Raw genomic sequence first — 57671 nt, 5'->3', positions numbered from 1 at the left:
CATCATTTGCATATTGCGCATATTTACTAAAACGACCATCTTTATTGCGGTTTTGGTGGCAGAAATGATACCAAGCTTCTACCCCCGCCTGAACTACATCTTGTTGCTCTTTTGGCATACTGAAAAATTTAATATTGCTATAATTTTTAAACATTATTTTTATATCCTCCTTTAAGTCCTAATTAGGCTTGTTTTACTACTTGAAGTTTTGTTGCTGCAAGACGAGTGCGACCAATAGAGATAGTTGTCTTCTCAAGTACTTGACATGCCACAACGGTAGTACCAATGGTCGCACTTGCAATACCTTTGTATAGAGTGTTCTGAGGAATTACAAATTGATCAACAACAGTAGTTCCGGTGATACCAGTATCGGTAAGCGTAAAAGTATCGCCAATATGCAGATGATACGTGCGCGCTGGCTTATTTGCGGCGTTCGTAAACAAAGTTGGATCAGAGATATCAATTCTGTATCCATTGATTTCAACCAGTTCTGGAGATGCCACCAATAATACTTCTTGAGTTGCTACGTCGGTTGGAGTAGATGCGACACGAACTTCTGGATTACCAGCAACCACACCCCCCAAAACTACAAAACTACCATTTTCTACTGCTTCTGCAAGTTGCACAGACTGAAGGTAACTATCTACTTTGTTACCTGCCATGATATTGAGATTAATTACAGCACTCATTTTATAAAAACTCCTTTGTTTATTATTATTTTTACTTAATTATTTCCTAGACGTTCCCACAGTGATTGCGTTTTTTTATCATCTGGTGCTTCATTGTCTATAGGTAACCCCATCGAAATAAAATTCATTTTGTGTTCTTTTGCTTTTTTGACAATGCGATCATAGAGAAATAGTTTCACTTCTTTTTCAAAATCATTAAAGGTTGAAAAAGTCGCTCTTTTTTCAGTCAATTCACGTTTTTCGTCTTCAGTAATCAAAGCTGAATATTCTACGAATAGACTATCCACTTTTTCAATATCTTCTTCTTCTTTATATTTAGCAATTTCGCTTGTCAAAGAACTAATAGCTTCATCTTTTTCAACTAACAGTTGTTCAGAAGTAGTAAATTTCAATTCCATTTCAGCGATAGTTTTACCCAACTCAATAATTGACTCATCTTTTTCAGTGATCTTTTCGGTAAACTCAGTAGTCATCGTTTCTTTTTCCACTTTAATCTCTTCAAGTTTACTTAAAGCCTCCGTTTCTAAAGAAGACATCATTTCTCTGGTTGCGCTCGTTTCACTATCTTCATCACTCATACCGTCTTCCCAATCAATAGGAGAGTATTTAATTCTAGAGCAATTATCAAGATCGACATTTACGTTGTCTCCATCCAATGAATATGGAGCCTTTTTATCCATGTAATTATCTTTAACATCAACATAGTAAACAAAAGATTCGTCATAATCATTCAACCAAAAACAGGTTCTTTCCACTGATTCGCCATACCAATTTTTATCGATATATGTATGTTTAGACATAGCGCGGCTTAGTTCAGAATACAATTGATTTACTGTCAACTTAAAAAGTGCAGCAATTTCTTGCTTTTTTTTCAACACTACTTTATCCTCCTCTTTACTTAATGTATATGATTCAAGATTGGACTTTTCATCGCCCGGTTCTTGCTCACTATTCTGAGAAAATCGCATTAAGAATGTGTTTAATTCTTCTATCTTATCAGAGAACTCATCGGTTTCTGAAAACCTTTCTAGTTCTGCATGGGCATTGACCATGCCAGTGCCATACTTTTTGCCAAGTAATGTAATTCCTGTGTAACGAAACTTCTTAATATCTAAAATTTTAGTTTTCTTGTCATATATAGACTCATCAATGACAAGTTCAACTGAAAGTTTGATATTTTCATCTCGATTTATGATATCAATAGCATCTTGAGAGTAAACATTCCAAATATACCCATCAACAACAGCATAAGTTCTTCCATCAACTTCTTCATAATGATAGTTGTGATTTTTAGAAGACACTAATCCAATAGGCTTTTCAATGTAGGTTATCTTTTTTTCTATTTCGTCGTATTCCATTTCATGTTCTCCGAAGTCTTCGTCTTCGGTTAATATATGAGCTAATACGGGAATATCTAAAATAGATGATTCTGTTATTTCGCTTTGAAGTACAGATAGATCAATATTCGATTTATTATTGTTAATTCCGTCATGTGTGACGTACATCTTTAAACGTGTGAATCTGCCATCTTCTAGTGGCTCCAACACATATTTCTCAACTTCAAAATACAGTCGTTTGTTTGTCGGCTCTTTCTCTATTTTTCTCACCTCCTTAGCAGAGCGGCGAAGCTATACATCACAATCATCTGGCGTTACCGTCTAAATCTCTGGTTTTTTCTCCAGCATCCCCAACATCTGCTGCTGCCGATTTAGGTGCTCCACCTTCATCGTCGCCATTCTGAACATGACTGGATTGAAGAGGCAATAGATATTTTTCTACTAAATTAATACTGTTTTCATAAGAGAGTAGGTTTTGCATATCTTCGGCATTGATTCCCATCGCAAGTGATACTAACGTTTTAGAGAATCCAAATTGGCCTGCTTTAAGATATTTTTCAAATTTTTCATCTTTATTGAATATAGTGAGATCTGGAAATACAACTTTGAATCTAAATCTTCCTGTTTTTGATTTAAGATAAGCATTTAAAAATCTTTCGAATTGTCTATACATATGCGTCACGTATGCTTCATCTACTTTAATTGATGCTTGTAATCCAGAAGCATTGACTGCACCAGCACCAAAAAGAACAGGAGTTGAACCAGCGCTGTTATAAAAGTTTTCTTGACCATATCCAATAATGTTGTTCTGTGATTGAGACTGGCTGAAGTCAACGGTGTCTAGCTCAAATGGAGTGGTAGCAACTTTGACTCCAGTAGGTACTCCTGCCTGTAAAATAGCCGTATATTGTCCTGCGACAATGGGATCGATTGCAAAGTTATTTGCAACAACTGCACCCTTATTATCTTGCTTCATTGGAATCTTACCAACAATAATCTTCCAAGTTTCCAATTCTGTTTTCGTCTTTAGTAGTTTTTTGTACTGATCAATTTCAGCACTATCCAAAAACAATCCCATGAGGGGAGGGGTTAATCCTGCTCTGGTTTCATCAAATTTAAATACTGGAGCTTTGATGGGATCAAGTGGTTGCCAGTAATGATGTATATTCTTCTTATTTTTATCATTCTTAAAGTCTTCTAAGAACCCCAAGAACTCGGGAGCAAAACTATTAATATCGACTCCAGACTGCAAGAAATAATACATATTGAAGGCATATTGGTATCCATACTCAGTTTTATCCACGATCTTACAATATTTTGATGGCATTTCCTGAAAAGCAATAGACTCTCCAAACTCACGTATATAATAAAATTTAGCATCCTCTAAAATTACGCCTCTTAATATGTTTGGAAAAGTAAGTTTGGGAACAATTTTATCAAGACATTCCACAGCTTTCTTTCGTGACTTCTTATACGCTGATGATTTTACATCTTCATCATCGGCGTTTGTATGTACAATAAAGTGGTCGAATGTAAGTAATGTTGCATAATAATTTACTAGCCGATTAAATTGCATCACAGCATTGTATAAGTACTGTCCCAAATCCTTGAGCGCATCTTCGTTTGCTCGTGGATTTTTAATTAACTCTTCAATTTTATCTCTGCTAAAAACAGTAGGAGACATATTGAGATTCTTAAGTAATTCATTCTGCCAAAGAGGAGAGAGTAGGGTAGAATTTTGATAAGCTCTTGCCATAGATTGTGCAAATTGCAACGCATACTCTTCATTTACTTGTTCGATGGGTTGAGAAGTTGAGGGTGTAATAGTTTGTTCATCGGAAGTAGTGGGTAATGATGTAGTTTTCTTTGTTGCTTTTGTCATGATTCACATCCTTTCTTATTTAGAATGGTTTTTGACTTAATATGTTTATTCTGATATATACAGATAGTCTAAAAAGTTGAATTCATCATCATTGTGGGCGTTCAATTTATTATCCATTTCCATCTCGTATACAAAGTGAAGGCCATATCCTAAACTGGTAACTCTATCTCTTTTTGTGCTATTCATTATTTGCTCATAAACGATATTTTTAGCGTTGCTTTCAATCTGTCTGATGTTGCTAAGTTCTTGTTGGAGATTGTCCGTTTCTATATATACGGCAAACTCTTCTGGAGACAGATCGTCCATTTTATATAGTGCATCTACTTGTTCTGATGGTGTAAGTAGCCTTAAACTACCATCTTCAAAACAACTCTTCATATATGTATACATGGTGTTGTTATATTGATTTGTAGCTGTTACTGCTCGTATCATTGGCAATGCGCCTCTTAAACCTCTAGCACTGTCATCATCATCTTTTATTAGTGGCGGGTATTCAGACTTTTGTTTTGTCTTTTCGTCCTCATGCTCCCATGTCTCATAGAATAGATTAGGAAGATTTTCACCATTTCCTCTGGTGTCTATAACTAGTTTTACTGTATTCGGGAATTTGATATGAACCATTTCTCTTAAATAATCCCGTTGTTTTTGAAGGGTCAAACCTTTGTGCGCTTTGAGAAAAACGATTTCTTTAGAATATGTACCATTAATTTTATATTTGATCTTTATAACAGTAGTAACTGCATTATCGGCAGTCGTAGCGTCACTCGTTGCAACGTCATGAACAACTATGTATTCTGTTTTAGATTTCTTTGGCTGCTCTAGTTCGCATTTCTCAAGCGTTCTACTATCCTGAGTTAATTCATAAGGATAGTAACTTTCACCGCTAGAACCAACAAATCTGCCCTCATACTCATAGGCGAATTTATCTCTTGTCACGGTTGGCTTATTAAGTTCATTTAATATATCGTCTTCGTCCAATATCCCAGCATCAACACCAACTTGATAGGGTAGGGTACAAACGTAGTAGTTTTTATTACCATTTATCATTTTTTGATAATGATCCATAAAACGCTTATATAGGCTTGATGTTTTTAAATAGGCAGAAGAAATAAAAATAACTTTACCCTTTTCTGCCTCACCATGATTGATTGCAATTGGTCTTTTTGTTTTAGTCATTGGTATTAGTATTGTTTCGATAATATCATCGGGAACAATTCTTGCTTCATCAACTAATAGATAGTGAAAACGCCATGAACGAGCAGAGTCACCAGAAGGTCCATTCCCTAATACAATTGCACGTATTTCGCTACCATTTTTAAAGTTAGCTACACAATCATCTGAACCAACCTTGATTGGGAACTGAATTTCTCTTGCTATATTCTCATTCTTAGCCAACTCACCTTTGATTTTCTGGATAATAACATTTCGAGCTTGTTGTCCCTTACCAGAAGCGATTCCAAGTTTAATTCCGGGATATAAAATTGCTGAACATATGAAAAAAACTGCTGCAATCCAAGACTTACCAATTCCTCTGCAACATATGAGCATAGAGTATTGATACTTTGCCATAGCCCGAAGAAGGAGTCTCTGAAATGGATAAAGTTTTAACCCTAACACATCAACTGCAAATTCATCTATATAATGTCTGTAATAAGCAATATATTCTTCCCAGTTCTCATATTCTAGAGATTCTTTATTAACGGGATCGTAACTAAAAGAACTATCAAAATTTTGTGAGTCTCCATCATTTACTTGTCTGCTTTTTTTACTGAAGTTTCTACTCGACATGGTCTACACCGAATCCTTAATTGTTGCGAATTGATTTAGCATCTTATCATATGAATCCTCATCCAAAAGAACATGTTTTGGAACCCATTTTTTCTGTTCGACTTGGTCAAAAGTTACTCCAAAGCACCCCAGACTGACATCGTTCTGTCCTCGTTGACTCTCGGAGAACTGTGCTGATTTAGAAAGAGTATCAAATGTTTCTCGTGCTGATTTATATTTAGCATCTGCACCGCCAACGCCCTTCAAAACGTCCTGAAAACATCTATCCATATGGAGGCTTGCTTTACATATCTTTCTTGCATAGTCTTTATGATTGGTTGTAACAATTTTAAAATCTCTGTCCAAACCTAAATAGTAATCTTCCATATAATCAATATCTGAGTTTGTGTATTCACCCATCCATTTTCTGTTGAAAAACTTTTCTTCGTCATCAAAATACTCCTGATTGTTTTCTTCATCATCTATATTGCTTTTCTTTATATTTGCGTTTGAACTTCCAATGGAAGACATTGAACTGTCTGAGAATTTTAGACCTCTAAACTTGGGAAATGAAGAGAGTGGTGGGATGAATTTTGACCATTCCTGATCCATTTGAGTCCAAAGATCATCAACGAATGGCTTGTCTAGCATAGCTAAAACGACTATTGCTCTATCTTTATAACCCTCAGATCCTTTTTCACCAATGAAATGTAGTATGCAGTCCTTACACACCTCTAATTTATCAGAAGAGAATAATTGGTTTGTATTGGCATAGAAGTTAGATGTATTAGGAGACTTTAATTTTCCGCATTTTAAGCATTTTACTTTTTCAATCTCATCTTTTTTTAATACAGTTTTTTTTAGAGCCATTTACTCACCCTCTTTTTTGATAAATCTTCATAAAACTCCACTTTTATAGTACGTAATAAAGAAAAACTTAAATGAGGATAGCGGGGGAGTGTCCACTGTTTAATGCAAACCACCCTTATAGCAGGGGCATCCTCATCTAAAAAATAAAAACAAGAAAAAAGGCGATTCTAGAATAGCAATCGTCTCAGGAGTTCTTTTTACTTTTATAAGCTATATTTCGTCGTCTCTGCCATCCATATATTCAATCTCAAAATCAACATCTTCAAGATCGTATCGTAACGTTTCAACATCTGTTTGAAGCTTATCCATACGTTCCATAATTGCGCCATACGATTCAGCGTGACTCCATATTTGGAATAAGGCAGACTTGAGTTGATTCTTTGTTTTTAATTTTGATAATGTATTGACGTAACTGTCAATTTGTAATTCTAAGTCAATTTTTAAACTTGGAATTATAATCATGTTAGTTTCTGCACCAATATCCTCATCAGACAAGAAGGTAGAAGGGAGTTCACAATTTTCATCTTCGTCATAATCAGGTTGGGATGCATAATATTCTTCCTCTGACATTTTAAGCGCCTCCCTTAAGGGAAAACTATGTATAAATAGTGCATAAACTATGTATATACTTATTCGCTTTCAACAGTAGTATTAAGTACATCCATTAATCCTTTATTTCTATCCCAAACAAATGACATAGATTTCTGAATTGCACCGACATACCCTGATTCAAAATGCCAATTATCTGTAGAAGTAGGGGAACTTACATATCTAACAATAATCCCATTCTCTTCGACAACCGCTTTTTCAGAGTGGAAGTGACCAGCGTGAAACTCATGATATTTCGTTCTTCCCCAAGCTTCTCGTGCTTCAATAGGCATCAATTTCCCAGCACGTTTTCCTTCGCTGTGTCCATGACTTAGACCAATCAAACATTGACCGAATTCTACATATTTGCGAGACTTTGCATCGTTATTAACAGTAATATTGGGATTGTTTCTAAACCATGCATCAAGATACTCAACTGCATAATAACTGGTGGCCTTATCATGATTTGAGCCAATATAACAAGTCTCGACTGGGGCAAATTGTGAGCACAGGTCAATTCCTTCGACCAACATTTTAACTCCAAGCTTATACATTTGTTGCCATCTAACATCAGTATCTTGTCGTGTTCCAGCCGTAGTTGTTCCGTTTATACCATCAGTATGGAAGAAATCGTTACTCCAGATAAAAAGAATCTTCTCAAATTTATATCCTTGTGTTCTCGTCAGGATATCATTGATAATATAGAAGAATCGTTCTCTGGCAATTTCGTAATTATACGTATCTCCAGAATCTCCATTCCAGCATAGTTTGCCCAAATGCAAATCTGAGATGTTAAGTTCAAGCATTTTTCCATCAACGCTATAATTAGTAGGTGAGTGGAGAGGGCTTTGATAATTTTTACTCAAGTCTTCAAAGAAAAGTTTAAGGTCTTCCTCGGACAAACTATCTGTTCTAGGCTTAACAGAGATTTTACTAGAGTATAGAGTCTGCACGCCATCAACTTTACTGTACACATTCCAGAAGTTGTTTCTAGCGGATAGTAATTCCCATGAACTATTATCATATCCGTGAGCAGAAAGAAGGTAATTAACATCTTTAGATTGTTCAGCAGACATTTGAAGGAGTTTGTCGCTGCTATGAGAACCATCCTTATGAATTTCCATCTTTTCGCCATATTGTTTAATGGGATCGATTTCTTCAACAGGATTAAGAGTTTTTTCTTTGGTATTAGATGCTCGAATGAGTGCTCCATTTTTTCGGAGTTGATTCTTCACCCAACAACGTAGATCCTCGCCATCACGAAACTTTCCGTTCCCATGAAGATCAACAATATCCTGCCAACTCATAGAGATTTCTTTATTTCTCTTCTGGATTCCGATTTTTAGGAGTTCATTTGTCATCAATAATTACTCCTCTTCAGGACTTAGGCCACCTTGTGGGATAGCATAGTCTTCGATTGGAGAGACACGAATCTTATCACCATCAATAGAAATTGTAATTTTAGTAGCATTCGGATACAGATCAAAAGCAGCCTCACGAATTTCGTTTAGACCATTCAATTTTTCTTTGCTTGCTTCCATGATTTTTGTTCTCCCTTAAAATGATTTATTTTGTATTTTTACTCAATGAAAAAACTACCAGATATACGATCTGATAGTTAAATTAATTTATTATGTATGTTTATTTATTAAATGCTATAGTAAGTCCGCATATTTAGCCATTTGAGAACGATGAACATGTTGAAGTTCAACTTCTCCATAGAAGTCAAGCCCACGATACACTTCACTAACTCGTCTCATGCCATTGTTGAATCCTGCATAGACATCCATATCAACCTGACCATAGTAATCCCCGTCTAAAATTAATTTACAATCATCTCCGACACGGGAAATACCTGTCTTCATAAGTTCAATATCTAGATTTTGAGATTCGATAATCCAGATTATTGCTTTGAGTCCAGTAGAGTCGAAACCACGGATGTCAGAGAATGGTAGGAGAACTAGTTTGCCAGTTTGAATTTGATGTTGAACTTCTTCAATTCCTCCAAATTTGGCAGATAGCATTGTGCCCGTCTGTGAAAATAAAAGTTTTTCGTCTCTCGTACCGGGATAGTAGCCAAGTTTTGCACTATTCTTAGCAGCAACTGGATTTGTGAAAATGATGAGTTTGTCATATTTATTTTTCTCAAGTTGACTCCAAGCGTAATTTAATGCAATTACACTTTTACCAGCGCCAGCCTTACCTTTAATCATAGTCATTTGGTTTGTTTCGAGAGAATCCATAGCACAAATTTGATGTTCGTCGTATGGTTTGAAATCTCCAAACATATCAGTCTTATATTTTCCCTGTCTAATAGTGATGTATTTATTTCCATTCCATTTTGCTATCTCAATTAACTTACCTGATTCGTTTCTAATAATTATGTATTGGTTCTCATTAATTTCGTATTTATTAATATCCATATTTTCATAAAATTCAGCGATTTCATTGTCATCCATAACAATTTCTTCATATCCAGAATACTCTTCTGTGTTGCCATCTGGTTCATATATTTCCACACCTAAAGCTGTTGCTTTTAACTGTGCCAGAAAATCACCACTAATAAGTTTCGCAGAATGTTTAACCGCACACTGCACAATGACATCATCATTGCTCAATAGAGCTGCTGGATGTTGTTTCCCGAATTCATGATCATAAATGATACTGTCTTTCGATTTCAGCGCTCTCACTGCTTGTCTAGCGCGATAAGAGGTGTCACTGTCTCCGATTTTTAGCCTATCCAATTCGTGTAATACGATTTCTGGGATAATAATTTCGCCATCTAAATCAATCATAGACAAATATAGAAGAAGGGCGTTCGTATCAATCACAAATTTATTGTTCATGGGCGTTACCTCGGTTGGTAGAGTAGGGGAGGTGTGCTCCCCTCAAGTTTATGTTTCGTGTGTGAGATCTTCAGTCTAACGTGTTTTATATTGCGGATTCCCTTGTTCAGGGCTTAGTTTGATTAATTGCTGGCAGGGCGGTGTATCCTGCATCTCTGTTGACTTTTCGATATAGTGCTTATTCAGCATCGGTAAGCGCGTAGAGAACCTTTTCTACCTCAGCAACTTATTTATAAAGTTCGCTCTTTATGGTGGCGAAACACCGACTTATAAAGCCCACGTTTTCGGTAGTGGAACACCTAATAATATATGTATGTTTATGATAAAATTATTGTTTTACGGAATTTTTCAGGGCTGTGGATGGTTTGAATGCAGGTGCTTTTGAAGCCTCAATTTGAATAGCAGCCTGTGCCTTAGCTGTTTCAGCGTCAACACCTTGCTCTTTTAGTTTAGTCAGCAGACTAAGATTTGTTCCAGGGCGAGCAGCACGTTCGCGTACTTCGAAATTACCGAAACCGTAAATACCAACTTTTTCTCCTGATGCAAGCGCCCCTGTGATTGTTTCAAAAACTGCTTCTACCGCTGCTGTAGCGTCTTTCTTTGCCAGTCCTGTTTTGTTAGAAACCTCTACGATCAAATCTTGTTTATTCATTTTTAATTATCTCCCTTAAATTTAGTTTTTTGATAAATATATTAATTTATATTGATTAGGGCTTATCATACCCTATCATATGGGGACCTTGGACACCCTCGAAAAAGCCAGTGTTTATAAGGGTTTTTTAAAGATAAAAATATTAAAGTGTGTCGTTTTTTACCGAAAATGCATCTAAAAACTGTCTTTTTTGAGTAGAATGGAGAACATTTAATAGCCTGGAAGCTATTTTATCCTTCTTATTTTTTGTTAATTTAATCAATAGAGAATACATAGTGTCCTCGTTTATCTGTAACTTCCTTACATAAAAACTATAATATTTAATTATGTCGTCGATTCTTCGATCTCTTTCTTCTTCAGAATAGTGTTTAGCATATGTATTATTTATTTTTGATACCATGTTTTCAACGTACCCGAATACTTTTGATTCCTGATTTCTCAAACTATCACTCATATTCCTTTTAACAAGGAAATCGTTAAATGGGATATTGGCACGTTTATCCGCATAATCCAAATCCGTCATTTCTTCAAATAATAAATCCATCGGGCAATCATACTTTACAGTTGTAATTTCTCCGCCTTGATTTACATATTGCCAGAACAGAGGCTTTTCTTTCTTCAGTTCCTTGATCTGACAGATATGTTCTATTTCTTTATTAATATTTATTTCAAACATTTTTTTTGCTAAATCAATACATATGCCCGAGAGAACAGTGACAACATCTAGTTTCTTCATTAAATCGGATAATTCCTCTTCTGATTTACCCTTGTGTAGCAAGTCCCAATAACTCGACATGCATAACTGACCCGTATTAACAGTTCTACCTATGTATTTTTGACTATTCGATAATTCATTATCTATGGTTGCCATATCCTTATTGCATACAGTATAATGTTTTTTACTGCTCTTGACTTGATTTATACATACATTATATTTACCAAATAAACTTTTTGTTATAGTAAGCAAGTTCTCATCATCAATCAATAACACTGTGTCACTATCGTAATCACACCCCGAGAGGATATCCTGTAATGGAAAACCTATTGCATTCACACATACAATATTGCTCGTTAGATTGAAATATTTATCAATATCATTCACTTTTTTATTAACAGCGAGAAGTACATTATTGGGACTGGTATGAGGGTTTCGGAATCCGGTAATTTCTTTCTCATCAAACATTGTGGTGTACACTTCATTATAATTCAGGGCTTTTACTTCTGGATCTTCCACATTTATCCCGCCAATAGCGTGATATAAAAATTCCATTGGATTACCAAGCATAACGCAATAGTCACCACTTAATCTAACCTTGCCATTCTTGATATGTGTTACATGCCCACTTATTATTTTCTTTCTAAACGTCCTAAATATCTTTGTTTTAGCTATATCATTATTTTTGTCATATAAATCAGCGAACATCTCGTTACTATTCATATCATTGTTGGTGCTTCTAATGTGTGCAACGAAAAAGTCATCATCATTCTTCAGTCTTTCGATGAAACCTTTTTCAAGTCTGGTGAACTTTTCTACATCTTCTTTTTTCATTGGAAGAGAGTTAAGCATCTGGTAGCTTGTTTGTTGAATTAATTTGCCCTCATTGTCGAATCCGAGTTTTGATTTCTTTTCGCTCTTGCAAACACCGAACACACATTCATCCAATATAACGATTCGCTTCCAATGTTGCCACATCTTCTTTTCTGACCCAAGTATCTTATGGAATTTCAATGCTTTTAGACTACTCGGAGTAGTAATTAGATGTATATCCTTTGCAAATATCTCTTCACCATCGTACATACTAGAAATTTTCCATTCATTATAGTCAATTCCTTCTGGACAGTTATCTGTTAAGAATTTTTGTATTTTACAGTTAAATGCTGCACTTTTAAACATATGATTGCGCAACAACATCATAGATTTTCCTTCTTCAAAATAGCTTGCATCAAGTAAGGATTCGCCATCGAATAGACTATTCTTAATTTTTGACTCCTCGGTGAAACTGTCTAAATATTTATTAGCTCCAGTACGTACAACATTAGAAGTCTTGGTGAATATACTTTCCACATCTTTGACCATCAATATATTGTTTGGATTAATATTGATAGTACTCTCAATTGAGGAACCGACTAAACTTTCGTAAGCGAGAAGGGAAGGGAAGTCAATCTCATCTTCTAATCTTCTATTTTTAAACTCAAAATTCATGCGACTCCACTTAATCATCGGTTTATGTAATTTTTCTCTTATAAATAAACACTGACCAATTCTCGATTTAGCACTGGAACGCTTATAGACTACATATCTAACTCCGTTGTACACGAATCCTTCTAAATATAGTTTTTCGCGAAGTTCTTTATAGGAAACTCCTTTCCATTTGTCTTCTTTAAGTTCGGATTCAATTAATGCAACAAAATCTTTGAGTTTGTCTTTATATTCAATTTTAGTTTCATCCAATTTCTCTATTTTTGCGCTTATCTTTTTAATAATATGTTGACCGGAATCTACCTTTTGTTTAAATTTTACATTGATTATATCTGTAGATAAAAACTTTTGATTCGTTTTCTTTTTAATTGTTTTTAGCCCCGTGTCTATGAGTTTATTCAATTCAAGACTGGAGGGGATCATACCTATGTATTTTACTTCGAAATCTCTACCCCTGAACATATAATTATATATGTCACTTCCTTCAACTGAAGGGATGTATACGGGCTTATGCAATTCACTCAATATTATTTTCCTCCTAATTTATATAACATATAAATATAAATATGTTTATTATATTGAAGCATATGTATTAGTAAATCCAATCTCGCTACAAAACGGTGCTCGATAAAACTCACCACTATTGGCCTCACGCTTAAGATACAATACCTCATCATCAATTTTCTGAGTATCTAGATACTCTACACAATCCTCAGTTCCTTCTTTCATTTCATCTGAAACATATCTTTCGTCTACATAATCAACCTCACCATCAAAATAGCGTTCCCCCCATGATTTAGTATTTTCCGCTAACTTCAAATTCATATCCTCCTGTTTGTTTTTCATTGACTTCATTATGTATTGATCCTCTCTGGTCTTACTCTCGTCTGTTATATTCAGTAGCGATTTGGTTAGTCGCTTTCTGTATTTAAAATATAACACGAGGAGTATAATTAGTCAATAATAATATATATGTTTACTATATAAAATAGAAGAGGCCAGATTACGAATTGTTTGCTTCATTATATATAGCGAGTAAGAATTGCGTAAATCTTAAAATAAATTTACTAAATAGCACTATTTATAAAGTAAATATATATACGCAAATAATTATATGTGTTAATATAGATTTACGGATAGGAAAACATATACCAGAACAACTTAGATTAACAGATGAACCCAACAATAAAACAAACATATATAATTGGAGGTGTTATGATGAACGCAGCATTAAATAATCTGGTTGGATTACATCAAGATACAGTAGGCGAGGATATTCAAGCTTTCTTATCTAAATACAAAAAGAAAAACGAATCAACTTCTGTGATTTATGAGAAGGCAATCAGAATGTTTTTTATGTGGTATAGAAGTAAGGAACTCAACGAACTAACTACTGATGACATCATAGTTAAGAATGCAACAATCATTCGTTATCAAACACACTTAGAAGAAAACACACCATATTCTAATACTACAATTAATAAATTTATGGCCCCGATATTTAGTTTGTATGAGTTCCTTGAAACCAACGATTACCCTGTAAAGAAAGCAAGTGTAAAAGTTGATGCATTAGATGTTGACGATAACAAGCATGGCGAAATGAATGATGCTGAAGCAAAGCTGGTTAGAGAGTTTGTTTTAACTCAAAAGAAGGGAGTTGAAAAGGCCGCACTGATTAAGTTGGCTGCTAGAACAAGTTTTCGCAAAAGCGCCATTCTCAATCTAACTTGGGGTGATATCAAGAAGCATAAACACAATGATTATTACGAAGTCACAGTAATTGATAAAGGCAAGAAGTCAAACACCAAGCCTATTTCTGAAGAGTTTTATAAAGAACTATTAGAAATTAAAGAACAACAGTATTACAACAGATATAACGATAACAAAATATTTCACCTAAGCAAGACAACTATCCAGAGTATGTTTAAAGGAATAAATGAACAATTCAACTTCAACGATGATAAGGGTGTTGTGTTTCACAGTTTGAGAAATGTTATGACAGGATGGATTGAAGAAACTGGTGGATCTATTGAAGACATGAGGGAGCAATTAAATCAAAGTGGTTATGGATCTCTCAAACATTATATTCACGGCAAGGACTTATCCAATAGTCCTAGTTTAAGAATTGAAAAAGAGGTGTCGGATAATATTTTCGAGGGATTGAGTAAAGAAGAACTTATAATGTTAATTACTTCTCAACAAGGCGGTATCGTTTCTACATTGAAATCGGGAGCACAAAAAATGATTGATCGAAAGGAGAGTAAAATTAATTGAGTGAATTCATCGAACTGAAGTTAATGCCAGAAAGGATGATGTTTAAGCGAAATAGAGTATGGGCGATGAATTGCGCGCACTAAATGTGGGGTAATTAGTATATGAAAAAATAATTATACATATAAAGGAAACATATGATGAACAAGAATAAACATAAAATTAATAAATCAGTAATACAGATGTCTAACGCAATTATAAGGGACCGTGAAATAGGTAGTGTTGAATTCTCACTTTTACTAAGGCTTAAATATCTGATTTATGAGAATAGGGGAAGTGGTGAAATTTATATCGATATCCCTAAACTTAGAATGAAAATGGAGATATCGGATAACCGGACACTAAAGAAGCATCTCGCCAATCTACATAAGTGGGGATACATAAATAACTTTGTTAAAATTGAGAGATCAACTCCAAGCTTGATATCTCTTGATCTTAAGAAATTTGCTACGCCAAAAAAAGAATATACTCAACTACCACTATCTATTTTGAGCAGAGTTGGAACGATTGGTCATACCGGAGTTAGATTGTTGTATTATTTTGAAAGTTATATTAATAGGAGCATCGTTCAAAATCAATTTTGCTACTCAGCAGTAATTACGATATGTCGTGACACAGGACTGGGCAAGACTACCGTAAAAGAATATGTAGATATACTCAAGAAAGAAAAATTACTTCATGTAGTTGCACATAAAATTGGTCATAATAACCAATACAATGACAATGATGAACTCGAATTTACAAAATACAACAACCATTATTATGTGAATTATAACAAACTTGAGGAATATGAATTATCTGTGTAGAAATTAGGCCATTTTCACCTACAACCGTTTTTTGCAGGAAGTCGGGTCGGAAATTACCAGATGCTGTTCGTAAATTACCAGACGCTTGGTTGTTTTATGCTGCATAAACGGGTACGTATAAAGATATTATATAGATAATAGATATATAGATATATAGACTCAGTATTTAGAGCCATGGTCGCGTAGCTCCCAACTCTTCGGAAATTGTCCGCTACGCAAGTTTTGAATTTTGAATTTTTGATATCTATTTTTGAATATTATCTTCGTTGTGGATGCTTGTATCTTACTTATTATTCCCATATCAATTTTAAACTCTGATTCCTTTTATTATTGTTTATGATTTTGGAGTCACTGATTGAATCCGAATAGTTGTTGGTCGGAAATGGCATGTTGAAATTTCATTATAATTTATGTGTGAATTTGAGTTTGAAATTGATGGTGTTATTTTGGTGAGTATCGTATCCGATTGTGTGGAATTAAAGAGATAAGTTCAAGTTCAAAAGCTCTTGAACGTTATATCAAGTTTTCTCTTATTGTTTATGTATAAATAAGATGTCTATAGTCTGGACATGTATTTGTTCCAACTAAGCATCTAAAGTTTGAAATTGTTATAAATGTTTAAGAAAATTTTACTTAGAATTGAAACCAGAGGAGAAGATAAATATATATGATTAAGTTTAACCCCGGACAACTTTTAGCCATAAACCACCATACCCAACCCGCAGCCGTTATTGCTGGTGCAGGATCAGGAAAATCAACTGTGTTAATTGAGCGAATTAGAAATTTGATTGAAACTCATTTTGTATCAGAACAAGATATCTTAGCAATTAGCTTTACGAGCAATACTGCTGATGAGCTGAAGAAGAAATTAAAAAAGATGGGATATGTCGATGTTAACATTGGAACATTCCATGCTGTATGTGGAAGATTATTGGCAAAGGAGAATATATTCGTTACGTTCGATAAGATGATTAAGGAATGGCAAATTGAAAAGTTATTCGTTGGTAGTGGGAATGAGAAAATTGACACTAAGGATATCATTGGATTTATTAGTTACCAGAAGAATTATCTCCGAACATATACGGACGAGTTTATGGTCAAGGAAAGTAATTATAGTGAGATTGAACTAAGACGGTATTTTAAGTTGTATGAGGAGTTTAAGAATAAGAATGGACTGCATGATTTCGATGATTACATGATTATGTGCTTAGATATGTTGAAGAAGAATCCAAATAAATATACATATGAGTTTGTTTTAGTGGATGAACACCAGGATTCAAACTTGGTGCAGAATTTATTGCTGAAGGAATTGTGTAAGTCTAATAATATGTTCTGCGTGTTTGATTACCGTCAAGCGCTATACACGTTCCGTGGGTCGAATCCCGAGTATTGTATGAATTTTGCAGATGAATGGAAAGACTCAACTGTTATTAATTTAGACATCAACTACAGATCAGCTAGGAATATTGTCGACAAAGCAAATGGATTTATTAAACGCTACTATGGAGATTATGAACATTATTCTGATGCTATTGCTCATAATCAAAAAGATGGAAGTATTAAAATATATACTTCAGCAAACAGAGAACAAGAAGGAATTAGAGTTGCTAATCAAATTGAAAAGTTAATTGCTGAACAGGGAAATCCAAAAGAAATTGCTGTATTGTATAGACTTAATGCACATTCTGTATTTGTGGAAAATGAATTAAAGAAAAAAGATATTGAATATGATATCACCAATGATGGAAGTTTCTTTAAACGCAAAGAGATTGCAGGAATACTGGCATATATGAAATTGATCATTAATCCACATGATGATGGAGCATTCTTAGAAATGTTCAAATTAAGAAATCAACCATTAGCCTATTTTCCAGAGAAATTGTTAACTGAGATGAAGAAATTTTCTGGAGTAAATGATATGTCAATGTATGAGACATTGATTAATATGAAATATTCTGATTATAGACAAGCAAAGAGCGCTGAACAATTTGAAGGATATATTAACCGTTTGAGATTACAGAAAGATAAAAACATTAGTGCCGAACATTTGGTTGAGAATATAATTAAAGTGTTTCAAATGGAAGAATACATAGTAGATAAATATAAAAATAAAGAAGATAGAGAAGAGCGATTAGAGTCATTAGAAGTGTTAAAGACATTCGTGAAATCAAATAGTCCAGAGAAGTTCATTGCTTATGTGAGTAACACGAAGAGAAAGAATAAAGAAAACTGTGTAAAGTTAATGAGTATTCATGCGAGTAAAGGATTGGAGTTTGATAATATATTTGTGGTTGGAGTAGAGGATAAAAAGTTTCCACACGAGAAAAGTGATCTGATTGATGAAGCAAGATTGTTTTATGTGGGAGTGACAAGAGCTAGAGAGAATTTAGTTGTGAGTGAGATTGGAGAAAGGAATAGATTTGTTGAAGAATATATAAAGTAAAGATAGGTATTTTAATTATATTAAAAATGTATTACAGGGAGGAAGAAGTTGAGGTGAGACGCTTAACAAAATTGAGAGTGGATGATTTGATTTTGGAGAATGGACAATTAGTATTTGAACAAGATGGAAGATTAGTAACCGATAGTTTAGTTTTGACACAAGAATTTGAAAAGGAACATAAGAATGTTGTGCGAGATATTCAAGTGCAAATTGAGAAATTAATTGAAGCAGGTGAAGAGGGTTTTGCTCGGCTCAACTTTGAGCACACCCTCTATAAACATGAACAGAATGGGCAAATGTATACTAAGGTTAACATGACGGAAGAAGGATTTGTTATTGTTGCAATGTCCTATATTACACCAAAAGCAATGAAAGCAAAGGTTAAGTTTATCAACGAGTTTAAAAGAATGAAAACTCAATTAAATAATCCGGCACAACAATATTTAGCTTTATCTGAAGAAGACAGAGCGATTGCCTATTTCTCGGAGTTAAAAGAGAAGAAACAGTTGCAATTACAAGTTGAAGAAAATAAACCGCTTGTAACGTTTGCCGAAACTGTATTGAAAAGTAAAGATAATATATTGGTCAGAGAATTGAGCAAGATTATTCAGGATGAAGGAATTAATATTGGTGAGAAGAAATTATATAATAAACTGCGTGAATGGAAACTGATCCTAAAGAATAGTGTTAATAATGAACCAAGTCAATATGCGATGAATCAAAAATTGTTTGTAGTAGAAGAAAGGACTATTGATACTTCATATGGAGAGAAGATCACTAAGACTACAAAGGTAACTCCTAAAGGCCAAGTATACATAATTGAGAAGCTGAAAAGCGAATTAAATAATTAGATAGAGTTAGTAACACATAAGAGTCAGAATTAAAATTACATATTATATATGGGGTAGTGTCTAGTTAAATGGATGCTGCCTTTTTATCTGTTAAAGTACCCCCTCCCCTATGGGGATAATAGAGGAATAAAATTGTAATCGTGATGTGAAATTAGTGTAATCGTAGAGAGGGAATTAGAGAGTGTGAATTGGGATAAAACGTATATGGAACAAGGGTTTGAGGTGATTGGGGATGAGAGATGAAATGAGATGGATTTAGTGGGAAGTAGTGTAATCGTAAAAGTGCAGGAAACATAAAGGTTATTTGAAGAAAATGGAGAAAAAAGAGGTGAAATAGGATAGAAATGAGGGAAAATTAGATGAAAATATGCAGGAGATACAAGGGGTTTGCGATTACAATTACGATTACAATTGTGAGAGATTTATAAGAAAATGGAAAATTTCTGGATATTGGAGAAAATCAGAGGAGGGAATAAATTTCTGGAGATGAAAATGAAAAAATAACCTGAGTGTGGGAGTGGAACAGATGCAGGGATATTTACCATAATTACCAGTATTTAGAATGTAAACTACCCCCGGTATACCCTTCTAAATGGTATAGAATATATGTTCCATGCCATTTAGCAATAACATAACACTTGACAAACAACTACTATTATGCTGCATGATCCATCATATATTTATTTAAAATTTTGCACATTCTCACACATTTTTTAATTTTAAATTTCCATAGCCTCATCCATTGGGTGGGACTTATATCGTCCCGAATCGAATGATAACGCGAATTTGCAAAATTAAGGCTTCATCTATTTGTTATTATTGTTAGTATAATATTATCTTTGTTAGTATGTATTGTTATTATTGTTATTAATACAATACGTTCATCACAGAGCACTATTATTTGTTATCTATTATGTTAGTATTATTGTTAATTGTTATCATAACTAAATAGTCAAATGTTAGTTATCTAAGATCACTCTATATCATTCGTCTGCTCTCTGTCCGCTCTGTACTATCAATGTTATCATCTGTTATACAATACAGTCTGACATTATAGGTCATATGTATTATCACTTACCATTCTACGCCTTACTCAATCCATTCCAATTCCTCATCTCATCTAATAAAGTAAATATATATAATATACACAATATATACACATCTATTCTCTCATTCTCACTCTATTCCCATAGAATATATGGTATAATTATCTTGTAAGGGAGGAGGTGATTCCCTTGGATGATTACCAGAAATGGTTAGGCACTCTTGCAACTTTGACTCTGATTAGATTGTTTGTTAAAGACATCATAGATATTATTACTCACATTCACAACAAACCTAAGAAGAAGATAAGCAAAAAGAAAGCGTCTAAAACCTCTCGTAAAGGTTCTACACGCAAGCGCTAGGCATCCAATAAGCCTCATGACTATGAATGGAACGGACACAACACCGTTCCCTCTTTTCCCTTACAGTTTACACAATCCATCGACTATAGTCAACACTATCCAATAAAAAGGGAGGCATCTAATTATGTCCAATACCAAACGAGAAGGTACATTACGCTTATCATTATTTATCATCTTTACGGTTTTAGCCATTTCTTTTCAGTCTCCAATATGGCTAACTATCATTCTCTCATTGACAGCTCTTTATTCCCTTGTTACAGGTGTATACAGACTCACACGAAAGTAATACACCTGTTTGTACCTTATCACTCACATAATGCCTTACAACTCACTATAGCAACTCTTATACGACACAAGCATCAAGCAGCACAATGTACCCAACACTATAATATTTATAAGATAAACATATATACAAATACTAATATCCATGATATACTTATCTCAAGTTAATAAACAGATCAAACTCACCAAACGGAGGTTTCACAAATGTCACAAGCACAATTAGCAGTATTGAAATCCAAATGGGATCGCAAACAATCCTTAAAGGATAAATATATCATCGGTGTTCTAATCTTAAGATAGTTCCACCTATTCAAATCACTAATAAAGGAGACTACTAAAATGTCAATCCGATATATCCGTCTCATCCGTAAATCTGGCCTTGTAATCTTCCGCATATCAGGAACGAATCAGGATATCACCGAATTAACCACATGTTGCACAATTGACCGTATTGTCCATGATGGCGATAATGTTGATATCCATACGGTTGCTTGATTAGTTGGAAATATATAATTATATAATAAACATATAAATTACTGTTGTAATGAATAACCGTATCGCTTATAATTGATTTAAGAAGTTAAATACATATTCCAGGAGGAATTATCATGGAAGGTTTGAATGTTATTCACAATGGAGAATTTGGGGTTTTTGGCATATCTCAGACTTTGTATTCTGCAAATGATGGGTCTCCAGTTATCACCTCTTATGATTTAATTGCTCCAACTGTCCGTGTTTTCTTTTATGAAGGAAGCAAACAAGAATACACTCTTATTGCTCAAAATGTTTGTGGTAAAACAAATTACTTGGAATCCTGAAGCTGATTGGTTCAATGAATATGCATCAGTTAAGGCAGCATTTGAAGGACAGATGGAAGAATACATTAAATTTTGGGAAATGGGTGTTCAATTTACTGATGAATTCAAATATCTGGTGTCCTGAATTATGTTTTCATGAAAGAGTAGTTTATCGGCTTATTGATGCATAAGTATTCATGATAAAATATATAAACCCGTATTTCTGATGAATAATATACATAGTGATGAATAAAATGTAATGAGAAGATTAGTAGAGAAAAAAACTCCTTCTCATTTAATTTATAAAGTAAACATATATATTTATATTGACTAAATGTGTTAACAGGCGTATTATTATGAATAAGAAGTAGCGAAATAACAACTACATATTGATGGAGGTTTTACAAATGGATTACTACTCAAAACGCGAAGCGAAAGTCATGATCATGTCTGCACTGGTTGAAAAAGGCTGGAAGATCTATGGTTATAAGGCCGATGAATCAGATTCTATGACTGATTATTTCAGCCCTTCGGATTGGGATGGAATCGCTACTAAAAACGGATATACTCTCTTGGTGGATATTTGCAAGTATCATCTTTCTTATTCCGGTAAAGAAGTACGTGAGTATAATTACAACAACAAAAGATCCGTTTCTAACGAAAGAATTGTAAAGTTAACTGCAATGATGAACGATGCAGCAAGCACTGATAACGAAAAAGAATCATGTGCTGTATTAATTCAAAAAGAACAAGATAAATTAGGAGTTGAACCAGAATATACAGTAATTGATACTTTTCCAACTTTTAGTTTTGCTAATCCAAAAGGCACAAGCTGGCATATTGAAAAAGATGGCCAAATCATTGCGAAAGGAAACGGGGCATTTGCAGTTAATGATTATGATTGGGAAAATAAAGAAAAGACAGAAAAACAACAAAAAGCTGAAAAATTGGCTGCATTGATTAACCGTATTGAAAAAGCTTTGACTGATGCCGATGCCCTGAAGCCTGAAATTATCAAAGTCCCAGTTACTACTGTTCAAATTGTAGAAAAAGAAGTATCAGAAATCACAGAATCAGATATCAAAGAAGGATTTACTTTTGTAATGAAGGTTGGTTATACCTACGGAAAAAGAAAAGGGAATAAATATACTTGTATGGAGAATGGTTTGTTTTCTAAATTGGGTAAAAATAATAAACCATCTAAAAGCTATGATAAAATGTGGAGTACTTCATTTTCAAAGTTGAACGAAATGCTAAGTAAAGGTCACATTGCCGTAATTGAATTTGTTGAAGTTACTGAATATATAGAAAAAACTGTATTCAGGAAAACAGCACGCAAACAAACCGTTTCTAATGCTCCAGCAATTGAAACACCTGAAGTTGTAACTGTAAATGAAGAAACAGTAACAGGCGAAACCGTAGAGGCTTCAAATGAAGTAACTATGGCTATCAATGAGGAGAAAAACGGAATTGAATTAACCTTTGCAAAGAAACCTTCTCTGGTATTTATTGAGTCATTAAAAGAAAATGGTTTTCGTTGGTCTTCTTATAGTGGTAAGTGGTGGGCCAAACAGACAGCAGAACGCCTTGCATTTGCTCAGTCACTTGTAACACCTTCTCACGGTGTTATTGATGAAGAAGATACAAATACTAATACTATGGTCGAAGAAGTCACAGAGGCAAGCACAGGCGGCCAGAACGATAATGTAATCTATTATGAATTTAGTCAAACTGAGGGAGTAACAGAAGAACAAAAACAGGAAGGTGATACAATGGAAAATAATAATACGGTTAATGAACATACTGATTTTAATTCATTTGATGATATCTTTACTAAATTTGATAACATTGAAATCTCAGCAGATCAAAAAATATCTGACGAGGATCTGGAATTCTGTAAAGATCAAGAAGCAATCTATAAACAAACAATAGCAGCATATGATAATCTTACCGAGCAGCTACAAGCGATTAAACTGCAAATTATTGCACATGGAGAAAAATATTCAGAAGAAGTGGGAACAAATAGCACAAAATATCCTAGAAGAACAAGTTTTGACGCTGGATTTAGTTCATATGATTTAGATGGAAATATCACTAAAATTAAAGATAGATTCATTTCAATTATCTGTCACTATTTTATGAATAAATATAATATTACAATTAGTAATGTTGAGAAAATTGAAAGAAAATATGATATAAAAGTCACTTATGAAAACATTATCGATGAAATAACAATACAATTAGATGGGTATAATTTTGTAGAGAAGGCCGAAAAAGAAATAAAAACAAAGGTTATAGATATTTTCAAATATAACGACAAAAAAATAATTATCCGTAACAATAAACTAATTTTAGATGGCTACTTTGTTCGCCATGATTCAATTTGGAAAGAATATAGACTTACAAATAACAAAGAGTTCATTTTTAATGCTCTATCTCATTTTGATAATGGGTCTGTGAAAATGAATAAAGAACTATTAGCCAAATATTGTGGTTATGACAATGAGAAAAAAGTTTCAAATTTTGAAAAGTATGAGACGCAATCACTTAATAAAGTTACATCAATTAAATTCTTAAAAAACGGAAAAATGGAAATTGAATTTACTTCAAATCAAGTTGCAGCTAAATTTGCAAATGAGTATTGCGGATATAATCAAAAGTCAGCATAAAGTAAATATATAAATACATATTGGAATCAGTTATTTGTTACACTGGTTCCTTTTTATTGGAGGGCAAGGGAATGTATGAAATTTCAGATAAAGTAGTACCACAAAACAAGCGCAAAGAAATAAACGAAAAGATTCAGTTTATGATACAGAATGATAGTTGTTCAAAATATGGAATATCTAAGCAAAATATATACGACTTGCATTCAGGTTCGGGCGGTTTGCATGGTTTAGAATTTAAAGACTTTGATTCCTTTTACTCATTCACTGAAGCCAAGAAGTTAAGAGAAGTCGGAGAATTCTTTACGCCTCACCAATTATCTAAATTTCTCGTTAACTGCTTAAAGATTGATCAACATCAATTAGTTGCAGATTTAACGGCAGGAAGCGGTAACTTTATTAACTGGTTACCTAATCAGCAAAATGTATATGCTAATGAATTGAATATAAATAACTATAGAATTATGAAATATCTATACCCTGAAATTAACGCAACATGTAGTGATATCCGAGAATATAACCCAGGAATAACCTTCGATTGTATTATAGGTAATCCGCCCTATAACCTTAAATTACACATCAATAGGACTGAATATCTAAGCCAGTTATATTATTGCATGAAGGCCCATGAACTTCTGAAGCCATGCGGGATACTGGCATTAATTGTTCCAGTTTCTTTTCTAGCAGATGATTTTTCAGATAGTGGGATGATAAGGCAAATGAATGATATGTATGACTTCATTTATCAAGTCGAGTTACCTTCTGATTCTTTTAAGTCTACAGGAGTTGATAAATTCCGCACAAAAATTATGTTCTTTTCTAAAAAGAGTGAACATGTAACAAGTGATAAACCATACAACAATAGTATCTCAATGTTAGGTAGTATTTCGGATGCAAACAGAGAATCAATTTACAACAAATACATAGCTCCAGTAATAGAAAATAAAGAAAGACTAAAACATAAATTATTCTTTGAACAGATGCAGATTAACCAAAAAGATAATAAGAATGATATAGAATTTCAATCAAAAGTTACAAAATACCTATTCGATATTAAGCGAACAAAAAGTATTAATAAGAATTACACAAAGTGTGTTGAGTATGTAAATAAATTTCATAATCAAAAGAAACCCGAAGGAATTAAATTCGAAGAATGGGAAAAAGTACGGCTAACACCAAACAAAGTATTGTCATATCTGAAACGAGTGTTAAAGAATCAACATAAAGTGGAACAAGACTGTATTAAATTAGTTAAAACCAATAGCGGCCTAAAGCTAAAGGGATATTCACACAAAAATAAAATCTACTTGTCGAGGTTTACAGGGACAAAAGAAGTTAGTTTTAACAATATGATTTTAAAGGGTGAATACCCGTTTGAGGATCAAAAATATAGAAAATTATTGAATAAGAAAATTAAAGCATATAAGCAACAAAGTAAGCCATTCAAAGATATGGAGCAAGTTGATTATATTTCTGAATGGTTGAATAAATATAGGCTTAATGACTCTCTGAATGACCGCATAATTGAGTTAAACGATATTCAAAAGAAAGACATAGGCAAGATACTTCAGAAGCGTTACGGCCTGTTACAGTGGGACTGTGGAGGTGGTAAGTCTTTGGCAGCTATTGCCTATGCCCAATATCATTTACAACACAAGCATGTTAAAAATATGTTTATTGTTGCTCCTGCAATTGCAATAACTGGCACGTTCGAATCTGTTTTAACTAGTTATGGAATTCCATTCGTTAAGGTTGATTCATTAAAATCCATAGCAAGCATAAAGCCTTCTGATATCGTTTTAGTGACGTTTAATATGCTAGTTAAATACCAAGTACAAATAAAGAAATTGATTCGATTAAATGGGCGAAAAATTGGCCTAGTGTTGGATGAATCTGACAGCATAGCGACAATGACAAGCAAAAGAACTAAAGCAACCTTAAATGTATTTAAGAATGCAAAATATAAACTTTTGACAACTGGAACCAGTGTTCGAAATTCAATAGGAGAGGCATTTCCACAATTCAATTTATTGTTTAATTCATCGGTGAATTTTATAAATCACTGTGAAGATATCTACGTACAGGATAAAAAAACTAAAGAATTAAAAACAGAACGAAATGTACACTATTTAAAACCATACCCACAATATCGCAAGGGGCAAAACCTATTCCAGGAAAGCCATATACCAGAGAAAATAACTGTCTTTGGTGTATCTCAGGCAACACAACATATTTATAACTCTGATATATTAAAAAACCTTATTGACTCAACCATTATTACTAGAACATTTGAAGAGATAACAGGTAGATCTATAGCCAATATTTATCAGGATACATGTACATTTAATAATCATGAGTATGTATTATACAAAAAGATAATTGAAGAATTTTACGAAATGGCTAGAAAAGTAAATAAGACAGTGAATTCAAGGAAAGATAGAATGTTAGAAATTTTACAACAACTTAATATGCTTATTAGAAGTTGCAGCGCTTCGCACTTATTCGATGAATATGAAGGAAAGGGTTATTCGTCTAAGTTTAAAAAAGTTTTCTCTATGATTAAAAAGTGGGATAGTGAACCCGTTGTAATCGGTTGTAGATTCAAGAAGACTGTCTATAGTTACGCTAGATGCATTAAAGAACTATTTCCAGATCGCACATTATTCATTGTTACAGGGGAGGATATGAGTCTTAAGCAGCGCAAAGAAATGATAATTGAAATGAAAAAGGAAATTAACCCTATCATGGTTTGCACTCAGCAATCACTTTCAAGCAGTGTTAGTATAAATTATGTAAACAAAATCATAGTCACGGAATTAGCATGGAATGGCGCCAGTTTACACCAATTTACAGCGAGGTTTATTCGTTTTGACTCGGAGTCAGATAATAAAGAAATACATTATGTAACTTACGATAATAGCATAGAAAATAATTTGCTTAAATTGATTCTCAGCAAAGAAAAATTGAATTTATTCATGAAAGATGATGACATAAGCGATGATGAATTGTTTGATCGTTTTGGGGTTGATTCTGGAATACTTAACATGCTAATGACTAAAGAGAAAGATAACAACGGATATACGAGGTTGAATTGGGGAGAACAAAATATAGTATAGAGATAATTAATTCTCTTTCTTCATTACTTATAAAGTAAACATATATAATTGTATTGTAATTACGATTAACTCATGATATACTTTAGTTATTCCAAATAAGAGGTGAATACATATGACAATCCAGAAATTAGTTAACTCTGTAACTCGTACACTTAGCTCAAACAACATTAAACATGAAGTATCTGGAGATGAACAAACATTTACAATTTCTCCAACCTGCTCGATCTACACTAATAATTGCACAATTGAAATATATAAGGATGAAATTAAAGTGAATGAGAAACTGGTTGATGATCTGGACGAGATGATTGATATTGTTATTAAAGTAGAAGGCTAATCTAAATTAGGGAGGTAATACATATGATCTACGAAGAAGCAAAAGCAAATGGACAAAAACTTCAAAAACAAACAAACGCCTGTTCCGATGTATTGAAAGGATTTAATAAATATGGCAAGAACGCTTTGGGAATGACTCCAGACCATGTAAGAGCTATGCCTGAATGGAAAGAAGCAAAGAAAGCATATGATGAATCATTTGCAAATCTAAGAGGTTTTAACACATGGTTTATGAAGACTTTCAAAAAAGAATATGCAGCAGACAGACGCAGTAAATTTAAGTCTAATCAAGACAACGTGAAATGATAATTTCATCAAGAAAGTAATAGGAGGAATAAATATGGAATTTTATATTGCAACTAAGAAACATGGATTTTTAAAAGTGGATGGAGAAGGGTTTCAATATAACGGAATTGAATGTTTTACTCACCAAAATGAAGATGGAACGTTTAATACATCATTAGTTAAAACTGGTCTTGCTTTTATTCATAACAGTGTAGATAAACATTCTGCAATAAAGAATACAGAAATCCTGATAGATAAAAATATTGATATGATAAAACAACATATTGAATATTCGCTTCTTAACGGGTGTTTGACACCGAATGAAGCCACAAAAACCGAAACAGAACAAAAACAAAAATACTTTCATGTAGATGTTACAAATAGTGGAACAGCAAAAAGGCATGGGATCTGGGCAGGGGACATTGAAGAAGCAAGAGATAAAGCATATTTTAAATGGGCCATGGCAGATGAAAGAAATGTAATCGAAGCATAAATAAATAAAATAAAAACCGGATTTCAGAAAGAAAATATTAAGGAGGGTAAAAATAATGAATAAACATAAGGTTATGAACTTTCTGATTAGCACTGGATATTGGACAGGAATCGAAGCAGCAGAGGCCGATGAGGATAGAGCTTACTTTTCAGCCTATGACGAAGATGGGACTGGAGTTGACCTAATGGTAACAGAAGAGAATGAAGAATATGTTGTTTATCAAGGATATGATAATGAAGGTTGGGTAATGGTTGACTTGCCATAATGGAATGAACTACATTGGAGGATCGGTTAATGTCTGAAAAAATACATATACCTGAACTTAATCGTTATTCTGGTTCCTGGGTTGTAAGTCGCAAAGATGGTTTTGTAATCGGGGAATTTTACGAACGGTCTAATGTTGAACGATTCAATTCTGAAAAATGTTTTGTTGAAACGGTATTTCAGTATTTAACACGTATCAACAAAACAATAAATGAAAAGGGGAAATTATAATGACAATTAAAAATATGTCTCAATTCAAAAAGTGGCTGGAGAAAGGCAAGGAAATTCAGTTCATTGAAAATACAATGAAGCCCGAAATGGCAGGAGGCCAAATAAGAGAAATCAACAAGGTTCAAACCAATGCGATAACAACACTTGTTAACGGAAGAGATTCGTGGCTTGATATTCCTAAAGCCAAAGATACTAAGTTCAACGAAGATGGAACAATAGATATTTATTTAAACGGAAACTACTGGCTGAAGATTAAACCGATTATTTAACCCGATAAAAACCATATTTTATAACGTAAACATATATAAAACTATTTAATATATATTGTGAGTAGTGTAAAATGTATTTATAGGATAATACATAGGAGGCAAATAGAATGGAAAATGGAAACATTTATCTGATCAACTACGGTTCATTTTCTAAAGTGGCGACATTTCTCAGATCGGAAGATGGAAACAATGAATTTTTTGATATGAATGGTAAGTTCATCTTAACAGATTCGTTTTTATCTAAGGGTACGGTAAAAATAGAAACAATTGAAAACTAGGATAAAATGGAGGAATGAAAAATGATGAGTCAAATAGAAATGTACAGACATTTTTTAGATAGCCTAAATTCTCATACTGTAGATATCGTCAGTAATAAAATTAAAGGAAAGAAAAAATATACTACTGGACGATTTTCTAGTTTTGTAATTACTTTTCTTAAAAATGGAAAAGTGTCAATTAATGCAGGTGGATGTACTTTGAGATATGATAATCATGACGATCTGTTTAGTCTAATGGGAGCTTTTGCACGTTTCAAATAACCGTAACGTACAACATAGATAAATTAGATTAAACGAGTGATTTCACTAGAACACGGAGGAATATGAAATGAAAAATAAAAAGATTATTGTGAATTTTGAAAATGTATTATCAGAACTAGAGCAGAAAAAAATCAAACTCTGCTTTTTAGGGAAAAAAGGTCTATTTATCGAAGATGAGCATAAAGAATTTTATCAAATGGAGATATATAGACATTCTTCATGCCTTGATAAACTCATTGAAGAAGGAATTTCAGTTGAGTTTAATAGGGTAGAGAATATTGTAAGTGGAATAAAAGATTGGACAAAAGAAGTTTGGGGTGTTTCAGAAGTTAAAGCTTTTATTACTAGCAATAGTCTGCAAATGATCAACAATTGATAAAATTCTTGTTTTACGGCCCAGCGTATAAAAGTGTAGTACAATTAATTCATACATATAACGGGAGGAATAAAAATGAACATCCAATTTATTCAGGATAAAATGAACCTTATCAACACCGAGGGTAAAAAACTACTACCCAAGCAAATAGGGTATGTCGATTCTCATTATGATATCACCGCTGACGAACTGGAGCTTCTCACATATTGTTGGTCAGAGAATGAATTGATTCTGTTTGCTCATCCTGGTACTTTGGATAGTTTAGAGGGCATCGCGGGATATGATTTTAATAAAGATGAAGAAAGAGTTTATGTTAAAGTGGAAGATGAGGCATTAATGATTGTTCTGAATAAAGATGATATTAAGTTCTTTAAAGACGTTTTTATTGATAGTATCGATGTTGAAGAATATGATAACGAAGGGAATTTTATTGAAGAAGAGTAAGTGAGGTTATCACATTATCAAAAAAAATCTAGTTTGGAGGTGTAGGCTTTGAGCAAGAAAGAATTTGATTTTGAAAATGAGAATTTGAAATTAAAAGAAAAGGCATATTTCTACACCTCTAAAATATGGAATGAGAAATTTACTGGCAAGATTGAATATGCGAATAATTTTCGAGGAACACATGGGGCACTGAATTTTTGGACTAATGAAGATTCAACCATACAAATAAACAAGAAACTTTCAAGCCCCCGACTTGAATTTAATTTAGATGATACATTAATTTATTTGCTTACACAGTGGTATTGTCGCTGTAACAACTTGAATCGAAAAAATGAATTTTTACTTGAATTAGAAAGTCACGGCATTTGTTCAAAAGATAAATTCTCAATACATAATAATGTTGCATATACCGGAAGTATTAATAAAAGAGAATGGGAACCAACGATAAAACTTATAGAACTTAATATTGAGTTTTCAACACAATAAAATGCTTATTTATTTAGAAACCATTTTATGGATTTTGCGTATTAACTATATCTAAAGAGAGGAGACGATAGTATGAAAAATTATGAATACGGGAAATTGTTGAAAAGTATTGATCGTGATGGGTTTTCTTGGATTTTCTCATATGTGTATACCAATCCTGAGAATGAGGAAAATGAAATTCACCAAGAGTTTAATGATACTCATAGCTTTATAGGTGTTTTAAACTCTTTGGGTTCTGATGGGTGGATTCTCGCTTTGGAAGAAGAGCGTCATGCAAACTTGAAAGAGGCGACCTACATATTATATAGGGAAAGAGTTATTGAGGAAGAAGAGAGTCCTTATGAATACGATTATTCCCAAGATGATGATATATAAGTGATCTGATAAAACCCGTCTTTTACAACAATTTAAATACTAAAGAAGTGGCGCTTAGTGAATTAATCACTTTGCGCCTTTTCTTTGTCTTCGATTGATGCGGCGACTTCTAAGGTCTCATTTAGATCAATTGACATTCGATTAACTGTATGTTTCAATTCGTGAAGTTGTTTAATTATATTATTGGCTATATCTTGCTTTTCGTTGAGTAATTTGTTTTCATTTGTTAGTTTGGTTTTATCATGTTCAAATTCCTTTCCTCTCAATATCCAATCACAAGAAACTTTATAGTATTCTGATATAGCAATGATAAAATCTGAATCTGGTTTTAATTCGTCATCTTCAATTCGTAAAATTTCCTCTTCTTCGAAAAATCTAAAAGTAAAAAATCCATCTTTATTTGAGGTTTGAGTTAATTCGCTTGATAAATCTTTCGCCGATATTTTCTTTTCATCACGTAATTTTCTGATTCTTTCTCCTATTGTTTCCTCAAAAAAACTAAAAGGAGGATTATTGACTGGAGGATTAATAATATTTTGTAATGATTCAAGATAAGCATCATAGTTTGCTTCGCTTTCATGGATAGTGATTTCTTTAGGTGTGGTTTCCTTATAAAAAAAATCTTTCTTTTCATCAGTCTCTCTGTAACCCGCACGAATCATCAGAATATTATAAGGATATTCATAAGCCGCCGCTAATTTCGATATTGTCTCGGGTGTTACCTTTATCTCCTTGCCACTAGTCGAATGTTGCCCACGCTCTAACATAGATATATATGCAGCACTCAATCCCGATTTACTTCCAGCCTGTCGTAGAGACCACTTTCTTTTATTTCTCAATTCTTTTATAAGATATCCGAATTGGTTATTTAAACTGAATGTTTGCAATATAAATCGCTCCTAGTTAACGGATGTTAAATGTAGTTGACAGGAAGAAGGACATCCCTTATATTGGTATTATATCAAATGTTAACTCTATTGAACATAGGTAATATTTTGTTAACTTGCGTCCAAAATCAACCCATAATTAGTCTTTATAACATCTCTGATGGACGACAAACCTATTATACTTATTTTATGATTTATAAAAAGGGGAAATGAAGAAATGAACATTGCCGAGGATTATAGTAGAAGAAACGAAATCACGTTGTATTACGCCGCTGTCGCTACGGACAGACTCTCTGACAAAGGTAACGTTATTTACTCCGAATACATATTCCAGACTGAGCAAGAGGCGATAGAGTCAGGTTTAGAGTACAGTATTGCTACTTGGGAAGATATCAACATGTTTGCCGATTGTGGTTACACTTATTCAGGTGTAATTATCTGTACTCCTCAAGGTAGATTTGTGTTTCATGAAATTTATATGAATGAAGAGGAAATTGAATGGAATATTCCATCTAAGTGCGTATATCGTGCTTATGGATCGTCTGAGCGCTTTAGTGAGAACGTGGAGGATCATTTGTTCTGGAACAAGGGATGCGCATTGATTGGGATTATAGAGGAGTCTGGAGGGTTTAGAGCTGAGATCATGAATGTTGGCGGCGAGGTGATAATTATAGATGGGTGATAAAAGTTGTCATGTAGTTTTCTTTTTATATAGTAAACATATATTATAATTGACTTGTTGTTGCGGATAGTGTATTATAGTAAATAATAAGAGGAACACAATACATAGTGTGGAGGCGGTAAGAGTGGAAAATTTAAATTTATTTGAAGTTCTCCAAATACTAGCGAAGAATTATAAAATGAAAGCAGTAAAATCAAATGGCTGTGAAATTGCTTGGAAAGATCAAGTTATAGACAACTCGGCCTATAAAGCACCGAATACGGAATATAAACAGTTGGTATTTGTTAGTCTGACCGGACACGAAAGCACAAATATCCTAACAGACAATATGATAGAGCAACAGAACATCAACGTTTGGAAAATAGTCGAAGATAAATAATGGTTTAGTAGGATTTTAATTTAATGAACCAAGAGAGGGGATGAAAGTAGAATATGAACTTATTTTCTCTTACTACCGTTGGAATACTGGATAATGTAGCAAGAAAAAGGATAGCCGACATCTTTCCATCATTATTAGACAATGTACGATATGTTGTCAAAGATCATTTACCATATTCAATAAATGAAATAGCTGATGGGGCATATGATAATGGTATTGTCTATCTTCATTCCCGATCAATACTTGAAACAGCAATTCATAAAATTGGTCATGCTATTCATTATCAATTATTCAATGGTGAGGCTTTAGGTTTCCATGCCTATGAGATTAGAGAATTTATAAACCATAAAGAACAATTTGCGGAAATATTCACTGAAATGATAATGAAAAAATCCCAAAATAAACAATTAGATATACAAGAAGAACAATGCTTTAAGATGATTCTAGATTATTTATCATCGTAAAATGTCAATTTTATAACAACACCAAACCGAAGCAATTATTCAAATGATCGCTCTTATTTTTACCTATTTGATGAATATACATATTAATTGAAATATCAAGTAGGGAGAGTGCATATGGAAAATCATTCATGTTCCTTTTGCGATAAACCCGTAACTGAAGCAGCTTACAACTATTGTGTCTCTCATGGGCTTCCTGTCGCTTGCTACAAGTGTCAGTATGATAAAGATATAAATATATACTCTATTCATCAGAGAATGCGACATAAAGGAACTGAGGCGGCAACAAATATGATTGATGGTGGCGCAAGTAAAGATGAAGGGGAGGAATAGACATGTCAAATGTAATCAGTGTTGTAAAACGGGACTGGCCTATTATTGCAGTGGTTGTAATTCTTTGGGGATATGTGGTTGTCAAAGGAGTCAATAGTTTATTTTAGATTTATATACTAAACATATGCACACTAATTGTATCTTGTGATAGGATTAACTCAGGATAGAAATGATAAATCAAATATATATCTAGGAGGCATCAGAACAATGACTAAGGCAAGAAAATTGATCGTTGAAGAACAAATTTACAACACGCTTGAACATGATGGAGAAATGCTAAAGCGATGATGAAGGAATATACACTTGATGAATTGATGGAGGCTTACCAGATATTTGAATAAAGACAAACTAAAATATAAGGAGTGATTCGTTATGAGTGCTACAAAGGAATGTCCTGTTCTTAATATTAAAAAAATAGGCATAGAGGATCATGCTGTTAAAAGAGTCATACAAAGATATCATAGAGAAAACAAGCAGGATGCTTTAAATTTTTGTAAATCTTTACTTGGAAATGCTAAATACATAGGCGAGACTACTTGTGATAAGGGGAATAAAGCTCAAATGTTTGTTGCACCTAATAAAATTCAAATCTATCTAAGTATTGATTTTTCAACTATTAGAACAATCATGGATTCAAAAGAGAAATCATTTATTGTTTATGACAAAAACGACGTTGTTTCAGATAGTGATAGTCATATATTTAGTAAAGTAAAAGACATACCTCTACAAGATAAATTGATAAAGCTCTATCAAACAGAATTCAAAAAACATGATCGACTTGAAAAAAGAATGTCTAAGGAGTTTCTAGATTTTAAGTTTATGAAGCAACTAGAGATAGCAGAATTGAACCTTTTGGCACATAAAACAAAATCTAAACAACTGAGAGACGAATCAATTGATAAGGTTAAACATTTAGAGGCAGATATAAGTTCAAACTTTAATGAATTGAAAAGAGTTCAAGATAGCAAGCGTCAAATATCAAAGGCACTGGCCTCATTGTTAACAGTTTAATTATCACGAATGCAGGATTTTATAAGGAGGTACGATATGTTTGAAGTTATCTGCACCAAATGTGGAGCAAAGAGCAAAGTGATTACGGACAGTAAATACAATTACTTGCACACTGAAGGCGATGTTGATCTTGATTGTGGAGATTATGTAATTAGCAGCGTTGAGTGTTTAAAGTGCGACAATAAAATTGTTACAACCAGATGAAACAGTTATTTGACTGAGAGCGGTGAAAGATAAAATAAAAAAGGCCATCATTTGATGACCTGAAGTAATTTAAAAGAAAATAATTATATCTTTGGAAATTTGATTTATCGTCTGATCGGTACTTAAACCAGCCTTATTATACAATATGTTACCATTTTTAACCAAATAACTATTAAGAGATTTATTATAGGACAAAATGCGAAGCGACGCTTCATATTGTGAATATTCTGTTTTTGTCATCTTAGTTTTAGAATTGTTTGTAAGTACTTGGTCTAGATAATAGTTAACATCAGTAGGAGGGTTTTCAGAATATTTATGCAAATAATTCTGATTTAGATCCTCAACAATATCTTGAAACTCTTCACCACTATACTCAAAATTTTGCATTAAATCCATTTCGATCTGTAATGTTGGATCACTCAATCCAACTCTTTGATAAAGATATTTTCCTATCTCCTTTGCACGATCTGAATAGTATTTTCCATAAAGGATGTCTTTGCTGCCAGCCAATGAAAATGCATATGCCTTAAAAAAGTAAAAATCCTCTTCACCAAAGGAATAAATATTGTTCTGATAAAGAATTTGGCTTAAATAAGCGGAAGGTGTTAACTTACCATTAATATCAAATTTTGATAATTCTAAACCTATTTCATTAGAAATTCCTAATGACGAGTAATATTTCATACCACAGTCTAGAGTGTTTAGAATATTTGAATTTCCAGAATTCTCATTATAAATTAAATTAGCATAATTCTTTAAATCATTAAGCTGCTCAATACTAAGACTTTTTTCGTAGACTTCATATGCTAAATAATTTTCAATCACTGCGATTTTCGGATTGTCACTATATTGAAAGTTTGAATAACTTTGAAGTGGCTTTAGAGTTGATAATCCCAAATAGCTGAAATTATCTGTTAAAAAGTCATTTGGATGAGTCCTAAAATGTGGTCGCACAAATGTACCATCTGTTCGATAATATCCCTTTATATAGACCAAATTACTTGATGGAACAGTTTTATAATAAGAATTTCCCTTATAAAGATTAACTGTATAGTTTGAAGTAGATCTTTGTGTGGATTGTTCATAAGAAGGCGTATAGCTGCTGTTGGTGTCACTTCGATAATAGTTATTTGAAGGCGTGTAGCTACTGTTAGTGTCACTTCGATAATAACCATTTACATAAGTTCCATTGCTCCGATAATATCCTTTTACGTATTTAGCTTGTGCATTGTTTGGAGAGATGAGCAACATAGGAAATAGAATAGACAAAAAGATGGTTAAACATATAAATAGCTTGAATTTCTTAAACATAGTCTTCCTCCTAGTTTTTATATGAAAACAGGATAATATTAACATGTGAATAGACAAAAGTATATGAATCTAGACTTAAGAATAAAAGAATGATTTTAAGTGGAGGAATTTATGAACATAAATGAAATAAGCGAGTACAGTGAGTTTTTTAATACATGGACACCACTAGAGGGCTATAAATATATTGGAGTAAAAGATGGAGTATGTTGGGGATTACCAACCATTATAGGTACTAGAATTATGCCGAGAAACATCGTGTGTTATGGAACTGTTGCTGAGATTGTAAGTGACTTTGATCTAACTGAAGAGGAAGTAAGAGAGGCGTTAGCATATGTAGCAGCTAACGAAGTACCCAGACGAAAGTCTGATTTGATTAGAAGGGGAGTCCAACAATGAAAACCTATATAACAATCGGATACTTTAGCAACGGAGCAGATATTGTGTATGCTGGTAAAGATAGAGACAAGGCGATGAAAATCGAACCACATCAAAATTTTGATTCTTTTAATGTTGATGTTTGGGTTGACGGAGAAAAAACAGAAACATATTTTAGAGGTCTAGATGAAGATTTAGGATGGGAACATTTTTCCCTGAAAGATTAATTCCAAGAGGTGAGACACTGATGCTTAAACTACGCATTGAGGGATTTCCAGAGGAAATTGATGAATTTCTAAAAAGTATTCCACATTTGATCTTGAGTAAGTCCAAACAGTACCCAAGTAATAACAAGAAATATGTGAGTGTATATTTGAGCATAGATAGCATTCAAAACAACTTAAAGGAATCGATAATATGATTGAGTTAAATTACGGCGAGAAAAAACTTATTTTATATACGAAGGGACATTATAGAAATAAAAATTTAATGGAAGCATTAAGAATTATTACAGCCTGGAATTTCCAAATTCCTTTAGAATCTACAGAGTCTTATCATATATATGATTTTGTTCTGAAGGTGTTTATTCAATTGCAAGAAAAGGGTTACGTTGAAAGTCCGTATGACCTCATGAAAAGTTTCTTTACGTTGAGAAGACCCACAATAACATTTGATTCAATTATTGATATGATGATTTCTGATTTATCTCTTTCGAAAGCAGAGGGATAAAATCTGGGAGAAATAGATGTAGGACTTGCATGTCTCTTTGTTGAATATAACAGTTGATACTTGCATTTGGTATAATATAGTTAGCATAGAGGTGACGAAAGGTTTATTTCATGAGGTTGGCGAAATACATAATATAAAAAATCGGAGGATTATAAAATGAAAAGTATGAGCCAAATTGAATATCATATTGACGAATTGTTGCGCGAGAAGGAAATACTCAAAAAAGTAGAAATAGAGGTTAAGGTTGCTGAATTCACAAGAATTCTAACAGAGCAGTCAACAAAAGACGAGGAAGAATTAAAGCGAATATTGATGATGATGGCAAGAGACCTGAGAAACATCGTCGAGCAATAATTAAGGCTGGTTTCTCAGTCAAATGACTGTTTGATCATCAACAACTTTAAATGAGGTGGCTGTCCTTGTCTATAGAAAAAGAAATGAATGATATGACTTTATTAGAACTCTTAAATAAATATCAAAACGATAAATTGGTATTTAGAGATTACGGTGCTAACGAATACATGAAAAATTGCGATTTTGATGATGAAGTTGCGCTAAAGCGTCATGCGAGGATATATGAAGAACTGAGACAAGAGATTTTGATTACTGCAAGTTTCATTGCCGAGAAATTACTCAAATAAACTTTAAGTTAACTATGAAATGGCTATTTGATTATGTGGGGTGATTAATATAGAGCAAACAGATATTAAAGTGGGATACACCTATGTAATAGACAGTCCCAATAACACGAGAAATAATGGGAGAAGATGTATCTTATTAGAACTCATCTCTCCACTCGAAGGCAGGGGTTCTATTCGTAGACACTAGGCGTAATGGAAAGGTCAATATAAATGATTTAAAACCAATTGAAGATGAAGTGAAGAATATATTCAAATTACCAGATCTTCAAAGGGCTAAGATCGATGAAATTATGGAATTAAGAAATCGAGCCAATCGAATTGAACAAGAAGTTATTAAATGGTTTGAAGACAACGGCTTTAATATACAAGAGGAACACTTTCTTCTTGTCGCTGATAAACTGTCTAATAGTGAAGGCACTTCAGATGATATAGAGCAAATAATTCAAGATGCTATTAGGCAAAATTATACCGAATCAAGAAGAGAGGGATGAGTGGAAATGGTCAAACACACGTTAGAATATCGTACCACAAGCGGAGAAAGCGGAACCATAGAGGAAGAGGCGGTGACACGTTGGGGAGCCATGTGCGCAGCTCTGGAGCAGTTAAAAGTGATTGCTGAAGATGTTCAGGGATTATGGATTGTGAATCAGAATGTGGAAGGTGATTAATAATGAAAAAAGTAAACGGATGGTTGCATACAGGAGAAACAGAAAATGGGCTTGAAATTTGGGCAAAGGAGGATACTGTTGAAGATACGAGGTATCTAAAAATGGAATATAGGGATTCAGAAGGTAAAAGAGTAGGTCAAACATGGGATCACCCAGTGAGTCAAGTTAGATTGATGAATGCTATTTTGGATTCTTTAGAATTGGAAAACGGCATCAAATAACACTGTAAAAGGAATGGTTTTATTAAAAACGCAGTAGACGCATACGGCGCACCAAAATGTTAGACGTTACTTATTTAATTTGGAGGGATAATTCATGAAAAGGTATAGATTTACACATTTTGAGAACAGCTTATTTGCTGGTACGGCCTTCGCTGAATCTATGGAGGAAGCAATAGAGAAGTTCGCCGCAGCAAACTGCTTAACTGATGCTTTTTGGAATGGCGGGGAATCTGTTGACGCTGATTCGGCTAAGGTGGAGTTTGTTGATAGTGACGGAGATGCAGTTGCTTACTATGTTAACCTCACCAATTGATTAGTAGTAGGCTAATACACAGTACGAAGTGGAAAGCGAAGCAGACGGATATGGCATATGAAAGAGGGTTTGCAAAGTGAAGAAAACCAAGAAACAAAAGTTACAGGATCATTGTGTTATGCGACTAAATCGCAGCTATTCAGAGGGCGGTATTGCGGGATATAACGAATGCAATCAATTCTTATGTGACTTAACGCCTCAGTTGGTTGGATATTTGACAACGGAGGGTTTGGAGTTTTTGAAAAAAGAGTTAGACAGGACGTATGACAATATGCCTGATTTCGATAAAGGCTATTGAATAGTGTATGAGAGGCTGGAGTTGAAAAATGCATAGTAATGTGAGTATTGTCAATGGATATCAAATTCTACATTGGACACTTGGCGATGTTTATTACATAACAGATAAAAAAGATAGCGGTATTTGGCTCTGCGAGAATAGGGATAGAAATGTTGTGGAGGAATATGCAAAAACGTTGACATAATGAGATAGTATAGAAAATAAATGGCATCTTTTATCTAAATAGCGTGAGGGAGATGAAAAGTGGAGCATAATACAGGTGTTGTACTTAATAGCGACTATATTAGGCTAGGAGACGTTCTAAGGGGCGATAGCAGGGTAGAAGCGGTTGTTCTGTGGGATGAGGTTAATAACACATATGGAGTTGAGGTTGGTGAACGGAGAGATGTTTGGTGCGAATTAGTGACCTATCTTGTGCAAGATGAAAACTTAAAAGTTGTTGGGAATATTCTTAAAAGAAGTTAAATTCTGGATACATATAAGAAGAGGAAATGCAAGTTTTAAATGCAAGTTTTATAGGGAGAATGGAGGGACGAATGTGGGGATTTATCACAAGAATGATTTAAGAAAAATCTCGCAGCATGGGCTGAATAAGATGGTAAACATTCACACAAAAGATCTTGGGGCTTACTACATATCTGAAAGTTATCCCTCTAAACAAAGCGACATTGACGAAACGATTGAGAATATTCACATATTGAAATCAGTAATTGAGGAAAAGGAGATTAATCGGTGAAAAAGATAGAGAATGATTGGCAGTATCTAAGTGATCCAGTTAAGACTATCTTAGAGCGCGTTGATATCAATTGTAAAAGCTGCGAGATCCCGATTAGATCAATTGTAGACATTCCATATTTATAAAGGCGAGATGACAACGGAGATGGCCCAGGAGATAGTGAAGTACCAAGACTCTAAGGATAATAAAGGGTATACTTCTGCCATAATTAAAGATAATATTTTGTACATAAAGTTTCATAAACAAGCATTTTGATTTTTTGGGGAGATCTACAGAGTGAATATGATCGAAAACAAAGATAAATGATATTTATGAAATAAAATAATGAGAAAAGACGTGATGTTGTATGAACGGTGAAAAGGATTGGTTTGAAGAGATGGTAGAACACCAAGAGCAAGAAGATGAAGAAAAGAGACAGTGGGAGGAAGACGCGCGCGAAGAGGAAGAAAGAAAAAGAGAAGAAGATGAGGAGGAAGACGAGAGAATAAGACAGGAGATAGATGACGAGGACAGGAAAAGAGAACAGGAACAAGAGCACGAAGAATACTTGAGACAAAGAGAAGAAAGATATTATTCGGAATAATTCCTTAAATTTTATTGAAATGTAGATTTCATAAACCAATCAAATATTTAGGTTGGTTTTTTTCATATGATTTGTGTTACATTTAATTAATCAAATTATATAAATCTATATATAAGGAGTGGCTTTGATGCGTCCAGTATTCTCAGGGAATTTTATAGTGCATAAGGGGCCAACTGGCTATAAGTCACGCGAATTGTCGTCTTACATGACGCAACTATCTAAAGAAATTTTAGCTTATCTTCATTTTCTATTTATAACGGAAGATTCAATAAATTCAATACTAGATGATTATGAACTTAATCGAATTATAGATTCTGTAGTGAGCAAAAATATACCCAGAGGATTATTTGAAAGCAGCCTGATTTCTGAAATGGTTGGTTTTCCAGAATTCAATTCTGAAGGACTAATAAACAATTCGAACGAAACAAATAATGAAACTTTGACAGCAGATTTCATCAAAAAGATTTTAGCTAACTTAATTAATGATAAAACAACATAAAAGACGAACTTCATCATAAAAAGAACCCTCCACATTAACTGGCAGGGTCTTTTTGGTTTACATTTGTTAAATTATCTAAAATACTTGATCTTTTAAGGATTTGAAGAAAGTGTCTCATATCGTCGTTCAAATCAGGTGCGAGTAGCTTCTTTTCTGATTCGAATTCGTAAATAATTTTATCCTTCTCTGCGAGATTCTGCTTCATCACTTCATATTCTTGTTTAATACGAAGTAAAGATAATATAACCTTATCCAATGAAATTCGATCATCAAATTTTACATTGTTTCTTGTGGGCGTACTCTTAATACTTTGTCTAATTACCTTCGCTTCCTTGATTTCGATCGCAAATCTTTTACGTACTTCGCTGTTCCAACGAAAGCCGCAAGCCGCAGAAGTCTTACCCAGAGTCTCTGAGACTGTGTCAAAAGCTTGAAGCTGTGTTTTTCCGTTGCTTATATTTTCTAGAACAGTTTTTGAGAGTATGGTATCATCGCTATGGCTCCATTGATCTTTTCTCTTCACATAAAACAACCCTTCCTTTTTGGTTTAATACCATTTATATCCTTTTTGTCAATAGGTTATTCCTAATAACCACGAGAAAGTTTTGTACCTTAGAAATACTATTGACAAATCAGTGTATATAGTAAATATAAGTGTTGCAATAATCTAATTGCACATGTATAATAAACATATAAATAAGTAATACTAAAACATAGAATATTAAAGAAGAAGTACATAGAATTGAAGGTACATAACGAATAGAGAGAATATAAATAAATTAAATCAATGAATCGGAGAGTGGATATTATGAGTATGGTGATGGAAAGAGCAGAAAGTATTGTAACTAAACAATTTGACATTTTTTTGGCAGACTTAGGCGAATCAAAAGGATCAGTACAAAGAGGAGTTAGACCGTCAATAGTTATATCAAACGATAGAAGCAATTTACACTCAAATTTCGTGGTGGTTTGCCCAATCACCAGCAGCATGACAAAAGCAAAATTGCCCACTCACGTTTATATGAAGGCAAATGAAATTGGTTTTCACAAAGACAGTGTGGTGTTGTTTGAACAACACTTTACTATCGACAAGAGTTTGTTAATACACAAAATAACGGACATGCCAAAAAGATATGAACGAGAGTTGGAAAGGGCATTAATAATTAGCACCACCAGAACATTTTCGAGAACATAAAATTAAAAAGACGTTCCTCCGGGTTAGAAAAATGGAGAAGCGTTCTTTTTTAATTTCTATCCTTTATGAAATTTAAATAATTCCCCGACCTCAATTTCTAATTCATCACATATTAAAGTAATATTCTTCAATGGTATTTGTTTTGCGGTATTATTGCATAACTCATTAATTGTCGAGTGTCTGATTTTTGTTCTTCTAGACAACTCTCTCCTGGTCATATTCTTTGTGATTAGTATTTTATCTAGTGTGATTTCAACCCAAGGCATATTATTGCTCCCTTTATTGTAAACAATTCTCTATTGACTATTGACTTGAAGTTCTTGTAATAGTATATTGATAATATGTTTAACTGGAACGATAATCGTTCCATTCTATAGACATAAAAAATTCTCTCTAACTGAGTGTCAGAGAGTTAATCAACTATGTCTTTATAATATATCAGACCGATAATGAAAATCATAGGGAAATAATTACAACGGGAGATCGCAGAAATGACAACTAAGAGGTACGTCATACAGAAACTTGTTTTCAAAGACAATGTTACAAAAGTTGAGACTTGGATTAACACCAGTATACGGAGCAATAATCCAGATGACTTGATTGACTTTATAACTAAATTATATAGAATTTTTGATACCATAGACAATTTTGTTGTAAGGAAAAGAAGAAAATAAATTATTTATAATATAAACATATACATATTAAATGATATATAGTACAATGAATTTAATCAAAGTTTATTAAACATTTTAAAAGGATGGATGGTGGTCGATATGGATAACAACAAGACTGACATCATCGGGAAATTAATCGAAGTAAGTTACGGTGTGGATTATACGGACAGATACTTTCGCCCAGCGAATCTACATACCTATGTTTTTGAGCAAGATAAACAACGCTATGTGTGGCAGTCTAAGTATCGTTGCCAACAGGAACTTACAGAAGACAGCACATATCATTTAAAGGTCGCAGTAGGCGAAAGACTACTTGGAGGAAGAGGTCTGAGTATAAGCGATGTCGAATTTGTTAGTGAGATGACCATTAAAGATAATGTTATTCATCTAACAACTGAATAAGAGTGTAAAAGGTGAGGGGATAATGCTTTGACAGTTGTAATTGGATGTGTGTCTGAAGCATATTTTAAAACTACATAAAAACAACATGTAATAAAAAAACTACATAAATCGACAAATAAATATATAAAAGGCTCAATACATATGATATTATTTATATGTAAGAGTCTTTTTTGTTTTATTTATCACTTGACTTTTAGATCTAATGAAGTAAATTATCTATTGGAGGTGATAATTGATTGATGAATAACGAAGATAGTAACACTCTCTATATAATGACTTACACGTTAAACAGTGGAATTAAGAATACAGTTCCGCTCTCGAATAGTCAGATAGATGAATGGATGCAATGTTATAAAAATGATGAGAAATTTGTAACCACAATAGGTGCCGAATACTTTGGATTGAATTCAAATTTAGTTGCCGATTTTAAAGTACATAATAAATTTTCAGTTCATCGTAATCAAATTGTATCTATTCAAAAAACTGAAGAAGAAATTTTAAATAAAGCATACAGTAATCAAACAATAGTGATTAAGGTTGATTGTAAGTGTGGAACAACTTATACAGCAGAATCACAATATAAAAGAAAAACATGGAATTGCAGTAAGTGTAAAGAGATAGTTTATTTGGTAGAAGATGTTTTAGTGGATACAAATAAAGGAAAGGGCCATCTTATGTCGAATAAGATGAGAATAGAATATTGATAGTAAGGAGATACTAAAGGTATGACTATTGATAAAGAGTTGGTAAAAAGAGTAAAAGAAGTCTCGTCTAAAGTTGGAGGATATTTAACAACTGAGCTGTATGATAAAAATAGAGGAGATATTCCTGCATGGAAAACCCTGAAAAACAAGTTAAATATAACTTTCCCTGAGTTTTTAAAATTGTGTGGGGTACTTAATAAAGAAGAGTATTTAATAAACGTAAACAAAATTAAGGCAGTCAGTAATTTAAAGATATTAGCCCTAGAATATGGAGAAGTGTCTAAAGTATTATATGAGTCGTCTACACCAAGCTTGCTACCTAGTTATGACTATATATGCAAACACTACGGATGGTCAGAAATAGTTTGTGTGGCAGATGTTAAAATGGCAAATGCTCAATACGCGACAAACGATAACGCAATTTTAGAACTAAAACAAACAATTAAAAAATTAGGGTATATACCAACAAGTAAAGAATACGACATCATGAACTTGAAGCCATCTCAGAAGGTTCTCCGGGGGATGGGGTTAAGTTGGGTAGATTCTATGCGTAAGGCCGGATATAGGCCATACGGTAAGGCGGTAGCAGTTAAAGATAAGATATGTGTCGAGAAAAACTGCTTTAGGCAATTTACGCCAGAAGAAGGAACTGATATCTTTTGTTTATCTTGTTTTAAGGCGGCAAGACAGAAAATTATCAATGATAATAAAATAACAGACAAAGATGTATTGGCCGATATTTACACAAGCACTTCTCAAAATTATATTCTAAAATATTTTTGCTAAAAATAGATTTTTATAACTATGTTACAATAACTCAATAATCAGAGGGGTGTATGTAAACGATGAAAAAAGACAGAGAAGAACTAGAGGGACATATTCAAGAACGTTTTAGGGAAATAAAAGGAACAAGAAAAAAGGTCCATCAAACAAATAGTATATTGAAGGATAAAGGTGTTCCATTGGGAACCTTTGAAGATATATCGAAAGGAGATCAAGCATTATCGGCAGCCAGTGAATCATTACTGTGCGTCATCACGGAAGTAATACATGAAGTAACTGGTTACGATGACATGTCTCCAGAACGCTGGTTTTCTGAAAATGAGATTGAAATGGCACACCAAAATATTAAAGAGGTCTATGGTTTTGAAAATAGATTGATGCTCCCTATAGTTATTGAAGATGTGAAAAAAATAAGAGAAGATAGTTTTTTAACATCTGTTAAAATGTCATTTTTGGTACAGATGTCTAATTCTCAGTTAATCTTTTATGATTATAAAACTCAAAGAAGCGCCGTATACGTAATGAAAAGAGATGGAGTCGTTCCAACTCCGTATCTAAACAAAAATAGTGTTAAAAGTATTGCTTCTGAAATGGCTAACGATGATTACCTTGAAGATATGATTACTTTAAATGTTTATTCGAACGAGGTAAAACCATTTACTTACAATGAAAATACAAGATTGTTTACAATTAACGATGGAGCTGTGGTCTCAATATTAGATGGATTTCACCGTTTAGAGGGTGGTTCGAGAGCCATGACAATGAATGAATATTTAAATCAAGATATGATACTGTCTATTAGATCTTACGACACTCCGAAAGCACAAAAGTATTTTGGACAAATAAATACAATAAATCCGGTTAAAATAGAGAGAAGAAAAGAGTTATTATCTGTGAAAAATTCAGATCTAGTTGTTAAAGAACTACAACAGCATCCGAAGTCTGAGTTTAAAAAGGGTAAGATCGCCTCCGCACCCAAAATAAGCGAAATAACAGGACAATTAACAACATTCGATATAATGTCATATGGGATAGAGCATTCTTTTAATCTAAAAAGTGGATTAGACGTTGATGAAGTATCTGAATATTTAATAAACTTTTATAAGTACTTGTTTGGATACTATGTAGATGAGTTCATATTAGACCCACGCAAATATTCAAATACCTTGATAAACCATCCATTAATGTTCTTGGGATATACTGTAATAGCAAAACATTTTCAGGATACCAACAAACCATTAAAAGAACTTAAGGAGTATATCGGAAACATTAATTTTAAAGATGAAAAACTGGTTGAAATATTTAATGATAAGAGCAAAAGAGGAATAAATTCTAATCCTCTCAGAAAAATGGTTATAGAATATTTTGAAAAATATGTTCAAGGGAGTGTTACAGTTGGCTAACAATATATACGGGAATGAATTCTTCAACGCTGAACAAAAAGAACGGTATTTAAAGGGATTGTCGGAATCAACTAAAATTGTGTACTCAAGAATTTTACTAAGAGCGGCTTATGTAGAGGAAGAATTGGGGAGAGACTTATATAATTTCAACGTAAATGAGATTGGGCAAGTGATGAAGTTGCTTTCTCCCACCACTTACAACTCAAGTCGTGATGCCTTGTCTCAAATGAAAAAATATATAACATGGGCAATAAAAAATGATCTTAGGGATAATAATATAAATCCATTAGGGGCGGGTTTATCTGAAGAATTTATAAGCAGTTTTATAGATTCTAGTTTAGAATTTTTATATACCGAAAAACAAATAAATGACATAATCGGGAGATTGTCAAACGAACAAGATAGAGCGTTAGTTCTAGCATTATTCGAGGGTTTGATGGGAAGGGAGTACTCAGAGATACTTCGATTGCAATTAGCGGACATTGATCAAGAAAATAATATCCTCACTTTAAAAAATTTAGATGCAGATGGAGAAACAACGATCAGAAAATTGAAAGTATCGGAAAAATTAGTGACATTATTGATAAGAGCAGCCAATCAAACAATCTACGTAAAAAGTAATGCAAATCTACAGGTGAAGATGAAATCATCAAGAGACATAACTTTGGTGAGTAATGGGTATATATTTAGGTCAGCAGATATGAATACAACCTATTTTGGAGTGGCTCCTAGAAATTTTGTGAGTCGAAAAATTAAAAACATATCTAGGTGGCTTGATTATAAGGAATTAGTACCTCTAAACATTAGGAAGTCTGGAATGGTTAAATATGCAAAAGACTTATATGAAGAGAGAGGAGTTTTTGAAAGACAAGAAATATTAGAGGTGTGCCGGAGGTTTGATTACGGTGAACTTTCAGTACACAGGTTATCTAAAGACTGTCTAAACCTAAAAACTATAAACAGACTATACCCTGCGGGAACAAGTTGAAAAACTTGTTCTTTTTTATTTGTAATTAATAGTTGACATAGAAAAATATCATGGTAATATTGACTTATAAGTAATATATATATGTTTACTTAATTAACTAACAAGAGGGAGTATAAGTTAAATGGAAAGTGCCTTGTTATACATACTATTTTCGATGATTGATGGCTTATCAATTTTTATATTTGCCTTCGGATCATTCAAAGTCAGATTAAGAAATTATTGGAGAGAGATATTACTAACCGTTTTAGTTATATCGATTGGAAATTACTATATATCTACTCACGACTCATTAAAAGATTATGAGCCATTGATTAGTATAACGATATTATTTTTATCATTGATACTGTATTTTAGAATATCGGTTTTTTCGTCTTTAAGATTAACATTGATGGGGTTTGTTGGGCAGGCAGTAATTCAGGGATTTTTGATAATGGTGACATCGTATGTGACCGATATTAGATTTAATGAAATTAAAAATAATGATTTCTTGAGACCTTCCTTACAAATAATTAGTGCAATAATATTGATATCTGTAACTTTGTTGCTAAGAAAACTCAAAAAACACTTCACAACCTTGCCTAACGATTACACCTACCGAATTAAATTTACCAAAATAAACAATGTGATCTTACTTACGTCTGCTTGCGTTATGTTGATGTTCATCAATATATATAACTTTAATAATGTAATCCTAGAAATAATCTTCTGGATTTTGTGCTTAATAAATATTTTTATACTAGAGACCAAGAAAGAAAAGAGAGATGAGATTGATTGATACATTTTCTATAAAAATGGCCCAATGGCTTGTTGGAGATTATCCAGATGAAATGCCATCGTTTGTTCAGACTAAGTATTCAGTAAAATTTATTATCACAAATATAATTCCTATTGTTTCACTAATTATAATCGCTTTGATTACTGGAGATTATTTAGAATATGCAAAAGCAGCAATACCATTTGTAATATTGAGACAATTCTCGGGTGGATATCATATTAAAAATGCAGATATATGTGTGATAGTATCAATATCTTTAATTTATCTTATAGTTAATTATAGTTACTTGCTATACGACCATCACAAAGTGATATTATTGGTTAGTATCATGATGTGTCTAATATATTCTCCATCAAAAATAGCAAGTAAAACAATAGTTAAAAAAGAAAATCACTTTATTTTTAAGGTGATATCAGTAGCAATCATAATTATATGCATCCTGATATTCGACATTATCATATCAACTTCAATTTTTATACAATCACTCCTCCTGTTTCATATTCCATTAAGGGAGGTGAAAAGAGATGAAGATTAATCACAAGTATATGAAGTTCGTAGGAATGGGATTATCAATGATTGTATTGCTGACTGTTTCTGTTGCAAGCTGGACATTCCTGCATGGGGAAGATGTGCCAGCGGATATGATGTAAGTTTTAGGCCGTGGATGCCATTTGTTTTAGTATCCACGGCACTCTCATAATAAAGAAGGGAGATTTTATGAGATCTATAATGGTTTTAAAGTGGGACGGAAAAGACTTCGCAGAAGAAGCCGAATGGATAGAAATTAAAGATTTGAGGCATGTTCGTACTGAATACACAAAAAGAGAGGGATCTTATAGGATATATAAAACAGATAATGGAGAATATAGGGATTGTAATTCTGTCGACAAGTCTTATGGATTGCTAGAAAAAAACGAGGGGTTTATAAGAACAGATAGAGGCATTATAGCAAATTTAAATAAGAATCCAGAAATAGATTGTAAATTAAACGTACTTATTTATGGGCAAGACAAGGAAAATGACAGGATAACGATTGCTGATAAAAGGATGAAAGTAATAAAGACTTGCCTAGGATTATTTAGAAGGCTGTAATTTTAAATCCAACATATATGATAATTGTCTTGCATAAATGAAATGTTTACATTACTATAAAAATAGGAACAAACGTTCTTACTATATATATCGACATTATACGACACAATTATTGCAATAAGTACTAAATAAAGGAATGGTCAACATACTTTCGCTGCAACATGTCTATGGTTGATTACGTATAAGACAAGGTATAAACTTATATGTAAGGGTTTAGACAGATAAATTATTATATTTTGCAAGCCGACAGAGAAAAATACAAAAAGGGGATATGTAATGAAAAATCAGTTAAGTCCAATCTTAAAGGTTGAGAAATCTGCATTTGAGTTTTGGAATTTTGTTACTTTTGTTTTGAAAAATCAAGACGATATAAGCAATATTATTAATTGGTGCGGTGAATCCAAGACAAGACGGGAAATAGATGAATATTTATCTAAAAAAAGAGATAAGGATATATTAAATAGAATTTACACTGTAAGTGATTTTTGTTCTCACTTTAATAAAGATAGTAAATCGGCATTAGAAGATTTGTTTCAAGAGCCACTAAATGACTATAAAGTGTCGCAACTTAATCAGACGAACGCAATAAAGATTTTTGAGATACATAGTGATCTACCGCCTAGTACTTGGTTTATGGATTTCCTGTTATACACGTAATTTATAAAAAAACATATGAACCGGACTACAAACTGTTCGGTTCAATGGATTTATAAAGTAAATATATGAAATGTGTTGACATGATGGAAGGGCTAGAGTAATATAAGGGTATGGAGGTTCAGAGGAACATGCTAAGGGTTGAGGAAATAATAATTTCATCAAGATTAATAAGAAACTTGCGGGTGTGGCGGAATTGGCATATGTGATGGACTTAAAATCCATTGTCATTGAGACATGAGGGTTCAAATCCCTCCATCCGCATCATGGGTCTTTCGTCTAATGGTTAAGGCTCTGATCTCATAAATCAGATAATATCGGTTCAAGTCCGATGAGACCCATTGATTTTAAAAACGCCATGCGAAAGCATGTTGAATATATATCTTTACGTAAGTGAGGTTATAGATATTCCAATAGAAGGTGGTGATTAAGAAGTTTTTGTTTTTAAAAGTTAATACATATAAAGTAGGTTAGTGAATGAGTTTGCAACCAACATACGGTAAGTTTGAAATCAAAGGAATCATTACTGGTCTATCTAATACTAAGGCTTACACTGATGGACAGACAGAAAATGGACAATGGAACAGGCTACAATTTGGCGTGAGAGTGAGCAGTAATGCATTTGTATATGTTGAAATGATGGGGAATAAGTCGGACAAGATAAAAATGTTTAAAGTTGATCCAATGACAAAGAGATATGACAAGAATAATCATATCATGGTTAACTGGAATGAAAAATATAGTCACAAGTACAAGAGCTATAAGTACTTCCAACCAGTCAAAATTAACCTCAATGGCCTAGACAGAGAAGATATTAAGTTAATAGCCTATGATGCAACAGAGCACCTGAGAGACAACTTAAAAGATGGATCAAGCGTGTTAATCAAGGGTTCATTAAGATTCAATGAATATAAAGGCGAGACACAAGAAAGCTTCATCATCACTGAGATATATTCTATAGATGAAGCAAGTCTACTGAACGAATCTTATTTCACTCAAGAGATAGTATTTATGGATATCAAAAAAGTTATTTCTAGTAAATATAATGTAAATACCAAATTGATTATTCGTAATTCTGATGGATTTGACATCATCCCGTACAAGTTTGTGATTAACATTAAAGACAAAAGTTCCGTTGCGCTTGTTGAATATTTTCAAAGTAATATTCAGGTTGGTTCCACATTGAAGATCCATGGAAACATAAGAAATTATGTTCCAATGACTTTATCTGATGATGGATACGAAGTTATTGCTGGATCATCAATTAAAGAATTGGAGATTGTTGGAGGTAATCTTTCCTCGCTAGTTCAGGGAAGATATAAGCCAGAAGAATTGGAATCGGATGTGATTCATGGATCACCATTTGATGATATAAAAGAAACTAAAGTCGATAAGGTTAATAAATTCGGATTCTGAGAGGATGTGAGAGTATTTCTTTAATGCGAAGTCCACCGAAATGAGTCGCAGTGTCCAATAAACTAAACATATTAACTTATTTAAAAAAACTAAACTAATACATAATTGGAGAGATAAATTAAAATGGCTAACGAAAAAACACTACAAGAGGGCATTAACACAATTCACATCGAAGGCATTGTAAAAGATATTCGGATTGAAGAAAAACCGATCAATGGGCAGGACGCCATTTCGGGAGAAATTGATATTCAAGTGTCTCCTGAGTCTATTCACACTGTAAATGTATTCTCATTTAAGATGAACCAAAAGAAAGAAGTAAGTGGTCTTTTTAAAACACTAGTAACTATTCGTGACGAATACAAGACAATTGATGTACATGGTATTGAGAATGCTGATAAAGTTCGCATTGAAACTTCTGGCAAATTCGATAATGGTAAAGTTGGAAAGAATGAATATGTCGGTCAGGACGGCGAATGGAGATCGTATCCCAAACTTTCTGCAAAGTTTGTAAATCGCATTAAGTCGGATGAAGTTTTTGAGCCACAAGCTAAGTTTAATCTTGAATTGGCAATTGCTGGATCTAAAGCGGAGACGCGGAATGGTGAAGAAACTGGAAGACTGATTCTAAAAGGATTTATTGTTAACTACCAAGAACAAAAGGATGACGCAAAGAAAATCTTCCCCTTTGATTTTGTAGTGCAAAATCCAACGTCTGTTAATTATGTTCAAGATACTTATGAAAAGGGTCAGACAGTTAAAGTTTATGGTGATATCGTAAATACAAAAATTGTCACGAAAAGACTGGTTGAAGTTGGATTTGGAGATCCACAAGAAGAAATTGACCGCAAAGAGGTTCGTGAGTATATTATCGTAGGCGGAACACCACCGTATGATGAAGATGATAAAAACGCCTACGACATTGTACTTATTCGTGAAGCTCTTAAAAAGCGTGACGTAGCAATTGAAAAGAAAAAAGAGGAAAAGAAAAATGGAAACGCTGGATCCTCGAATAATGCTGGATTTGGGTCAAATTCTCATGTTGTTAATCCAAAAGAAGATCCTTTTGCGCCAGATGCACACAAAAAAGAAAATCCATTTAATAACGGGAAGCCTCTAGATATTTCGGATGAAGATTTGCCATTCTGAGTAATACATAGTAAAAATATATAAAATAATATTAAATCGAGTGGTGGTCGGTTAATAAAAACTACCACTCACCATTAAAAAATAAATCAATTATAGGGAGAGATTTTATACATATGTCATCATTAGATATTTTTAACCCACAGGTTTCCGTAGTAGCAAAAGGCACAGAAGGAAAGGTTATTCTCGTTTATGGAGGAAACGCACTCGGGAAGACAAAGCAATCGACTCGGTTTCCAAAGCCATTCTATCTAGCATTTGAAAAAGGATTAAACGCTATCGCTGGTGTTCCTTTTGCTCCAATCAATAGTTGGTCGGATTTCATTAAAGTCAATAAACAAATTACAGGCAAGGCGACAATTGGCAAGGCGAAAGAAATGTACAAGACAATCATCCTAGACGAAGTAGAAACCGCAGCTCGTTACTGCACTAAGTATGTGTGTGACAAGTATGAAGCTGATTCTATCGCTTCAGGTAATAAAGGCTATGGGTTATGGAGCGAGTATAGTACGGCATTTTGGGAAGAAATCGATAAAATGGTTAGCTCTGGCTTCACCGTTATCTTTATCGCTCATCAAGTGGTTGATGATACAGGTAGAGCGTACCCAAAAGGAGATAAGAGAGCCATTGCTCCTGTGGTTGACAATTCAGATATTATTGTCCACCTTCGTTCTAATGGTGTTGATGAAAAAGGTAGCGTAATTAAGTCATCGGCATATATGGCTGAAACGCCTGAATTCTTTGCAAGAAGTCGTTTCGATTATCTTGTCACTTCGCTTCCTGAATTCACAGCAGAAGCATTAGAGGCAGCGATTTCTAAAGCTGTAGAGGATCAAGAAAAAGCTGAAGGAATCAAGGCTGTGTCATATAAGGAGCAACAGAAAACATTAGAATCCGAAGATCTTGACTATGACAAACTGAGAGCAGAAATTATTAAGCTTGGTAAAAAACTTCACAGTGAAGACAAGGGTACAATTGTAAACGAAATTATTGAGGGGAAATTAGGAAAAGGTAAAAAAGTAACTGATTTTGCAAAGGGACAAGTTGAGGTTATGGCTGTAGTTCTTGATGCTCTGAAAGATGAAGTCAATAAGTCAGAAGAAATCAAAGAATAATTAAGACCTCATAAAAGACAGATTTGATCATGATTTATTGTCTATATGTAGTGTTAAAATAATTATTAAATACTACATATAGATATGATTTTAAAGACTAAAGGGGTGATTGAGTTGTATAAAGTAAAAGTGTATGGTGGAGAAAAATTTGCGGGATATGCTTGTAGCCACGAGAAGACTTTGGAGTTTGATACATATGATGCGGCGTACATTCACGCAGAGTCAATGCGTAAAGGTAGTTCTATTGGAGTTTGGTTTAAAGTAGAACAACAATAGTTAGTTTTTTAATAATAAAAATACATAGCCTCACAAAAAAATGTGGGGCTATATCTAAAATGTGGAGGTTCTGATGCTAGAGATCATTCTGTCTCTGATGTTCGCTTTTGCATTGAGTCATTCAAACATTCAAAATGCAAATGAAATTAGAGAATCAAATAACACTATTCCAATTGAGAGGAAAATTGTTCAAACTGTTGAGACTGAAAATGAGAAGGAAGCTGCGAAGGTTCAACCAAAATCCATCGTAAAGACAGAAGGAAAATGGGAAATCTACAGCGTGAGTGCCTATACCAATGGTTACGAATCTACGCAAAAACACAAAGGCGAAAAAGGATATGGGATTCAGGCTAACGGCAAGCGTACCGTTGAAGGTAGTTCTATCGCTTGCCCCAAATCAATGGAATTTGGAACAGGGGTGAAAATAAAAGAACTTGATAATACATATGTTTGTAGCGATAGAGGCTCTGCGATTACTGAAGGTAAGTTAGATATCTATATTGAGGATTTAGATCGTGCTTTAGATTTTGGCAGACAAAATCTGCATGTTCAAATAATTAAAAAGGAAGTGGACTAATGAAGAAGGTGGATGGAGTAGGAAAGGATGCGCCAACCGTAACAAATGAATTCGGAGGTAAGCAGTCAGAAGTATTGTACAGATTTGATTTGTTAGATCCTCTAGCTATGTTCGAAATGACGAAAGTTCTAAAGTATGGGGCAGATAAATATGGAGCAGACAATTGGCGAGACATCCCTATCGAAGAACATCTCAATCATCTTATTATTCACGCCTATGCCTATCTAGCTGGCGATAAGAGCGACGAACATCTCTCTCACATTATGTGTAGATCTATGTTTGCTCAAGCCGTTGAGATCGACTCAGAGAAGGTGAAGGATTTTGGCTAAAAAACGAATTGCAGTAGACCAGGATAATGTAATTGCTGATTTGGTGGTTGAGTGGGTAAGAAGATATAACAATGATTACAATGACACATTAACTCCCGAAGAAATCAACGCTTGGAATTGGTGCCATATCACAAAGCCCGAATGTAACAAGAAGATATATGATTATATGGACGACCCAGAACTGTTTGCCAATCTTCCTGTAATCAAAGATAGTCAAGATGTTTTACAAGAACTAAATAATACATATGACATCTATGTTGTTACATCGCCATTTAACATTAATAATGTGGTTCCAAAGCATAATTGGTTGCTTAAACACTTCCCATTTCTAGCACCCGACAAATTCGTATTCACAAGAGATAAGTCAATTATTGCAGCAGAATACTTAATAGACGACAAGCCAGCAAATTTAGAGTCGTTTAGTGGGAATAAAATATTGTTTGATGCTCCACACAACAGAGATGAAGACAGATTTTATCGTGTAAACAATTGGTTAGAGGTGAAAGATATCCTATTAGATTGGAAGTGATATTTTATGACATTCAATTTCGAAAGATTTCAAGAACTATGTATTTTCTTTCAAGACAATGATTGCAGTTATCATGAGCTAATGGAATTAAGAGATAAGGCAAAAGATTTCAAGGAGACTGTTGAAGTTGCTCTAAATAGATACGAAATAGAAGAGTTTTGATCAAACTATGGTTGGACATTGATTAAAGAAGTGAAGAAAAAGAGGAGAGATGAGCAATAAATGAAATCAGAAGTATTCTGGAGAGGCTATAATGGCCTTGAATTTATTTCATGGAGGGGATCAACAGAGGTGTTTGTTTATTCACCATATGAATTTCCATATCCTCCAAGCGAAATCATCCGTCATACAAAAAGAATTGAAACAGAAGATGAATTTGATAATGTAATTCAGCATGGTAAGAGATTTAGAGCGGTTTATAAAGAGATTTAATTTGATAAATTCCGCATTTCCTTCAAAGAGGTGAAAGATTGAATATTGATAATGAAATTGGTTTTGACTCAGACAAATGCGTGAGCTGCGGTGAAGAGGTTTTTGAGTCAGAAACACTTAGCAGATGTTTGAAATGTGGCAAGGCAACATACAGAGAAGTTTCAGGTAAGGAGTATTATAAAAATAAATATTATTAAAGGAGATGATTGTAATGAAGTTTAACATTTTTAATCTATTTAGTAAGAAAGAAATTAGCACTATCCCTGTGACAAATAAAAATATGAATGAATTATTTGATAATTTTAATAATATGGCATACAGATTTGAGTCTGGAGGAAAAGCTATTGCGCGCGCACTAAAAGGTGTGGGAGAAACGGTAGATATACAACATGAGATTCATCGTTTGCAAAAAATTCAGAATCGGACTAAGAAACAGCGTAGTAAAAATAAACTACAGAAACGGATCGATGTTTATGAAAAATAAATTTATCATTGTAAGTTTGGATGATTGGGAAGGATTGTATTACAAAGATAAACTGATTAAAGAAGGCCATGAGATTAAAAGACCGGAATTGGTTGACTTAATGAAAAAACATCAAGTTTGGGATGTGGATTTCGATTATTTGGATGCAGAAGGCGAAGAAATTGTACAGGATTCGGGATGTATGTTCCATACATATGAGGAAGTCAAGAAATATATTGAGAGTAATTAAGAAAGGATAATTGATTTTGATTGAAGAATTAAGAAAATGCACGAAATGCAAGAATTCATACCCAGCATCAATTGATTATTTCTATAAGTTAATCAATAGAAACAAAAAGAAAAACATCAATGAATTGAAGTTAACTTCATGGTGTAAGACTTGTTTTATTGAAAGCAGAAAGGAATTTCAAAAGAAAAATTATAACGAGGGAGATCAAAAACTGAAGAAGTATCATCAAGACAGAAGAATAGAAAAAGGGGAACAAATTAGAAAAAGAGAAAGAGATTATTCAAGGCAACATAAAGAAATGAGGGCTGAATATCAAAAACTCTGGCAAAATTCTCAAAATGGAAAAATGAAGGCTAGATTATATATGTTAAATAGAGAAAATAAAAAGCACGATATTAAAAATGAAGAATGGAATAAATGCAAAGAATATTTTGATTATTGTTGCGCTTACTGTGGCATGCCTATTGAAATACATAGAAAAAGGATAAAGAAGGATTTTGCCAGAGAGCATGCAATTAATCTTGGAGCAAATGATCTGAGTAACTGTATTCCGTCATGTTTTTATTGTAATAG

The 57671-nt window shown here is 33.4% G+C and carries 79 protein-coding genes and 2 tRNA genes (2 of these 81 cut by a window edge); 64 read left to right on the top strand and 17 right to left on the bottom strand.

Annotated elements, in window-relative coordinates; genetic code table 11:
* From B9T62_RS19155 to B9T62_RS19100, 13 genes are all read right to left on the bottom strand, one after another.
* Positions 1-154, bottom strand: the 5' portion of a protein-coding gene (locus B9T62_RS19155; protein ID WP_087916747.1) for a hypothetical protein. 962 nt of this gene lie to the left of the window's left edge; only the first 154 of its 1116 coding nucleotides appear in the window; the start codon lies at positions 152-154; the stop codon falls past the left edge of the window.
* Between the two features lie 28 nt (positions 155-182).
* A complete protein-coding gene (locus B9T62_RS19150) occupies positions 183-689 on the bottom strand; it encodes a hypothetical protein (RefSeq protein WP_087916746.1) in 507 nt (168 codons plus the stop codon).
* 35 nt (positions 690-724) lie between these two features.
* Positions 725-2296 carry a hypothetical protein gene (locus B9T62_RS19145; RefSeq protein ID WP_157793925.1) on the bottom strand — a complete coding sequence of 524 codons (1572 nt, stop codon included), beginning with the start codon at positions 2294-2296 and terminating at the stop codon, positions 725-727.
* 34 nt (positions 2297-2330) lie between these two features.
* Positions 2331-3908, bottom strand: a complete 1578-nt coding sequence (locus B9T62_RS19140; protein ID WP_087916744.1) for a hypothetical protein — start codon at positions 3906-3908, stop codon at positions 2331-2333.
* A gap of 45 nt (positions 3909-3953) precedes the next feature.
* On the bottom strand, positions 3954-5696 hold the full coding sequence (locus B9T62_RS19135; protein WP_087916743.1) for a terminase large subunit: 1743 nt from the start codon (positions 5694-5696) through the stop codon (positions 3954-3956).
* Positions 5697-5699: 3 nt separating this feature from the next.
* Complete coding sequence (locus tag B9T62_RS19130; RefSeq protein WP_087916742.1) at positions 5700-6545, bottom strand: hypothetical protein; 846 nt, start codon at positions 6543-6545, stop codon at positions 5700-5702.
* A gap of 210 nt (positions 6546-6755) precedes the next feature.
* Positions 6756-7115, bottom strand: a complete 360-nt coding sequence (locus B9T62_RS19125; RefSeq protein ID WP_087916741.1) for a hypothetical protein — start codon at positions 7113-7115, stop codon at positions 6756-6758.
* A gap of 59 nt (positions 7116-7174) precedes the next feature.
* Positions 7175-8494: a hypothetical protein gene (locus tag B9T62_RS19120; protein WP_087916740.1), complete on the bottom strand. Its 1320-nt coding sequence runs from the start codon at positions 8492-8494 to the stop codon at positions 7175-7177.
* A gap of 6 nt (positions 8495-8500) precedes the next feature.
* Entirely contained in the window at positions 8501-8674 is a 174-nt protein-coding gene (locus B9T62_RS39300; protein WP_157793924.1) for a hypothetical protein, read from the bottom strand.
* A 114-nt stretch (positions 8675-8788) separates the two neighbouring features.
* Entirely contained in the window at positions 8789-9979 is a 1191-nt protein-coding gene (locus B9T62_RS19115) for a PhoH family protein (protein WP_087916739.1), read from the bottom strand.
* A gap of 328 nt (positions 9980-10307) precedes the next feature.
* Entirely contained in the window at positions 10308-10631 is a 324-nt protein-coding gene (locus tag B9T62_RS19110; RefSeq protein ID WP_087916738.1) for an HU family DNA-binding protein, read from the bottom strand.
* A 142-nt stretch (positions 10632-10773) separates the two neighbouring features.
* Positions 10774-13356, bottom strand: a complete 2583-nt coding sequence (locus tag B9T62_RS19105; RefSeq protein ID WP_245864497.1) for a hypothetical protein — start codon at positions 13354-13356, stop codon at positions 10774-10776.
* 48 nt (positions 13357-13404) lie between these two features.
* A complete protein-coding gene (locus tag B9T62_RS19100) occupies positions 13405-13650 on the bottom strand; it encodes a hypothetical protein (protein ID WP_169834406.1) in 246 nt (81 codons plus the stop codon).
* 396 nt (positions 13651-14046) lie between these two features.
* On the opposite strand from B9T62_RS19100, the gene B9T62_RS19095 reads away from it, so the two are divergent.
* The 21 genes from B9T62_RS19095 (at position 14047) to B9T62_RS19015 (ending at position 31567) form a co-directional block, all read left to right on the top strand.
* The gene (locus B9T62_RS19095) at positions 14047-15105 is read left to right on the top strand and encodes a tyrosine-type recombinase/integrase (protein WP_157793922.1); all 1059 of its coding nucleotides are present in this window, start codon (positions 14047-14049) and stop codon (positions 15103-15105) included.
* Positions 15106-15239: 134 nt separating this feature from the next.
* On the top strand, positions 15240-15908 hold the full coding sequence (locus tag B9T62_RS19090; protein WP_169834405.1) for a hypothetical protein: 669 nt from the start codon (positions 15240-15242) through the stop codon (positions 15906-15908).
* A gap of 667 nt (positions 15909-16575) precedes the next feature.
* Complete coding sequence (locus tag B9T62_RS19085; RefSeq protein ID WP_087916733.1) at positions 16576-18351, top strand: ATP-dependent helicase; 1776 nt, start codon at positions 16576-16578, stop codon at positions 18349-18351.
* Positions 18352-18404: 53 nt separating this feature from the next.
* Positions 18405-19202, top strand: a complete 798-nt coding sequence (locus tag B9T62_RS19080; RefSeq protein ID WP_245864496.1) for a Rha family transcriptional regulator — start codon at positions 18405-18407, stop codon at positions 19200-19202.
* A 1235-nt stretch (positions 19203-20437) separates the two neighbouring features.
* Positions 20438-20608 carry a hypothetical protein gene (locus B9T62_RS39295; protein ID WP_157793920.1) on the top strand — a complete coding sequence of 57 codons (171 nt, stop codon included), beginning with the start codon at positions 20438-20440 and terminating at the stop codon, positions 20606-20608.
* 621 nt (positions 20609-21229) lie between these two features.
* Positions 21230-21385, top strand: coding sequence for a Rho GTPase-activating protein (locus B9T62_RS39290; protein WP_157793919.1), 156 nt, complete (start codon positions 21230-21232; stop codon positions 21383-21385).
* Positions 21386-21498: 113 nt separating this feature from the next.
* Positions 21499-21708 carry a hypothetical protein gene (locus B9T62_RS39285; protein ID WP_157793918.1) on the top strand — a complete coding sequence of 70 codons (210 nt, stop codon included), beginning with the start codon at positions 21499-21501 and terminating at the stop codon, positions 21706-21708.
* Between the two features lie 386 nt (positions 21709-22094).
* Complete coding sequence (locus tag B9T62_RS19075; RefSeq protein WP_087916731.1) at positions 22095-24356, top strand: hypothetical protein; 2262 nt, start codon at positions 22095-22097, stop codon at positions 24354-24356.
* Positions 24357-24427: 71 nt separating this feature from the next.
* Positions 24428-27469 (top strand): N-6 DNA methylase, encoded by a 3042-nt coding sequence (locus B9T62_RS19070; RefSeq protein ID WP_087916730.1) that lies wholly within the window; start codon positions 24428-24430, stop codon positions 27467-27469.
* 112 nt (positions 27470-27581) lie between these two features.
* A complete protein-coding gene (locus tag B9T62_RS19065) occupies positions 27582-27806 on the top strand; it encodes a hypothetical protein (RefSeq protein WP_087916729.1) in 225 nt (74 codons plus the stop codon).
* Positions 27807-27829: 23 nt separating this feature from the next.
* The gene (locus tag B9T62_RS19060) at positions 27830-28111 is read left to right on the top strand and encodes a hypothetical protein (protein ID WP_087916728.1); all 282 of its coding nucleotides are present in this window, start codon (positions 27830-27832) and stop codon (positions 28109-28111) included.
* Between the two features lie 34 nt (positions 28112-28145).
* Complete coding sequence (locus B9T62_RS19055) at positions 28146-28583, top strand: hypothetical protein (RefSeq protein WP_087916727.1); 438 nt, start codon at positions 28146-28148, stop codon at positions 28581-28583.
* Positions 28584-28638: 55 nt separating this feature from the next.
* Complete coding sequence (locus B9T62_RS19050; RefSeq protein WP_087916726.1) at positions 28639-28848, top strand: hypothetical protein; 210 nt, start codon at positions 28639-28641, stop codon at positions 28846-28848.
* Between the two features lie 29 nt (positions 28849-28877).
* On the top strand, positions 28878-29078 hold the full coding sequence (locus B9T62_RS19045) for a hypothetical protein (protein WP_087916725.1): 201 nt from the start codon (positions 28878-28880) through the stop codon (positions 29076-29078).
* On the top strand, positions 29078-29347 hold the full coding sequence (locus B9T62_RS19040) for a hypothetical protein (RefSeq protein WP_087916724.1): 270 nt from the start codon (positions 29078-29080) through the stop codon (positions 29345-29347). Before B9T62_RS19045 ends, B9T62_RS19040 begins: the two co-directional genes overlap by 1 nt.
* Before the next feature lie 107 nt (positions 29348-29454).
* Positions 29455-29625 (top strand): hypothetical protein, encoded by a 171-nt coding sequence (locus B9T62_RS39275; RefSeq protein WP_157793916.1) that lies wholly within the window; start codon positions 29455-29457, stop codon positions 29623-29625.
* A 21-nt stretch (positions 29626-29646) separates the two neighbouring features.
* Entirely contained in the window at positions 29647-29886 is a 240-nt protein-coding gene (locus tag B9T62_RS19035; RefSeq protein WP_087916723.1) for a hypothetical protein, read from the top strand.
* 67 nt (positions 29887-29953) lie between these two features.
* A complete protein-coding gene (locus tag B9T62_RS19030) occupies positions 29954-30262 on the top strand; it encodes a hypothetical protein (protein ID WP_087916722.1) in 309 nt (102 codons plus the stop codon).
* A gap of 75 nt (positions 30263-30337) precedes the next feature.
* A complete protein-coding gene (locus B9T62_RS19025) occupies positions 30338-30706 on the top strand; it encodes a hypothetical protein (protein ID WP_087916721.1) in 369 nt (122 codons plus the stop codon).
* Between the two features lie 48 nt (positions 30707-30754).
* A complete protein-coding gene (locus B9T62_RS19020; RefSeq protein ID WP_087916720.1) occupies positions 30755-31192 on the top strand; it encodes a hypothetical protein in 438 nt (145 codons plus the stop codon).
* A 72-nt stretch (positions 31193-31264) separates the two neighbouring features.
* Positions 31265-31567 (top strand): hypothetical protein, encoded by a 303-nt coding sequence (locus B9T62_RS19015; protein ID WP_087916719.1) that lies wholly within the window; start codon positions 31265-31267, stop codon positions 31565-31567.
* Between the two features lie 62 nt (positions 31568-31629).
* Here B9T62_RS19015 and B9T62_RS19010 read toward each other — a convergent pair whose 3' ends face one another.
* Positions 31630-32454 (bottom strand): helix-turn-helix domain-containing protein, encoded by an 825-nt coding sequence (locus tag B9T62_RS19010; protein WP_157793915.1) that lies wholly within the window; start codon positions 32452-32454, stop codon positions 31630-31632.
* A gap of 217 nt (positions 32455-32671) precedes the next feature.
* On the opposite strand from B9T62_RS19010, the gene B9T62_RS19005 reads away from it, so the two are divergent.
* From B9T62_RS19005 to B9T62_RS39270, 6 genes are all read left to right on the top strand, one after another.
* Positions 32672-33136: a hypothetical protein gene (locus tag B9T62_RS19005; protein ID WP_087916717.1), complete on the top strand. Its 465-nt coding sequence runs from the start codon at positions 32672-32674 to the stop codon at positions 33134-33136.
* Between the two features lie 124 nt (positions 33137-33260).
* The gene (locus tag B9T62_RS19000; RefSeq protein ID WP_087916716.1) at positions 33261-33515 is read left to right on the top strand and encodes a hypothetical protein; all 255 of its coding nucleotides are present in this window, start codon (positions 33261-33263) and stop codon (positions 33513-33515) included.
* A 53-nt stretch (positions 33516-33568) separates the two neighbouring features.
* A complete protein-coding gene (locus tag B9T62_RS18995; protein ID WP_087916715.1) occupies positions 33569-33979 on the top strand; it encodes a hypothetical protein in 411 nt (136 codons plus the stop codon).
* A 114-nt stretch (positions 33980-34093) separates the two neighbouring features.
* A complete protein-coding gene (locus B9T62_RS18990) occupies positions 34094-34309 on the top strand; it encodes a hypothetical protein (RefSeq protein WP_087916714.1) in 216 nt (71 codons plus the stop codon).
* Between the two features lie 372 nt (positions 34310-34681).
* On the top strand, positions 34682-35320 hold the full coding sequence (locus tag B9T62_RS18985; protein WP_087916713.1) for a hypothetical protein: 639 nt from the start codon (positions 34682-34684) through the stop codon (positions 35318-35320).
* 36 nt (positions 35321-35356) lie between these two features.
* Complete coding sequence (locus B9T62_RS39270) at positions 35357-35524, top strand: hypothetical protein (RefSeq protein ID WP_157793914.1); 168 nt, start codon at positions 35357-35359, stop codon at positions 35522-35524.
* Between the two features lie 69 nt (positions 35525-35593).
* On the opposite strand, the gene B9T62_RS18980 is transcribed toward B9T62_RS39270, so the two are convergent.
* Entirely contained in the window at positions 35594-36835 is a 1242-nt protein-coding gene (locus B9T62_RS18980; protein WP_087916712.1) for a hypothetical protein, read from the bottom strand.
* 111 nt (positions 36836-36946) lie between these two features.
* On the opposite strand from B9T62_RS18980, the gene B9T62_RS18975 reads away from it, so the two are divergent.
* The 13 genes from B9T62_RS18975 (at position 36947) to B9T62_RS18915 (ending at position 41898) form a co-directional block, all read left to right on the top strand.
* Entirely contained in the window at positions 36947-37231 is a 285-nt protein-coding gene (locus B9T62_RS18975) for a DUF433 domain-containing protein (protein WP_087916711.1), read from the top strand.
* Entirely contained in the window at positions 37228-37437 is a 210-nt protein-coding gene (locus B9T62_RS18970) for a hypothetical protein (RefSeq protein ID WP_087916710.1), read from the top strand. Before B9T62_RS18975 ends, B9T62_RS18970 begins: the two co-directional genes overlap by 4 nt.
* Before the next feature lie 190 nt (positions 37438-37627).
* Positions 37628-37939: a hypothetical protein gene (locus B9T62_RS18965; protein WP_087916709.1), complete on the top strand. Its 312-nt coding sequence runs from the start codon at positions 37628-37630 to the stop codon at positions 37937-37939.
* Positions 37940-38095: 156 nt separating this feature from the next.
* On the top strand, positions 38096-38293 hold the full coding sequence (locus B9T62_RS18960; protein ID WP_087916708.1) for a hypothetical protein: 198 nt from the start codon (positions 38096-38098) through the stop codon (positions 38291-38293).
* 65 nt (positions 38294-38358) lie between these two features.
* A complete protein-coding gene (locus B9T62_RS18955; RefSeq protein WP_087916707.1) occupies positions 38359-38580 on the top strand; it encodes a hypothetical protein in 222 nt (73 codons plus the stop codon).
* 236 nt (positions 38581-38816) lie between these two features.
* Positions 38817-39071 (top strand): hypothetical protein, encoded by a 255-nt coding sequence (locus B9T62_RS18950; RefSeq protein WP_087916706.1) that lies wholly within the window; start codon positions 38817-38819, stop codon positions 39069-39071.
* 6 nt (positions 39072-39077) lie between these two features.
* Positions 39078-39248 carry a hypothetical protein gene (locus tag B9T62_RS39265; RefSeq protein WP_157793913.1) on the top strand — a complete coding sequence of 57 codons (171 nt, stop codon included), beginning with the start codon at positions 39078-39080 and terminating at the stop codon, positions 39246-39248.
* Between the two features lie 2 nt (positions 39249-39250).
* Entirely contained in the window at positions 39251-39469 is a 219-nt protein-coding gene (locus B9T62_RS18945) for a hypothetical protein (RefSeq protein ID WP_087916705.1), read from the top strand.
* Positions 39470-39563: 94 nt separating this feature from the next.
* Positions 39564-39782, top strand: a complete 219-nt coding sequence (locus tag B9T62_RS18940; RefSeq protein WP_087916704.1) for a hypothetical protein — start codon at positions 39564-39566, stop codon at positions 39780-39782.
* Between the two features lie 76 nt (positions 39783-39858).
* Positions 39859-40080, top strand: coding sequence for a hypothetical protein (locus B9T62_RS18935; RefSeq protein WP_087916703.1), 222 nt, complete (start codon positions 39859-39861; stop codon positions 40078-40080).
* A 243-nt stretch (positions 40081-40323) separates the two neighbouring features.
* Positions 40324-40545, top strand: coding sequence for a hypothetical protein (locus tag B9T62_RS18930; RefSeq protein ID WP_087916702.1), 222 nt, complete (start codon positions 40324-40326; stop codon positions 40543-40545).
* A 617-nt stretch (positions 40546-41162) separates the two neighbouring features.
* On the top strand, positions 41163-41399 hold the full coding sequence (locus B9T62_RS18920) for a hypothetical protein (protein WP_087916700.1): 237 nt from the start codon (positions 41163-41165) through the stop codon (positions 41397-41399).
* 127 nt (positions 41400-41526) lie between these two features.
* Positions 41527-41898 (top strand): hypothetical protein, encoded by a 372-nt coding sequence (locus B9T62_RS18915; protein WP_087916699.1) that lies wholly within the window; start codon positions 41527-41529, stop codon positions 41896-41898.
* 34 nt (positions 41899-41932) lie between these two features.
* On the opposite strand, the gene B9T62_RS18910 is transcribed toward B9T62_RS18915, so the two are convergent.
* Positions 41933-42421 (bottom strand): RsfA family transcriptional regulator, encoded by a 489-nt coding sequence (locus tag B9T62_RS18910; protein WP_087916698.1) that lies wholly within the window; start codon positions 42419-42421, stop codon positions 41933-41935.
* 285 nt (positions 42422-42706) lie between these two features.
* On the opposite strand from B9T62_RS18910, the gene B9T62_RS18905 reads away from it, so the two are divergent.
* The gene (locus tag B9T62_RS18905) at positions 42707-43093 is read left to right on the top strand and encodes a type II toxin-antitoxin system PemK/MazF family toxin (RefSeq protein WP_157793912.1); all 387 of its coding nucleotides are present in this window, start codon (positions 42707-42709) and stop codon (positions 43091-43093) included.
* Between the two features lie 56 nt (positions 43094-43149).
* Here the strand turns inward: B9T62_RS18905 and B9T62_RS41825 are convergent, their stop codons facing one another.
* Entirely contained in the window at positions 43150-43359 is a 210-nt protein-coding gene (locus B9T62_RS41825; RefSeq protein ID WP_087916696.1) for a helix-turn-helix domain-containing protein, read from the bottom strand.
* A 507-nt stretch (positions 43360-43866) separates the two neighbouring features.
* Between B9T62_RS41825 and B9T62_RS18890 the strand changes: the two genes are divergently transcribed.
* From B9T62_RS18890 to B9T62_RS18795, 23 genes are all read left to right on the top strand, one after another.
* The gene (locus B9T62_RS18890) at positions 43867-44169 is read left to right on the top strand and encodes a hypothetical protein (protein ID WP_157793911.1); all 303 of its coding nucleotides are present in this window, start codon (positions 43867-43869) and stop codon (positions 44167-44169) included.
* Between the two features lie 236 nt (positions 44170-44405).
* The gene (locus B9T62_RS18885; protein ID WP_425436667.1) at positions 44406-44873 is read left to right on the top strand and encodes a hypothetical protein; all 468 of its coding nucleotides are present in this window, start codon (positions 44406-44408) and stop codon (positions 44871-44873) included.
* A gap of 21 nt (positions 44874-44894) precedes the next feature.
* Positions 44895-45659 carry a hypothetical protein gene (locus B9T62_RS18880; protein WP_087916692.1) on the top strand — a complete coding sequence of 255 codons (765 nt, stop codon included), beginning with the start codon at positions 44895-44897 and terminating at the stop codon, positions 45657-45659.
* Positions 45660-45718: 59 nt separating this feature from the next.
* Complete coding sequence (locus tag B9T62_RS18875) at positions 45719-47059, top strand: ParB N-terminal domain-containing protein (protein ID WP_087916691.1); 1341 nt, start codon at positions 45719-45721, stop codon at positions 47057-47059.
* The gene (locus B9T62_RS18870) at positions 47052-48047 is read left to right on the top strand and encodes a phage lytic cycle repressor MrpR family protein (RefSeq protein ID WP_087916690.1); all 996 of its coding nucleotides are present in this window, start codon (positions 47052-47054) and stop codon (positions 48045-48047) included. The genes B9T62_RS18875 and B9T62_RS18870 overlap by 8 nt, the downstream gene beginning before the upstream one ends.
* 767 nt (positions 48048-48814) lie before the next feature.
* Positions 48815-49357 (top strand): accessory gene regulator B family protein, encoded by a 543-nt coding sequence (locus B9T62_RS18860; protein ID WP_157793910.1) that lies wholly within the window; start codon positions 48815-48817, stop codon positions 49355-49357.
* The gene (locus B9T62_RS41310; RefSeq protein WP_281257745.1) at positions 49347-49472 is read left to right on the top strand and encodes a hypothetical protein; all 126 of its coding nucleotides are present in this window, start codon (positions 49347-49349) and stop codon (positions 49470-49472) included. Before B9T62_RS18860 ends, B9T62_RS41310 begins: the two co-directional genes overlap by 11 nt.
* A gap of 67 nt (positions 49473-49539) precedes the next feature.
* The gene (locus B9T62_RS18855) at positions 49540-49914 is read left to right on the top strand and encodes a hypothetical protein (protein ID WP_087916687.1); all 375 of its coding nucleotides are present in this window, start codon (positions 49540-49542) and stop codon (positions 49912-49914) included.
* A gap of 276 nt (positions 49915-50190) precedes the next feature.
* Positions 50191-50571 (top strand): hypothetical protein, encoded by a 381-nt coding sequence (locus B9T62_RS18850; protein WP_087916686.1) that lies wholly within the window; start codon positions 50191-50193, stop codon positions 50569-50571.
* Between the two features lie 178 nt (positions 50572-50749).
* A tRNA-Leu gene (locus B9T62_RS18845) sits at positions 50750-50832 on the top strand.
* Positions 50833-50836: 4 nt separating this feature from the next.
* A tRNA-Ile gene (locus B9T62_RS18840) sits at positions 50837-50909 on the top strand.
* A gap of 136 nt (positions 50910-51045) precedes the next feature.
* Positions 51046-51984, top strand: a complete 939-nt coding sequence (locus B9T62_RS18835; protein ID WP_087916685.1) for a hypothetical protein — start codon at positions 51046-51048, stop codon at positions 51982-51984.
* A 123-nt stretch (positions 51985-52107) separates the two neighbouring features.
* Entirely contained in the window at positions 52108-53130 is a 1023-nt protein-coding gene (locus tag B9T62_RS18830) for a single stranded DNA-binding domain-containing protein (RefSeq protein ID WP_087916684.1), read from the top strand.
* Between the two features lie 113 nt (positions 53131-53243).
* Positions 53244-54242 carry an ATP-binding protein gene (locus B9T62_RS18825; RefSeq protein ID WP_087916683.1) on the top strand — a complete coding sequence of 333 codons (999 nt, stop codon included), beginning with the start codon at positions 53244-53246 and terminating at the stop codon, positions 54240-54242.
* A gap of 114 nt (positions 54243-54356) precedes the next feature.
* Positions 54357-54518 (top strand): hypothetical protein, encoded by a 162-nt coding sequence (locus B9T62_RS39260; protein ID WP_157793909.1) that lies wholly within the window; start codon positions 54357-54359, stop codon positions 54516-54518.
* Positions 54519-54591: 73 nt separating this feature from the next.
* Positions 54592-55095: a 3D domain-containing protein gene (locus B9T62_RS18820; protein WP_087916682.1), complete on the top strand. Its 504-nt coding sequence runs from the start codon at positions 54592-54594 to the stop codon at positions 55093-55095.
* Positions 55095-55424: a dATP/dGTP diphosphohydrolase domain-containing protein gene (locus B9T62_RS18815; protein ID WP_087916681.1), complete on the top strand. Its 330-nt coding sequence runs from the start codon at positions 55095-55097 to the stop codon at positions 55422-55424. Before B9T62_RS18820 ends, B9T62_RS18815 begins: the two co-directional genes overlap by 1 nt.
* The gene (locus B9T62_RS18810) at positions 55417-55953 is read left to right on the top strand and encodes a 5' nucleotidase, NT5C type (protein WP_157793908.1); all 537 of its coding nucleotides are present in this window, start codon (positions 55417-55419) and stop codon (positions 55951-55953) included. The genes B9T62_RS18815 and B9T62_RS18810 overlap by 8 nt, the downstream gene beginning before the upstream one ends.
* Positions 55954-56175: 222 nt before the next feature.
* Positions 56176-56385, top strand: a complete 210-nt coding sequence (locus tag B9T62_RS39255) for a hypothetical protein (RefSeq protein ID WP_157793907.1) — start codon at positions 56176-56178, stop codon at positions 56383-56385.
* A gap of 38 nt (positions 56386-56423) precedes the next feature.
* A complete protein-coding gene (locus B9T62_RS39250; protein WP_157793906.1) occupies positions 56424-56582 on the top strand; it encodes a hypothetical protein in 159 nt (52 codons plus the stop codon).
* Positions 56583-56596: 14 nt separating this feature from the next.
* A complete protein-coding gene (locus tag B9T62_RS18805; protein WP_087916679.1) occupies positions 56597-56869 on the top strand; it encodes a hypothetical protein in 273 nt (90 codons plus the stop codon).
* Positions 56859-57098 (top strand): hypothetical protein, encoded by a 240-nt coding sequence (locus tag B9T62_RS18800; RefSeq protein ID WP_087916678.1) that lies wholly within the window; start codon positions 56859-56861, stop codon positions 57096-57098. The genes B9T62_RS18805 and B9T62_RS18800 overlap by 11 nt, the downstream gene beginning before the upstream one ends.
* Positions 57099-57114: 16 nt before the next feature.
* A protein-coding gene (locus tag B9T62_RS18795) for an HNH endonuclease signature motif containing protein (RefSeq protein ID WP_087916677.1) crosses the window boundary here: on the top strand, positions 57115-57671 show its 5' portion. 139 nt of this gene lie beyond the right edge of the window; only the first 557 of its 696 coding nucleotides appear in the window; its start codon is at positions 57115-57117; its stop codon lies beyond the right edge, outside the window.

Origin of the sequence: Paenibacillus donghaensis (assembly GCF_002192415.1) — a bacterium.
Taxonomy (GTDB): Bacteria; Bacillota; Bacilli; order Paenibacillales; family Paenibacillaceae; genus Paenibacillus_AQ; species Paenibacillus_AQ donghaensis.
The sequence above is the reverse complement of the archived record's forward strand: the minus strand, read 5'-3'. Positions and strand labels throughout refer to the sequence as shown.

Coding starts and splice junctions, on each gene's coding strand:
- B9T62_RS19150 (WP_087916746.1), bottom strand. CDS start 689: ATGAGTGCTGTAATTAATCTCAATATCATGGCAGGTAACAAAGTAGAT.
- B9T62_RS19140 (WP_087916744.1), bottom strand. CDS start 3,908: ATGACAAAAGCAACAAAGAAAACTACATCATTACCCACTACTTCCGAT.
- B9T62_RS19135 (WP_087916743.1), bottom strand. CDS start 5,696: ATGTCGAGTAGAAACTTCAGTAAAAAAAGCAGACAAGTAAATGATGGA.
- B9T62_RS19130 (WP_087916742.1), bottom strand. CDS start 6,545: ATGGCTCTAAAAAAAACTGTATTAAAAAAAGATGAGATTGAAAAAGTA.
- B9T62_RS19125 (WP_087916741.1), bottom strand. CDS start 7,115: ATGTCAGAGGAAGAATATTATGCATCCCAACCTGATTATGACGAAGAT.
- B9T62_RS19120 (WP_087916740.1), bottom strand. CDS start 8,494: ATGACAAATGAACTCCTAAAAATCGGAATCCAGAAGAGAAATAAAGAA.
- B9T62_RS39300 (WP_157793924.1), bottom strand. CDS start 8,674: ATGGAAGCAAGCAAAGAAAAATTGAATGGTCTAAACGAAATTCGTGAG.
- B9T62_RS19115 (WP_087916739.1), bottom strand. CDS start 9,979: ATGAACAATAAATTTGTGATTGATACGAACGCCCTTCTTCTATATTTG.
- B9T62_RS19110 (WP_087916738.1), bottom strand. CDS start 10,631: ATGAATAAACAAGATTTGATCGTAGAGGTTTCTAACAAAACAGGACTG.
- B9T62_RS19095 (WP_157793922.1), top strand. CDS start 14,047: ATGATGAACGCAGCATTAAATAATCTGGTTGGATTACATCAAGATACA.
- B9T62_RS19090 (WP_169834405.1), top strand. CDS start 15,240: ATGATGAACAAGAATAAACATAAAATTAATAAATCAGTAATACAGATG.
- B9T62_RS19085 (WP_087916733.1), top strand. CDS start 16,576: ATGATTAAGTTTAACCCCGGACAACTTTTAGCCATAAACCACCATACC.
- B9T62_RS39290 (WP_157793919.1), top strand. CDS start 21,230: ATGTCAATCCGATATATCCGTCTCATCCGTAAATCTGGCCTTGTAATC.
- B9T62_RS39285 (WP_157793918.1), top strand. CDS start 21,499: ATGGAAGGTTTGAATGTTATTCACAATGGAGAATTTGGGGTTTTTGGC.
- B9T62_RS19075 (WP_087916731.1), top strand. CDS start 22,095: ATGGATTACTACTCAAAACGCGAAGCGAAAGTCATGATCATGTCTGCA.
- B9T62_RS19070 (WP_087916730.1), top strand. CDS start 24,428: ATGTATGAAATTTCAGATAAAGTAGTACCACAAAACAAGCGCAAAGAA.
- B9T62_RS19065 (WP_087916729.1), top strand. CDS start 27,582: ATGACAATCCAGAAATTAGTTAACTCTGTAACTCGTACACTTAGCTCA.
- B9T62_RS19060 (WP_087916728.1), top strand. CDS start 27,830: ATGATCTACGAAGAAGCAAAAGCAAATGGACAAAAACTTCAAAAACAA.
- B9T62_RS19055 (WP_087916727.1), top strand. CDS start 28,146: ATGGAATTTTATATTGCAACTAAGAAACATGGATTTTTAAAAGTGGAT.
- B9T62_RS19050 (WP_087916726.1), top strand. CDS start 28,639: ATGAATAAACATAAGGTTATGAACTTTCTGATTAGCACTGGATATTGG.
- B9T62_RS19045 (WP_087916725.1), top strand. CDS start 28,878: ATGTCTGAAAAAATACATATACCTGAACTTAATCGTTATTCTGGTTCC.
- B9T62_RS19040 (WP_087916724.1), top strand. CDS start 29,078: ATGACAATTAAAAATATGTCTCAATTCAAAAAGTGGCTGGAGAAAGGC.
- B9T62_RS39275 (WP_157793916.1), top strand. CDS start 29,455: ATGGAAAATGGAAACATTTATCTGATCAACTACGGTTCATTTTCTAAA.
- B9T62_RS19035 (WP_087916723.1), top strand. CDS start 29,647: ATGATGAGTCAAATAGAAATGTACAGACATTTTTTAGATAGCCTAAAT.
- B9T62_RS19030 (WP_087916722.1), top strand. CDS start 29,954: ATGAAAAATAAAAAGATTATTGTGAATTTTGAAAATGTATTATCAGAA.
- B9T62_RS19025 (WP_087916721.1), top strand. CDS start 30,338: ATGAACATCCAATTTATTCAGGATAAAATGAACCTTATCAACACCGAG.
- B9T62_RS19015 (WP_087916719.1), top strand. CDS start 31,265: ATGAAAAATTATGAATACGGGAAATTGTTGAAAAGTATTGATCGTGAT.
- B9T62_RS19005 (WP_087916717.1), top strand. CDS start 32,672: ATGAACATTGCCGAGGATTATAGTAGAAGAAACGAAATCACGTTGTAT.
- B9T62_RS18995 (WP_087916715.1), top strand. CDS start 33,569: ATGAACTTATTTTCTCTTACTACCGTTGGAATACTGGATAATGTAGCA.
- B9T62_RS18990 (WP_087916714.1), top strand. CDS start 34,094: ATGGAAAATCATTCATGTTCCTTTTGCGATAAACCCGTAACTGAAGCA.
- B9T62_RS18985 (WP_087916713.1), top strand. CDS start 34,682: ATGAGTGCTACAAAGGAATGTCCTGTTCTTAATATTAAAAAAATAGGC.
- B9T62_RS39270 (WP_157793914.1), top strand. CDS start 35,357: ATGTTTGAAGTTATCTGCACCAAATGTGGAGCAAAGAGCAAAGTGATT.
- B9T62_RS18980 (WP_087916712.1), bottom strand. CDS start 36,835: ATGTTTAAGAAATTCAAGCTATTTATATGTTTAACCATCTTTTTGTCT.
- B9T62_RS18975 (WP_087916711.1), top strand. CDS start 36,947: ATGAACATAAATGAAATAAGCGAGTACAGTGAGTTTTTTAATACATGG.
- B9T62_RS18970 (WP_087916710.1), top strand. CDS start 37,228: ATGAAAACCTATATAACAATCGGATACTTTAGCAACGGAGCAGATATT.
- B9T62_RS18965 (WP_087916709.1), top strand. CDS start 37,628: ATGATTGAGTTAAATTACGGCGAGAAAAAACTTATTTTATATACGAAG.
- B9T62_RS18960 (WP_087916708.1), top strand. CDS start 38,096: ATGAAAAGTATGAGCCAAATTGAATATCATATTGACGAATTGTTGCGC.
- B9T62_RS39265 (WP_157793913.1), top strand. CDS start 39,078: ATGGTCAAACACACGTTAGAATATCGTACCACAAGCGGAGAAAGCGGA.
- B9T62_RS18945 (WP_087916705.1), top strand. CDS start 39,251: ATGAAAAAAGTAAACGGATGGTTGCATACAGGAGAAACAGAAAATGGG.
- B9T62_RS18940 (WP_087916704.1), top strand. CDS start 39,564: ATGAAAAGGTATAGATTTACACATTTTGAGAACAGCTTATTTGCTGGT.
- B9T62_RS18920 (WP_087916700.1), top strand. CDS start 41,163: ATGAACGGTGAAAAGGATTGGTTTGAAGAGATGGTAGAACACCAAGAG.
- B9T62_RS18915 (WP_087916699.1), top strand. CDS start 41,527: ATGCGTCCAGTATTCTCAGGGAATTTTATAGTGCATAAGGGGCCAACT.
- B9T62_RS18905 (WP_157793912.1), top strand. CDS start 42,707: ATGAGTATGGTGATGGAAAGAGCAGAAAGTATTGTAACTAAACAATTT.
- B9T62_RS41825 (WP_087916696.1), bottom strand. CDS start 43,359: ATGCCTTGGGTTGAAATCACACTAGATAAAATACTAATCACAAAGAAT.
- B9T62_RS18890 (WP_157793911.1), top strand. CDS start 43,867: ATGGATAACAACAAGACTGACATCATCGGGAAATTAATCGAAGTAAGT.
- B9T62_RS18880 (WP_087916692.1), top strand. CDS start 44,895: ATGACTATTGATAAAGAGTTGGTAAAAAGAGTAAAAGAAGTCTCGTCT.
- B9T62_RS18875 (WP_087916691.1), top strand. CDS start 45,719: ATGAAAAAAGACAGAGAAGAACTAGAGGGACATATTCAAGAACGTTTT.
- B9T62_RS41310 (WP_281257745.1), top strand. CDS start 49,347: ATGAAGATTAATCACAAGTATATGAAGTTCGTAGGAATGGGATTATCA.
- B9T62_RS18855 (WP_087916687.1), top strand. CDS start 49,540: ATGAGATCTATAATGGTTTTAAAGTGGGACGGAAAAGACTTCGCAGAA.
- B9T62_RS18850 (WP_087916686.1), top strand. CDS start 50,191: ATGAAAAATCAGTTAAGTCCAATCTTAAAGGTTGAGAAATCTGCATTT.
- B9T62_RS18835 (WP_087916685.1), top strand. CDS start 51,046: ATGAGTTTGCAACCAACATACGGTAAGTTTGAAATCAAAGGAATCATT.
- B9T62_RS18830 (WP_087916684.1), top strand. CDS start 52,108: ATGGCTAACGAAAAAACACTACAAGAGGGCATTAACACAATTCACATC.
- B9T62_RS18825 (WP_087916683.1), top strand. CDS start 53,244: ATGTCATCATTAGATATTTTTAACCCACAGGTTTCCGTAGTAGCAAAA.
- B9T62_RS18820 (WP_087916682.1), top strand. CDS start 54,592: ATGCTAGAGATCATTCTGTCTCTGATGTTCGCTTTTGCATTGAGTCAT.
- B9T62_RS18815 (WP_087916681.1), top strand. CDS start 55,095: ATGAAGAAGGTGGATGGAGTAGGAAAGGATGCGCCAACCGTAACAAAT.
- B9T62_RS39255 (WP_157793907.1), top strand. CDS start 56,176: ATGAAATCAGAAGTATTCTGGAGAGGCTATAATGGCCTTGAATTTATT.
- B9T62_RS18805 (WP_087916679.1), top strand. CDS start 56,597: ATGAAGTTTAACATTTTTAATCTATTTAGTAAGAAAGAAATTAGCACT.
- B9T62_RS18800 (WP_087916678.1), top strand. CDS start 56,859: ATGAAAAATAAATTTATCATTGTAAGTTTGGATGATTGGGAAGGATTG.